This is a genomic window from Bacteroides sp. 90-K9/2, assembly GCF_047310725.1.
Lineage (GTDB): Bacteria > Bacteroidota > Bacteroidia > Bacteroidales > Bacteroidaceae > Bacteroides > Bacteroides vicugnae.
In genome coordinates, this window is the sequence record NZ_JBCGVL010000007.1 from 115,343 (window position 1) to 173,013 (window position 57,671).

General features: G+C 42.0%; 39 protein-coding genes and 1 pseudogene (2 of these 40 running past the window's edge). 24 read left to right on the forward strand and 16 right to left on the reverse strand.

Annotated features, from left to right (window positions below; all coding sequences use genetic code 11):
* The 3 genes from rpiA to AAHJ11_RS16365 form a co-directional block, all read right to left on the reverse strand.
* Positions 1-519 carry the 5' portion of a ribose 5-phosphate isomerase A gene (rpiA, locus tag AAHJ11_RS16355; RefSeq protein WP_099147106.1) on the reverse strand. 183 nt of this gene lie to the left of the window's left edge, so the window shows 519 of its 702 coding nt (coding positions 1-519); it begins with the start codon at positions 517-519; its stop codon lies off the left edge, out of view.
* 379 nt (positions 520-898) lie between these two features.
* Entirely contained in the window at positions 899-1,549 is a 651-nt protein-coding gene (gene trhA, locus AAHJ11_RS16360; protein WP_259023343.1) for a PAQR family membrane homeostasis protein TrhA, read from the reverse strand.
* A 114-nt stretch (positions 1,550-1,663) separates the two neighbouring features.
* Positions 1,664-2,563 (reverse strand): diaminopimelate dehydrogenase, encoded by a 900-nt coding sequence (locus AAHJ11_RS16365; protein WP_074558786.1) that lies wholly within the window; start codon positions 2,561-2,563, stop codon positions 1,664-1,666.
* A gap of 238 nt (positions 2,564-2,801) precedes the next feature.
* On the opposite strand from AAHJ11_RS16365, the gene ruvA reads away from it, so the two are divergent.
* Genes ruvA through AAHJ11_RS16380 form a run of 3 tightly spaced genes read left to right on the forward strand, consistent with a single transcriptional unit; the run spans position 2,802 to position 4,573 of the window.
* Entirely contained in the window at positions 2,802-3,404 is a 603-nt protein-coding gene (gene ruvA, locus AAHJ11_RS16370) for a Holliday junction branch migration protein RuvA (RefSeq protein WP_217721678.1), read from the forward strand.
* 1 nt (position 3,405) lies between these two features.
* Positions 3,406-4,395, forward strand: a complete 990-nt coding sequence (locus AAHJ11_RS16375; RefSeq protein ID WP_148365103.1) for a DUF3843 family protein — start codon at positions 3,406-3,408, stop codon at positions 4,393-4,395.
* A 40-nt stretch (positions 4,396-4,435) separates the two neighbouring features.
* Positions 4,436-4,573 carry a hypothetical protein gene (locus tag AAHJ11_RS16380; RefSeq protein WP_162864708.1) on the forward strand — a complete coding sequence of 46 codons (138 nt, stop codon included), beginning with the start codon at positions 4,436-4,438 and terminating at the stop codon, positions 4,571-4,573.
* A gap of 387 nt (positions 4,574-4,960) precedes the next feature.
* Here the strand turns inward: AAHJ11_RS16380 and AAHJ11_RS16385 are convergent, their stop codons facing one another.
* A complete protein-coding gene (locus AAHJ11_RS16385) occupies positions 4,961-5,797 on the reverse strand; it encodes a hypothetical protein (RefSeq protein ID WP_413579841.1) in 837 nt (278 codons plus the stop codon).
* Positions 5,798-5,892: 95 nt separating this feature from the next.
* Here AAHJ11_RS16385 and AAHJ11_RS16390 point away from each other — a divergent pair, with 95 nt between their 5' ends.
* A complete protein-coding gene (locus tag AAHJ11_RS16390) occupies positions 5,893-7,326 on the forward strand; it encodes a CCA tRNA nucleotidyltransferase (RefSeq protein WP_413579842.1) in 1,434 nt (477 codons plus the stop codon).
* Positions 7,327-7,582: 256 nt separating this feature from the next.
* Here AAHJ11_RS16390 and AAHJ11_RS16395 read toward each other — a convergent pair whose 3' ends face one another.
* The 5 genes from AAHJ11_RS16395 to AAHJ11_RS16415 form a co-directional block, all read right to left on the reverse strand.
* The gene (locus AAHJ11_RS16395) at positions 7,583-9,109 is read right to left on the reverse strand and encodes an arylsulfatase (protein WP_413579843.1); all 1,527 of its coding nucleotides are present in this window, start codon (positions 9,107-9,109) and stop codon (positions 7,583-7,585) included.
* A 13-nt stretch (positions 9,110-9,122) separates the two neighbouring features.
* Positions 9,123-10,679, reverse strand: a complete 1,557-nt coding sequence (locus AAHJ11_RS16400; RefSeq protein WP_413579845.1) for a sulfatase family protein — start codon at positions 10,677-10,679, stop codon at positions 9,123-9,125.
* 82 nt (positions 10,680-10,761) lie between these two features.
* Positions 10,762-11,925: a M24 family metallopeptidase gene (locus AAHJ11_RS16405; protein WP_074707801.1), complete on the reverse strand. Its 1,164-nt coding sequence runs from the start codon at positions 11,923-11,925 to the stop codon at positions 10,762-10,764.
* Between the two features lie 345 nt (positions 11,926-12,270).
* Positions 12,271-13,608: an NADP-specific glutamate dehydrogenase gene (gene gdhA, locus AAHJ11_RS16410; protein ID WP_074707804.1), complete on the reverse strand. Its 1,338-nt coding sequence runs from the start codon at positions 13,606-13,608 to the stop codon at positions 12,271-12,273.
* A 244-nt stretch (positions 13,609-13,852) separates the two neighbouring features.
* On the reverse strand, positions 13,853-15,964 hold the full coding sequence (locus AAHJ11_RS16415; RefSeq protein ID WP_074707806.1) for a prolyl oligopeptidase family serine peptidase: 2,112 nt from the start codon (positions 15,962-15,964) through the stop codon (positions 13,853-13,855).
* A gap of 146 nt (positions 15,965-16,110) precedes the next feature.
* On the opposite strand from AAHJ11_RS16415, the gene AAHJ11_RS16420 reads away from it, so the two are divergent.
* From AAHJ11_RS16420 to AAHJ11_RS16465, 10 genes are all read left to right on the forward strand, one after another.
* The gene (locus tag AAHJ11_RS16420) at positions 16,111-17,346 is read left to right on the forward strand and encodes an AAA family ATPase (RefSeq protein WP_413579848.1); all 1,236 of its coding nucleotides are present in this window, start codon (positions 16,111-16,113) and stop codon (positions 17,344-17,346) included.
* A gap of 5 nt (positions 17,347-17,351) precedes the next feature.
* Complete coding sequence (locus AAHJ11_RS16425) at positions 17,352-17,993, forward strand: HNH endonuclease (RefSeq protein ID WP_117935352.1); 642 nt, start codon at positions 17,352-17,354, stop codon at positions 17,991-17,993.
* A 4-nt stretch (positions 17,994-17,997) separates the two neighbouring features.
* Positions 17,998-20,973 (forward strand): PEP/pyruvate-binding domain-containing protein, encoded by a 2,976-nt coding sequence (locus AAHJ11_RS16430; protein WP_413579849.1) that lies wholly within the window; start codon positions 17,998-18,000, stop codon positions 20,971-20,973.
* 291 nt (positions 20,974-21,264) lie between these two features.
* Entirely contained in the window at positions 21,265-23,790 is a 2,526-nt protein-coding gene (locus AAHJ11_RS16435; RefSeq protein ID WP_413579851.1) for a DUF4493 domain-containing protein, read from the forward strand.
* An 8-nt stretch (positions 23,791-23,798) separates the two neighbouring features.
* Complete coding sequence (locus tag AAHJ11_RS16440; protein ID WP_413579852.1) at positions 23,799-25,070, forward strand: DUF4493 domain-containing protein; 1,272 nt, start codon at positions 23,799-23,801, stop codon at positions 25,068-25,070.
* The gene (locus AAHJ11_RS16445) at positions 25,067-27,238 is read left to right on the forward strand and encodes a DUF4493 domain-containing protein (RefSeq protein WP_413579853.1); all 2,172 of its coding nucleotides are present in this window, start codon (positions 25,067-25,069) and stop codon (positions 27,236-27,238) included. The genes AAHJ11_RS16440 and AAHJ11_RS16445 overlap by 4 nt, the downstream gene beginning before the upstream one ends.
* Before the next feature lie 7 nt (positions 27,239-27,245).
* A complete protein-coding gene (locus AAHJ11_RS16450; RefSeq protein ID WP_004306842.1) occupies positions 27,246-27,989 on the forward strand; it encodes a hypothetical protein in 744 nt (247 codons plus the stop codon).
* Between the two features lie 12 nt (positions 27,990-28,001).
* Entirely contained in the window at positions 28,002-28,847 is an 846-nt protein-coding gene (locus AAHJ11_RS16455; RefSeq protein ID WP_413579854.1) for a hypothetical protein, read from the forward strand.
* A 4-nt stretch (positions 28,848-28,851) separates the two neighbouring features.
* The gene (locus AAHJ11_RS16460; RefSeq protein WP_167511774.1) at positions 28,852-30,081 is read left to right on the forward strand and encodes an efflux RND transporter permease subunit; all 1,230 of its coding nucleotides are present in this window, start codon (positions 28,852-28,854) and stop codon (positions 30,079-30,081) included.
* A 2-nt stretch (positions 30,082-30,083) separates the two neighbouring features.
* The gene (locus AAHJ11_RS16465) at positions 30,084-31,676 is read left to right on the forward strand and encodes a PCMD domain-containing protein (RefSeq protein ID WP_413579855.1); all 1,593 of its coding nucleotides are present in this window, start codon (positions 30,084-30,086) and stop codon (positions 31,674-31,676) included.
* A gap of 47 nt (positions 31,677-31,723) precedes the next feature.
* Here the strand turns inward: AAHJ11_RS16465 and AAHJ11_RS16470 are convergent, their stop codons facing one another.
* Positions 31,724-32,572 (reverse strand): helix-turn-helix domain-containing protein, encoded by an 849-nt coding sequence (locus AAHJ11_RS16470; protein ID WP_413579882.1) that lies wholly within the window; start codon positions 32,570-32,572, stop codon positions 31,724-31,726.
* 257 nt (positions 32,573-32,829) lie between these two features.
* On the opposite strand from AAHJ11_RS16470, the gene AAHJ11_RS16475 reads away from it, so the two are divergent.
* Positions 32,830-34,311, forward strand: coding sequence for a PCMD domain-containing protein (locus tag AAHJ11_RS16475; RefSeq protein ID WP_320975172.1), 1,482 nt, complete (start codon positions 32,830-32,832; stop codon positions 34,309-34,311).
* A 919-nt stretch (positions 34,312-35,230) separates the two neighbouring features.
* On the opposite strand, the gene AAHJ11_RS16480 is transcribed toward AAHJ11_RS16475, so the two are convergent.
* The 6 genes and pseudogenes from AAHJ11_RS16480 to AAHJ11_RS16505 all read right to left on the reverse strand — a co-directional run bounded on the left by AAHJ11_RS16480 (position 35,231) and on the right by AAHJ11_RS16505 (position 43,146).
* A complete protein-coding gene (locus tag AAHJ11_RS16480; protein ID WP_074707830.1) occupies positions 35,231-36,013 on the reverse strand; it encodes a porin family protein in 783 nt (260 codons plus the stop codon).
* Positions 36,014-36,026: 13 nt separating this feature from the next.
* Positions 36,027-37,157, reverse strand: a pseudogene (locus AAHJ11_RS16485) (PCMD domain-containing protein).
* Between the two features lie 219 nt (positions 37,158-37,376).
* On the reverse strand, positions 37,377-38,837 hold the full coding sequence (locus AAHJ11_RS16490; RefSeq protein ID WP_074707835.1) for a catalase: 1,461 nt from the start codon (positions 38,835-38,837) through the stop codon (positions 37,377-37,379).
* A gap of 262 nt (positions 38,838-39,099) precedes the next feature.
* A complete protein-coding gene (locus tag AAHJ11_RS16495; RefSeq protein ID WP_074707838.1) occupies positions 39,100-40,434 on the reverse strand; it encodes an NADP-specific glutamate dehydrogenase in 1,335 nt (444 codons plus the stop codon).
* Positions 40,435-40,681: 247 nt separating this feature from the next.
* Positions 40,682-40,858: a hypothetical protein gene (locus tag AAHJ11_RS16500; RefSeq protein ID WP_004297674.1), complete on the reverse strand. Its 177-nt coding sequence runs from the start codon at positions 40,856-40,858 to the stop codon at positions 40,682-40,684.
* Positions 40,855-43,146 carry an NADP-dependent malic enzyme gene (locus tag AAHJ11_RS16505; RefSeq protein WP_074707841.1) on the reverse strand — a complete coding sequence of 764 codons (2,292 nt, stop codon included), beginning with the start codon at positions 43,144-43,146 and terminating at the stop codon, positions 40,855-40,857. Before AAHJ11_RS16505 ends, AAHJ11_RS16500 begins: the two co-directional genes overlap by 4 nt.
* Positions 43,147-43,415: 269 nt before the next feature.
* Between AAHJ11_RS16505 and AAHJ11_RS16510 the strand changes: the two genes are divergently transcribed.
* The 9 genes from AAHJ11_RS16510 to AAHJ11_RS16550 form a co-directional block, all read left to right on the forward strand.
* The gene (locus tag AAHJ11_RS16510) at positions 43,416-43,982 is read left to right on the forward strand and encodes an RNA polymerase sigma factor (protein WP_074707844.1); all 567 of its coding nucleotides are present in this window, start codon (positions 43,416-43,418) and stop codon (positions 43,980-43,982) included.
* Between the two features lie 97 nt (positions 43,983-44,079).
* The gene (locus AAHJ11_RS16515) at positions 44,080-45,075 is read left to right on the forward strand and encodes a FecR family protein (RefSeq protein ID WP_074707846.1); all 996 of its coding nucleotides are present in this window, start codon (positions 44,080-44,082) and stop codon (positions 45,073-45,075) included.
* A gap of 225 nt (positions 45,076-45,300) precedes the next feature.
* A complete protein-coding gene (locus AAHJ11_RS16520; protein WP_217721666.1) occupies positions 45,301-48,543 on the forward strand; it encodes a TonB-dependent receptor in 3,243 nt (1,080 codons plus the stop codon).
* 11 nt (positions 48,544-48,554) lie between these two features.
* Positions 48,555-50,030: a RagB/SusD family nutrient uptake outer membrane protein gene (locus AAHJ11_RS16525; RefSeq protein WP_074707851.1), complete on the forward strand. Its 1,476-nt coding sequence runs from the start codon at positions 48,555-48,557 to the stop codon at positions 50,028-50,030.
* A gap of 33 nt (positions 50,031-50,063) precedes the next feature.
* Positions 50,064-51,446: a DUF5016 domain-containing protein gene (locus AAHJ11_RS16530; protein WP_413579858.1), complete on the forward strand. Its 1,383-nt coding sequence runs from the start codon at positions 50,064-50,066 to the stop codon at positions 51,444-51,446.
* 37 nt (positions 51,447-51,483) lie between these two features.
* Entirely contained in the window at positions 51,484-53,994 is a 2,511-nt protein-coding gene (locus AAHJ11_RS16535) for a family 20 glycosylhydrolase (protein WP_413579859.1), read from the forward strand.
* 20 nt (positions 53,995-54,014) lie between these two features.
* A complete protein-coding gene (locus AAHJ11_RS16540; protein ID WP_074707859.1) occupies positions 54,015-55,643 on the forward strand; it encodes a beta-N-acetylhexosaminidase in 1,629 nt (542 codons plus the stop codon).
* A gap of 21 nt (positions 55,644-55,664) precedes the next feature.
* A complete protein-coding gene (locus AAHJ11_RS16545) occupies positions 55,665-56,780 on the forward strand; it encodes an acyltransferase family protein (RefSeq protein WP_320975176.1) in 1,116 nt (371 codons plus the stop codon).
* 574 nt (positions 56,781-57,354) lie between these two features.
* On the forward strand, positions 57,355-57,671 hold the 5' end (the start) of the coding sequence (locus AAHJ11_RS16550; protein WP_195650033.1) for a hypothetical protein. Its footprint extends 463 nt past the window's final position; only the first 317 of its 780 coding nucleotides appear in the window; its start codon is at positions 57,355-57,357; its stop codon lies beyond the right edge, outside the window.

Below are 57,671 nucleotides of genomic sequence, written 5' to 3' on the forward strand. Positions count from 1 at the left end.
CTCCGAGGCACCCAGTCGTTGCAACTCGTGCTCTACATAAGTCAGCGAGTCCGGAAAGACCTCTACCGGAATGGGGAATTTGCTTCCCAACTGATTGACACGCTTGCTGGGATCGATGATGATGAACGTTTTGCGGCTGCTTCTAATCAGCAGTTTCTCTTTGAACATCGCTCCGCCACGTCCCTTAATCAAGTTCTGTTGCGGATCTACTTCGTCCGCTCCGTCGAATGTCCAGTCGGGGCGTTTGTTCCAGAGGGTAGTTTGGGGGATGCCTAGCTGTATGCAGGTCATCGAGATTTCTTGTGAGGCGGGAATCACTTCGATATGCAAGTGCTCTTCACGAATTCGTCGTGAGAGTTCGAACAGAGTCAGGTAGACTGTAGAGCCGGAGCCGGCTCCTATCACATCCCCGTCTTTTGCCGTGGCGGCAATTTCGCGGGCTACGTGTTCTTTTGCCTCCCGGTTGATGATGGAGTCCGACCATTGCAGGTGTTTTATCAGGTGATTTTCCCAATCCATAAGTTTACGTTCTAAATCGTTTTCGTTTTAAGTTCCTCTTTCCTATATAACGAATTTGTGAATCTGTTTGTTTGTTCGTTCATTGGTTCATTTGTTCGTTCGTCTGTTGGTTCATTCGTCTGTTCGTTTCAATTTCAGGTGATTCGATTGTTTAAATAGTTAATAAACGGTTCGTTAATTTTTAACTTTGTTGCGTTAAACGTTAACGAATCTCTGCTTTTTATTAAACCGTGTTATAAGTTCGGCTGCTTTGGCCTGAAAATTTGGAGATGACCGAAAAGTCCGTATCTTTGTACTGTGTTTTTCATAGTATTAGATTTAAGGTTAACAAAGATTGGCTGTCTGGGATAGATAGCCTTTTTTTTGTTCCTACCATTCCTTACAGAATCAGCCAGATGGCAATGATATGTCCGATGCTGCCTCCCAGGCAAAACAAATGGAAAGTGGCATGCATATACGGTTTGCGCAATGAATAAAAGACAGCTCCCACGATGTATGAGACTCCACCGCCGATCAGCCACCAGAAAGCGGTAGTGGCTCCCATTTCTCCCAGATGATCCAGCAAAGGCTTCATGGCCACTAATATGCACGCACCCATACCCACATAACAGGCCGTTTCGAGGTTGCTGTGTTCTTTTAGCTTTTTGAAGCTAAGAATGAAACCGGCAATAGCCGACAGCCAGACGAAAGCGAAAATTCCCCATCCCCATCCCCCGGCATGCCGCAGGACAAGTAGCGTGAAAGGAGTGTAGGTGCCCGCGATGTGCAGGTAGATAGCTCCATGATCGAATTTGCGGAGCAACTCTTTCAGTTTCCCCGGACGGCTGCCGTGATACCACGTAGAACTGATATAAGAGGAAAGCATCCCCGCCAGATAGACGGATACACAAGCAACTGCCCACTGCGGTTCCATATTCTCGGAAGCCTTTTCCAATAGGAAATATCCGGCCACGATTCCAAGTAGGATACCTGCTCCGTGACTAAGAGTATTTGCCCATTCTTCTATATGATTGTATCGTTGGTTCTTCAATGTTCCTTTTATTGAATGGTTAAGTCGCAAAAAATATTGAGTCGCAAAGATAAAAAAATAGAGAAAGGTGTATCACCTTTCTCTATTTTAATTTTGTTTTATGTATAAAATATATTATACCAAATGTCCGATCCATTCTTCGCGGTCGCCGGGGAGAAGGTCGATAACGGGAACTTCTACCATCGTGTAGCATCCCGGTTGTTGCTTCATGGAAGCGCGTGCCACGCATACCAGCACTTGTGCGGTCAGTGCGGGGTTGTTGATACGCATATTAAATTCGAACAACTGGTTCTGTGTTTTGCCTGATACACCTTTGCGAGTCAGATTTACACCATGACCCATGTCCAGCAGGGCGTCTACACTCGGAACGAGTTTTACGTGTGTTTCATCGTTCACGAAGTAAGGATCTGCTTTGATGGCAGCGGCTACTTCTTCGAATTTATATCCGTCTTTCAGTTCGATGTATACCATGCGGCGGTGGATTCCCGTGCCGGTCGGAATGGTCATGGAAAGGGCAGCTTTCACTCCGTCAACCGCTTTTACGGCTACTGTGTGTCCCATACTCATACCGGGACCGAAGTTGGTGTAGGTGATGCCTTTCGGAGCAATTGCTTCCAGCATGGTGCGTACGATGGAATCGCTTCCCGGATCCCATCCGGCAGAGATGATCGATACGGCTTTATGTTCTTTGGCGGTAGCATTCAGGGTACGGCGCAGGTCTACGATACCGGTGTGGATATCGAAACTGTCTACCGTGTTAATTCCCATCGCCAGATATTCTTTTGCATATTTCTCTACGCTGCGGGTCGGCGTGCAAAGAATAGCTACGTCTACTTCTCCCAGCTCTTTTATGTCCTTCACTACTGCGTAGTTTGCCAACTCTTCCGGTTTGTTCTCTGCTCCTGCACGACGAACGACTCCGGCTATTTCGAAATCAGGTGCCGCCTGAAGCGCTTCAAGTACATAATGTCCAATGTTGCCATAACCAACGATGGCAGCTCTTACTTTTTTCATTCTTTTCTTGGTTTTAATGAACAAATTTCTTTCTTTTGCTTGCAAAAGTAAACAAATTACTACTAACTTTGGTTCATCTGCTTTAATATTTTATTTTTTTTCACTAGCAGGTGATATCGGTCCGCATGAAAGCAAATCAGGGTGTGATGTGCTACATTGAAAAAACTCTGTGGCCTCTGTGTCCTCTGTGGTGAAATTGTTTTATCTTTGTCCCTGTTATGATAGAATATAATTAGATATGATAGAATATATTAGGGGCGAACTTGCCGAACTAAGTCCGGCAACCGCGGTGATTGACTGTAACGGGGTGGGATATGCCGCCAATATATCTTTGAATACCTATTCGGCTATTCAAGGAAAGAAAAGCTGTAAGCTATATATTTACGAGGCGATTCGTGAAGATGCGTATGTGCTCTACGGATTTGCCGAGAAACAGGAGCGGGAGATTTTCCTATTATTGATTTCCGTCTCCGGAATCGGGGGGAACACGGCACGTATGATTCTTTCGGCTCTCTCGCCTGCCGAACTGGTGAACGTTATCAGCACCGAAAATGCGAACATGCTGAAAACGGTGAAAGGCATCGGGCTGAAGACTGCGCAACGCGTGATTGTCGACCTGAAAGATAAGATAAAAACAATGGGAGGGGGTGCTGCCGGAGGGGCTTCCGCAGGTCTGTTGTTGCAACCTGCCAATGCGGAAGTGCAGGAAGAGGCGGTGTCTGCATTGACGATGTTGGGGTTTGCTGCTGCACCTTCACAGAAGGTGGTATTGGCTATCTTGAAGGAGGAGCCGGATGCTCCGGTAGAAAAGGTTATCAAACTGGCTTTGAAACGTTTGTAGTATGAAGCAACAGAAGATATATATGAAAGCATGGCTGGACGCTCATGGTCGTGCAAAGGTGGTAGGCACGGATGAATGGTATCTGGATTTCGCTAATCATTTATTGCCGTTGGTGGCAGAATCGTATTTATTTAAATGGGAAACAGCGGAAAGTCAGCAACAAGTAGCTTTGATGGTGGCTTTGTACCTGGAAGATTGTGTAGCGGATGGCGGAAACTGGCGTCAGTTTATTCATTGGCACCGGAAAAGCTACGGACGTTATTTGCCTTTCTACGCACTGACGGAGGAATATTTGCCGGACGAAATTAACCGTGAAGATGTTGTTTTCCTTTTGTGGGCCATCAATTCTCCGGTTGGCGATGATTTTGATGGAGTAGAGAACCCGATGGATGCGGATTTGCTGGAGTTTGCGGATACACTTTACAACCGTTTGGATGCTGCGTTCGAATTGGCTCCTATCAGCGATCACCTGGCAACGGACTGGCTGATGGAAACGGAGCTGATGCAAAAGAAGCGGATGCCTCTGCCGGTAGTTTTGCCGGGAGAAAAGATGCCTACAAACGTAGAACGTTTCCTTGAAGCGAGCAAAGGTGAACCACTTTTATACTTTGATTCTTACGAAGCGCTGAAATTTTTCTTTGTGCAGTCGTTGAAGTGGGAAGATGAAGAGGATTCTTTGTTGCCTGACTTAAAGGAGTTCGGTAACTTCGTGGTTTTTGCCAATCCGAAAGGGTTGTTGATCGGTCCTGATGTAGCCGAATATTTTGCAGACAAACGTAATCCGCTCTACAATGCCGAACTGGCTGAAGAGGAAGCATACGAATTGTTTTGTGAAGAAGGCTTGTGTCCGTTTGATCTGCTGAAATATGGAATGGAACATGATTTGTTGCCGGAAGCACAGTTCCCGTTTGAGAACGGAAAGGAGTTGTTGCGGGAAAACTGGGATTTTGTGGCTCGCTGGTTTTTGGGTGAGTATTACGAAGGAGAATAGGAGTTATAAGAAATAAGTACTGTTTATATAGTTGCTGTCTATGCCAATCAAAAAAAGTAACAATCCTTTTGCCGGAAAGACAAAGTCTGCAGTCGGTAAAAAGAAGACGACCGGAAAACGGGTCGGAAAATCGAAACAGGAAAAGGCTAATAATCAGTTGAATAGAAGGGTGAAATAAAGATGTGTAGACCACGCCGTTTTTGGTTGTCAGGCTACGCCGTTTGATGATGGCAGACTACGCCTTTTCTCCCTACCAGGAAACGCCTTTTCTCTCACGCAGAGGATTAAGAGTCTCATTATACATTTGACGGGAATAGTTGTCGTTTATGAAAAATAACAACTATTCCCGTCTATTTTATTATTAACCAATGTTTTTTTCTGCTGGATAGCTTCTCTTTTGACGGTTATGAGTGATATTATAAGTAAGAAAGTAGGCACGGATTACGCGGATTACACGGTTTTAAAAAGATTGCGCAGCCAAGACCGTGTAATCCGCGTAATCCGTGCCTAAATATATTTCTTTCTAACCGGATAGCTTTCTTTTTGCTGAATGGCTTTCCTTTTACTAATCGGTAATTTCTTCCTGTGCTTTCCGTTCTTTCTTCTTATTGATGAATCCGATTTTCAGGTTGGCTTCCTCTTGTTCTTTTTTAATCTGCTCCATGGCAGAGAGGATTTGTGCTAATTCGTAAACACCTGCTGCGGCCTGGCGGTCGGTGGGACTCATTGTCGTTTTATAGGTGCGGTCGCCTATATATTCCACACGGATATTTTTGTCTTTATTGAGATTCAGGAATTCGATTACATTTCCGTCTTCCCCTAGTTTGTAGTCAGCTTTTTCTATTTTCTCGTTCATATCCGTTGACTCGTAGCTGTCTTTGGAGCTTGGAGTTTCTGCAAAACTGCCATCAGGGGCAATCACTTTCACTTTTGTATGGTGGATATTGCCGGCACCACAGTAGATGGAAGTCATACTCATTATACCTTGCTCGTTCACTTGGAAGCGGAGGTATGAACGGTGCATATTCTTTTCAATGGTCTGTGTAGGCCAGAGGTAGTTGCCGACTTGTTGATATTCGGCATCTTTTTCTAGTTTGAATTTGTCCTTGATGGCATTGAATTCTTCCGTCTTTGCCTGAAAGGTGCTATCCAGGTAAGCAAGCGTTTTTTGCTGTGCCTTTGTTTCAACATCGAGCATCAGTGCCTGTCCCGCCTTACGTGCTTCGAACGCTTTGGGATAGAGAATCTTGATACTGTCAATTTGTAACTTAGCTTCTTCATAGTCGCCACGTTCGTAGGCAGCCTTGGCAACCATCAGTTTTTCATTGGCTTTTTTCTCAAGGCCATTTCCGCAGGCAGCTAATGCCAGCGTACCACAAAAGAGGATAGTCAGTTTTTTCATCACAAATTCTATTTACTGGTTTTATTAGCGGCAAAAGTACAAATATATCCCTTATTTTTGTAATTTTGTCCCCTCAAAACTTATAACTAAAAAGAATGATAGAGTTGACTCAAGAGGAATTGAAGCAGCATTTTAGCGAACCCATCTTCGGACAGATAGCCGAAACGGCTGATACACTTGGTATGGATTGTTATGTGGTAGGTGGTTACGTTCGTGATATTTTTCTGCAGCGTCCCTCTAAAGATATAGATGTAGTAGTTGTAGGAAGTGGAATTGCAATGGCGGAAGCCCTTGGAAAACAGTTGGGACGTGGTGCTCATGTTTCTGTTTTCAAGAATTTCGGAACAGCACAAGTAAAATATAGAGGCACGGAAGTAGAGTTTGTTGGTGCGCGTAAAGAGTCTTATCAACGGGATTCGCGTAAACCTATCGTTGAAGACGGCACGCTGGAAGACGATCAGAATCGTCGCGATTTCACGATCAATGCTTTGGCCGTATGTCTCAATAAAGCACGTTTTGGCGAATTGGTAGATCCGTTCGGAGGTTTGGAGGATATGAAGGAAAAGACAATCCGCACTCCCCTCGACCCGGATATCACTTTCAGCGATGATCCCTTGCGCATGATGCGTTGCATCCGTTTTGCTACGCAATTGGGTTTTTACATTGATGATGATACTTTCGAATCGCTTTGCCGGAATAAGGAACGGATTGAAATTATATCCCGTGAACGTATTGCGGACGAACTGAATAAGATTATTCTTTCTCCAATCCCCTCAAAAGGATTTATTGATTTGGAGCGTAGCGGTTTGCTGCCGTTGATTTTTCCGGAATTTGCTGCCTTGCAGGGGGTGGAAACACGGAACGGGCGTTCCCATAAGGATAATTTTTATCATACGTTGGAAGTGCTGGATAATATCAGCAAGAAGACTGATAACCTTTGGCTTCGTTGGGCTGCTTTGTTGCACGACATTGCCAAACCTGTCACGAAACGTTGGGAACCTAAAGCGGGATGGACGTTCCATAATCATAACTTTATCGGTGAAAAGATGATTCCGCATATCTTCCGCAAGATGAAGTTGCCGATGAATGAGAAGATGAAGTATGTACAAAAGCTGGTCAGCCTGCACATGCGCCCGATCGTTATCGCGGATGACGTGGTGACAGACTCGGCTGTACGCCGTCTGCTCTTCGAAGCGGGTGATGACATTGACGACTTGATGATGCTTTGCGAAGCGGACATTACTTCCAAGAATATGGAACGTAAACAGCGTTTCCTGAATAACTTCCAGTTGGTTCGACAGAAACTGAAGGATTTGGAAGAGAAAGACCGTGTCCGTAATTTCCAGCCACCTGTGAGCGGTGAAGAAATTATGGAGATTTTCGGCTTGGAACCTTGTCGTGAGGTCGGAGTCTTGAAGAGTGCTATTAAAGATGCAATCTTGGATGGAGTGATTCCGAACGAATATGAGGCGGCTCATGCTTTCATGCTGGAACGGGCGAAGAAGATGGGAATGACGCCTATCCGCTGATAGAAGGATGGAACAGATATATTATAGCATTCAGATACAGATTTATACGAGTCAGTAGTTGAATTGGAGTAAAAACAGTATATAAATGAACTATTTCACCACAGAGGACACGGAGGACACAGAGGTTATAATAATCTCTGAATTAGAACTCTGAAAACTCTGTGTCCTCCGTGTCCTCTGTGGTGAAAACGGTACGGAAATGAATGATAACTTGCTTTCCAACTGCTGATTACTCATTATTTCTTTATCCGTACGTTTACCGTTTGGGCAACGTCACCGAAAAATGAGGATTCGGAGTATGTTGTTCAAAGATGATAGTCTTCATCTTTTCCATGATATCCGGATGTTGGAGTGCTATGTCATGATCCTCATGAATATCTGTTTTTAGATTATAGAGGAACGGTGTTCCTTTTTTCACTACCATTTTCCAATCATCCATGCGTACGGCAATCTGGTCTGTTTCATCAAACTCCCAATACAGAAAGTCATGTTTCTTTTGCTTATTTTTACCCAGCAGTGTGGGAGCGAAAGAAATCCCATCGAAATAATCGACTTCTTTTTCCTTATTGCGATATTTCTTTTCGTAGTCTTTGATACCAATGACTTCGCAGAACGTCGGCATTAAATCATAAAATGCACAGATGTGATCATTTACTTCGCCTGCAGGTATGTGTCCCGGCCAACGGACGATAAATGGAATACGTATTCCTCCTTCGTGACATTGACGTTTCAGTCCGCGTAGTTTTCCGTCTCTGCCGAAGAAAGTAGGATCGGCTCCGCCTTCCTCGTGAGGGCCGTTGTCACTGGAGAAAATAACCAATGTGTTTTCGTCCAGTCCTTTTTCTTTCAGTTTTTTCAAAACTTCGCCCACGTAATAGTCTAGGCGGGTAATCATTCCGGCAAATTGGGCGTGTGTATGCGTGATGGCGTTGTATCGTGAGCCTTCGCTTCCCTTAAATTCTTTATCCGGGTTGAATTTAGCTTTGTATTCATTCAGGATAGAATCTTCCGGCTGAACGAGTTCCGCATGAGGCAAGGTGTAAGTCAATACGCCGAAAAACGGCTGTTTACCGTCTTGCTGATCCAGCCACTCCAATGCTTTCTGGTGGATCATGTCGGCCGAATATTGCGGACGTTTCAGGTAGTCGGGACCATACATCGGATATTGGATGTTTTCATCCATCACTACACGTACCACTCCGGTGTCACCCAATGCTTTACTATAACGGTTCAGGAAATTAGGGTAATAAAGATGAGCCTGAAACTGACAGATATAACCGTAGTATTCGTCTATCCCCCGTTTGTCGGGAGTGGAACAGGAGCCTTCGTAACCTCCGGCCCATTTGCCGAACATACCTGTGGTGTAGCCGTTATCTTTCATGATCTCCGGCAGGATTACGTGGTCGGGATCATAAGGGTGTTGCCCCACTATTGAGTATTCTTTATTCTGTCCATATTCCACGATCGGTGCATTTTTCCAGTACTCCTTGTTACCTCGTACTTCACAATGGCCTGAATGTTGTCCTGTCATGAATGAAGCTCTGGAAGGGGCGCTGACGGGACTTCCTGCGTATGCTTGCGTAAAACGCATTCCTTCACCGGCCATGGCGTCTATATGAGGGGTGCGGATAAATGGTTGACCGTAGCATCCCAAGTCTCCATATCCCATATCGTCACAAAGGATGAAGAGGATATTGGGCTGGGTATTTTTTTTCTGTCCGTTGGCAGATAGGGTAGATAGAAGCAGGATGCTGCCTATCAATGGGATTGATTGATGATTCATGATGTTGTTGTCATTAAAATGAAACATTTCCTTCACGTACGCTTTGAAGGATACCCTGCAGTTCTGCCACTTTCTCCGGCATATTCTTTGCATAGTTGGTTACCTCTTTCACTTCTTTCATCTTATAAAGCTGGGGTTCTTTAGAGTTTCCGGTTTCTATCTTCGGTCCCCATTGAATCATTTTCGGTCCGTCATTCGGTTCGATGTATTTCCAGTCTTTGGTGCGGACGGACAGTGTGTGATTGGAAGCTTGCTCTATCACCCACGGGCGGTCTGTCTTTTCTTTACCCAGCCAACTTCCCAGATAGTTGTAACTATCCGGTGCGGCATTCTTAGGCATCGTAGCTCCGGTCAGGGAAGCGAGAGAGGCGAGCCAGTCCACTTGTGAAACCAATAAGTCTGAAGTCATTCCTTTTTCTACTCCTACAGGCCAGCTGACGATGGCAGGAATACGGGTTCCTCCTTCGAAGGCACTATATTTGTTGCCCCGTAGCGGTCCCGCAGGACTATGACCGTTGAGCAGTTCCTCTGCTTTGTCATCGTATCCGTCGTCTACTACCGGGCCGTTGTCACTTGAAAGAATAATGAGTGTATTTTCTCTTAATCCCAGTTTTTCGAGTGCATTCAGGATTTCACCGACACAATAATCGAACTGTACGATAGCGTCGCCTCTTAATCCCATCGGATTTTTTCCTCTGAAACGGTCGTGAGGAAAGCGGGGCACATGTACGTCATTGGTGGCAAAGTAGAGAAAGAAAGGTTTGTTTTGGTTGTCCTCGATGAATCGAATGGCGTGTGTGGTAAGTGAATCTGCAATGTTTTCGTCTTTCCAGAGTGCTTTTCCACCGCCTTTCATAAAACCGATGCGTGAAATTCCATTAACGATCGACATATCGTGACCGTGACTTGGCTTGAGGTTATAAAGTAATTCAGGATTACTTTTTCCGGTTGGTTCACCCTCGAAGTTCTTTTGATAGCTGACTTCGATGGGAGCACTCGGATCATAGTTGGCTACTTTTCCGTTTTCGATGTACACACAAGGTACGCGGTCGGCTGTAGCTGCCATAATGTAATGATAGTCGAAACCTAAATCGCCCAGTGCACAAGGTAACGGAGCATTCCAGTCTTGAGTGGCGGTTTGATCTCCGAGTCCCAGATGCCATTTGCCTACTGCGGCAGTGGCGTAACCGACACTTTTGAACATATCTGCCATGGTGTATTGTTCGGGACGGATAATCATTCCGGCATTTCCTGCCGCTACATCCGTTCCTTCTTTGCGCCATGCGTATTCTCCGGTCAACATGGAGTAGCGGGAAGGGGTGCTGGTGGCGGCTGTTGCATGAGCATTGGTGAAAAGGATTCCCGATTTTGCCAGTCGGTTGACGTTGGGTGTCTGTACGTTTTTAGCTCCGTAACATTCCAGATCGCCGTAGCCGAGATCGTCGGCATAGATAAATACAACGTTGGGTGTTTTTGACTTTGTCGGTGTGGTGTTTTCCGGTGCTTTGTTGGCGGCTGTTGCAGCGCAGGCAACAGAGGAAACAAGGGTTAGAATGAAAGGTTGTTTCATTGTTTTTGGGGGTTAAGTGTGTTATTATTAGTAGAAAAAGATGTGCCTGTTCTTTGCCGGACACATCTTTTTCATTGTCTGTTTAACTTAATTCAATGATTTCTTCATTGCAGTTTGTCAGTTTTTCGATTCCTTCGTTGGTCACTACCCAGGAGTTCTCAATACCTACGGGACCTACACCCGGAATAACGATTTTCGGTTCGAGGGCAAAGACCATACCCGGTTCTAATGGTTGCTTTATGCGGGGAGCCAGTACCGGAGCTTCATTAATCTCAAGTCCGATGCCGTGACCGATAAACTTGGCTTGTTGTCCTGTTCCCATAAATTTGTCGGCAAATCCGGCTGCTTTGACTACTTCGATTGCTGTGTCGTAAAGCACTTCACAGGCAATGCCCGGTCTGGCAATGGAAGCAATCTTTTCCTGGATATCCAGACAAACTTGATGGGCGGTGTAAGCTTCTTCGGGCAGTTTGCCGATGGAGAATACACGGCTCATATCGTTCATGTAGCCGTTGAAGTTGCCACCTAAGTCCACCATAACGCTTTGTCCCTCTTTTAACGGAGTTTTATTTGCTCCTCCCGGCAAGGCAGGATCAAGTCCCTGACCGCCTAAGGCAAAATCGTAAGGAGAGGGGTAACCGGCATTGTCTCCGGTCAGTACACTACCCATGAATATTTCCATACTGCGTCCGAATACCCGGAAAATTCCAAGACAACCTTGCAGGCGCATCAGACGTTCTATTTCGATGGAAAATTCAATGTCCGTCATACCGGGACGGTATACACTTGGAATCTGCTCATAAGCCTTTGCATGAGCAATGCTGGAGCGGCGGAACATTTCAATTTCTACAGGTGTTTTCACACTGCGCGCCTGGCGAATCAACGGGGTACCATTTACCACTTCCGCTTCCGGGAAGAGACTGGCCAGACGACAATATTCCGTATAAGGAAGTTCGTCACCTTCTAACATCAGTTTGGTTGGCATCGGCAATCCTTGTTCTTTCAGCAGATCAACGATTTGTTCCGGTTTGCGGATAGAGAATGAGTGCTCTCCTGTGATGTTATTAGGACGTTTAAAAAATAATAGTGCAGGCGAATGAAGGGGGAGGTAAAGATAGCCACTGACTACACAGCCATACGTGTAAATTAAATTTGCATTACAAGTGATAAGTGCGGCGTCGATGCCCTGTGACACCATCAGGCTGCGAATTTTGTCACGGCGAAATTTCAATTCGGGTTGTAGCATTTTTTATTTATTACTTGATTATTAATTACAAAACCAATAATAGTAAATTATTAGTTGTGAGTTATTTATCGCATATAACAAATTCACAAACTATTATTTAACCTATTATGCCACAAAGATAATTAATTCCAGCGAAAATAACGTTAATCTCAAAAAAATAGCGCTACCCGCGTCCTGTCACAGGAGGCGAGCAGCGCAAACCACAAATACAAATACAACTAAACAAAGTCCTTGAATAAATTGAGAATTAAAAATTGAGAATTGAAAAATAAATGTCTTGTTGACTAATATAGTCCACTACCAAACTCTTTTATTTTTTAATTTTTAATTCTCAATTTTCAATTATTAAATAACGCCTTGTCCCATCATTGCGTGAGCTACTTTCATAAACCCGGCAATGTTGGCACCCTTCACATAATTAATATATCCGTCGGGTTCCGTGCCGTATTTCACGCATTGTGCATGGATGCCGTGCATGATTGCATGGAGCTTTTCGTCCACCTCGGCAGCACTCCAGCTAAGGTGCATTGCGTTTTGAGACATTTCCAGACCGGAAGTGGCTACACCACCTGCGTTGACCGCTTTACCCGGAGCGTACATCGTCTTATGTTCAATGAAAAGATCGATAGCTTCAGGGGTACATCCCATGTTGGAAATTTCTCCGACGCAAAGTACGTCATTTTTTATGAGATTTTGAGCATCTTCTCCATTTAATTCGTTCTGGGTGGCGCAAGGAAGTGCGATGTCTGCTTTCACTTCCCACGGGCGTTTTCCTTCTACGAAGGTTGCGTTCGGATACTGTTCGGCATAAGGAGCCACAATATCGTTACCCGAAGAACGAAGTTCGAGCATATAGTCTATTTTTTCACCGCTGATACCATCCGGATCGTAGATATATCCGTCCGGACCGGAAATCGTGATTACTTTTGCACCTAGTTCGGTAGCTTTAGTAGCTGCTCCCCAGGCAACGTTGCCGAAACCGGAAATTGCCACTGTCTTACCTTTTATATCAATCCCTTTTGCCTGAAGCATCTGATTGACAAAATACAGTCCTCCGAAACCGGTAGCTTCCGGACGAATCAATGAACCGCCGAATTCCAATCCTTTGCCGGTGAATGTACCGGTAAATTCACGAGTTAGTTTTTTGTACATGCCGAACATATAGCCCACTTCACGTCCTCCTACGCCGATGTCACCGGCAGGCACATCCATGTCCGGCCCGAGATGGCGCCACAACTCCAGCATAAATGCCTGGCAGAAACGCATGATTTCGGCATTACTCTTACCGCGTGGAGAGAAATCGGAACCGCCTTTACCGCCACCCATAGGCAGGGTAGTCAGTGCATTCTTGAATGTTTGTTCGAAACCGAGGAACTTCAGAATGGAAAGATTAACGGATGCATGGAAACGGATACCACCTTTATAAGGACCTATCGCATTGTTGAATTGTACACGATAGCCGAGATTGGTCTGTACCTCGCCTCTATCGTCCACCCATGTCACACGGAAAGTGAAGATACGGTCAGGTTCTACCAATCTTTCTATGATTTTAGCTTTTTCAAATTCAGGATGTTGATTGTATATATCTTCGATAGAAAGAAGAACTTCCTTCACTGCCTGAAGATATTCAGATTCACCGGGATGCTTAGCCTCCAAAGAGGACATGATTTTCTGGATGTTCATGATACTATATTTTAAAAGGTTAATTCTGATAAAATGTCAACTAACTCACTGCAAATATAGGAAAAATTTTCAGATATGATTGATTTTATGCCATTATTTTGATTAAATAATGATAAAATGATAGTAGGAACAAGTGCTAGGTATAAAGTATAAGGTATTAAGTATTAGGCTGTGCTGCAAACCGCATAGACTTATACTTAATACCTTATACCTAATATTTAATGTAAGTATTCAGCGCTAATACCTAATACTTAATATTCATCCCTAGGTTGTACATGATGAAACCGTAGATGTCTGCTTGTTCTTCAAGTACTTTTGCCATCGGTTTACCTGCACCGTGACCTGCTTTGCTGTCAATGCGGATCAGTGTCGGGTTTGTACCGTCGTTGTCTGCTTGCAGCGTAGCGGCAAATTTGAATGAATGGGCGGGAACCACGCGGTCGTCATGGTCGGCAGTGGTCACCAGTGTTGCCGGATATTTCGTGCCCGGTTTCAGGTTGTGCAATGGAGAATAGCCTTTGAGGTATTCAAACATTTCTTTGCTGTCTTCGCTTGTTCCGTAATCGCTTGCCCAGTTCCAGCCGATAGTAAATTTATGATAGCGTAGCATATCCATCACGCCTACCTGCGGAATTGCTACACGGAACAGGTCCGGACGCTGTGTCATGCAGGCACCTACCAGCAGACCACCGTTGGAGCCACCTACAATGGCGATTTTATCTTTGTTCGTATATTTTTCGTTGATAAGATATTCGGCAGCAGAGATGAAGTCGTCGAATACATTCTGCTTCTGCATCTTAGTTCCGGCTACGTGCCAGTCTTCACCGTATTCGCTGCCACCACGCAGGTTGACTTGTGCGTAGATACCGCCATTTTCGAGGAATGGGATGCGCATTGCACTGAAACCAGGGTTGAGGCTGATGCCGAAACCACCGTATCCGTAAAGGAATACAGGATTTTTTCCGTCTTTCTTCAGATCTTTCTTATAGGTAAGGAACATCGGGACTTTTACACCGTCTTTGCTGGCAAAGAATACTTGTTCCGTCACAAAATCATCCGAGTTGAACTGTACTTTCGGTGCACGGTATAGTTCATAGGTGTTCTGGTCCATGTCATATTTATAAGTGGCACCCGGAATGGTGAATGAAGTGAATCCGAAGAAACATTCTTTATCGTCTTTGTTGCCGCTGAAGCCTACCGAACCGAGTGACGGCAGTTGGATTTCCTGAATCTGCTTGCCGTCGAGCCCGTAAACGTATGCATGGTTCGAAGCATCTTTGTCGTAAGTAAGGAACAGTTTGCCACCGATCACTTCTGCGTTTGAAAGAACGGCTTCCGATTCGGGAACGAGTTCTTTCCAGTCCTCCAGTTTAGGACGGTTAATGTCGGCTACCATGATCCGGTTTTTCGGTGCGCCATAGTTAGTATAAATATAAATCTGGTCGCCTATCACTTCAATCGGGTAGTATTGGTAATCGAGGTCGGTAGTCAGTTGGATGAAAGGAGAATTCGGCTTTTTCAGGTCTCGTATAAATAAGTTGTTCCCTCTTCCGGCACCGGATTCTGTGAGGAAGAGAATACGTTCGTCTTCGCTGGTGCTGGCTGTATAGAAACGTTTCGGATAAGCCGGATTCTGATAAATCAGTTTATCTTTCGATTGCGGTTCACCTATTTTGTGATAATAGATTTTGTGCTTTTCGTTTACGTTGGAGAATTCTTTTCCTTTGGCAGGAGCATCGTAGGCGCTGTAATAGAATCCGTCTCCCTGCCAGGCGGCACCGGTAAATTTGGCCCATTCGATGTGGTCTTCCAATAACTTGCCACTTTCAGTGTCCATGACAAATATTTCAGACCAATCCGATCCGCTGCGTGAGATACTGTAAGCGGTATATTTGCCGTCGTTTGAGAAATAAAGACCGGTCAGTGCCACTGTGCCATCGTCCGAGAGCTTGTTCGGGTCGAGGAAAACGCGAGGTTCGCCGTCCAGTGAATCCTGTACGTAGAATACACTCTGGTTCTGCAGGCCGTCATTTTTACTGAAGTAATATTTACCATGTTTCTTGATTGGCGCACTGATCTTCTCGTAATCGGCCAGTGTGGTCAATCGTTTCAACAAGTTTTCCCGGAACGGAATCTGGCTTAGATACTCATTCGTTACTTTGTTTTGTGCTTCTACCCAGGCAGTAGTAGCTGCACTGGTGTCATTTTCCAACCATCTGTAAGGGTCGGGAACTTGTGTACCGAAGTACACGTCTACGGTGTCTACCTTCGCTGTCTCGGGGTAGACTAGCTTTTTCTGTTGGGGAGCGCATGACATCACCATGATTCCACTCATTAATAAAGTTACTTTTTTCATGTGAATAAAAAGTCTTTTTGAATAAACTTAAAGTTACAAATCTACAAAATAATAAGAGATAAACAAGTAAACTTTATAAAGAAGATGATGGAAAATGAGATTTAAAAAATTAACTTTGCAAAAGTAATCATCAAGTATAAAGGACTATGGGTAATTTTATTACGAATATCAAGGTTAATCACATTTTTCATTTGGAAAACTTTTGTATTCCAATTTCTGAAAATGAGAAAAAACATCTGATTATTACGGGAAAGAACGGAAGTGGTAAGACTATTTTGTTGAATGCAATTGTGGAGCATTTGAACAAGGTTTGCAATGATAAGACGTTGAGCTTTTTAGATGTTAAAAAGAATTTAATATCTCATCGAACATGGTTGCAAACGGCTAAGGCCGCTAATAATTTGCGAGATATTGTCTCTAATCAGGATAGTATTGAACATTATAAAACTAGAATTGAAGAAATGTATGGAAAAGTGGAACTTTCATTCCATGATATATATTCCATCTCTAAGGATTTTCTAAGTCAAGATTTTATCATAGCCTATTATGCAGATGAACGTAGATCTCTTTTTGTAGAACCTAAGAATCCGATTAAACCGGATTTGGAAATGAAAACTGATCTGACACACAATAAAGTAGATCAGTTCTTGAATTTTATGGTTGACTGTAAAGTGCAAGAAGCCTTAGCCCGTAATGAAGGAAAAATGGAGGATGCTGATTATATTCGTCAATGGTTTGTCGGTTTTCGTAATATCCTCCGTCAGATATTTAATGATACAACCTTGGAACTTGATTTCAATTATAAAGATTACTCTTTCCTCATTCAAACGCGTGGAAAATCGTTTAAATTCACGGAGTTGTCAGCAGGATATTCAGCTGCATTGGACATCGTAGCCGATTTAATCTTAAAAATGCAATCGCAGGATAATGTGGTACGTGCATACGAGAAAGAGGGAATTGTGTTGATTGATGAAATAGAAACACATCTTCATTTGGAACTACAGCGAATGATCTTGCCGATGTTGACTGCTATTTTCCCTAATATACAGTTTATTGTTACTACTCATTCTCCTTTTATTCTTAATTCTTTAGAGAATGCTGTTGCTTTTGATTTGGAACATCGTGAACCGATTGAAGATTTAACGGATTATTCTTATGAAGCATTAGCGGAAGGTTATTTTGGTGTTCGCACAGATTCCAGTGAAATTCAAATGCGTTTACAACGGCTGGAAGAGTTGATTCGTGCAGAGCAGCTTTCTGTTTCGGATAAAAGTGAATTGGATATGTATCTGAAAGATTTTGATAAGATTCCGGAGGCAGTAGCTCCTGCAGTTAAAGCTAAATATTATGATCTGAAAAGAGAGTGGCAAAATAAGAATTAATTAAGATGATTAGAATTTGTAAGAATGCGGATAAGCCACAAACTTTAGATAAAAGTTATAATACGGACGAAGTCTGCAAACAATTACTGATGGATCAGAATGATAAATGTTATTTGTGCGAACGGCATTTGACAACAGATTACCAAGTAGAACATTTCAAGTCGCAAGCTAATAATGGAGATTTGAAACAAACATGGGAAAACTTATTTGTAGCTTGTGGATACTGCAATAATAAAAAATCGAATAAGTATGATGATATCTTAGATCCGATCCATTATGACATAGAGACTATAATAAGGCATTCGAATGACTTTGTCAATCAGAAAGTAATATTTAATAGTGACCATGCGACTTCCGAAGTGCTTTCAACGATTCAGTTGTTGAATTTATTATTTAATGGGAAACTACCTTATAGGAACTGTCGTGAACAACGATTTTATGATGAGTTTATTCAAAAAATGAACTTTTTCTCTTATGCTGTTAATGAATATATGTCAGGTAAGAAAGAAGATTATTATCCGGTTATAAAGGAGTTGTTGGATATTCGTAGTGAATATTTGGGATTTAAATATGCCATTATTCATAGTAACGATCTGCTGAAACATGATTTTGGAGATATGACGATTTGGAATAAGAAAGGAGAATGACTTTATGCTTAGTAAATATAAATTAAACCAGCTTTACTTCAAAGATACACAATTCGCTAACTTGATGACAAGGCGGATTTTTAACGTGTTATTAATCGCTAATCCTTACGATGCTTTCATGTTGGAGGATGACGGGCGCATTGATGAGAAGATTTTCAATGAATACACTTCTTTGTCTCTGCGCTATCCACCTCGTTTCTCGCAGGTGTCTACGGAGGAGGAAGCACTGTCACAGTTGGAAAACATGTCGTTCGATCTGGTGATTTGTATGCCGAGCACGGGGGATAATGACAGTTTCGACATCGGCCGTCACATCAAAGAGAAATACGAGCATATTCCTATTGTCATTCTGACTCCTTTCAGTCATGGTATTACTAAACGGATTATCAATGAAGATTTAAGTGCGTTTGAATATGTATTTTGCTGGTTGGGTAATACTGACTTGTTGGTGTCTATCATCAAGTTGATAGAGGACAAGATGAATCTGGAACACGATGTGCAGGAGGTCGGTGTGCAGTTGATTCTTTTGGTGGAGGATGGTATTCGTTTCTATTCTTCTATTTTGCCGAATCTGTATAAATTCGTGTTGAAGCAGAGTCAGGAATTCTCTACTGAAGCCTTGAATGCTCACCAGCGTACGCTCCGTATGCGCGGACGTCCTAAAATAGTGTTGGCACGTACGTATCAGGAGGCGATGGAAATCTATCATAAGTATCAGAATAATATATTGGGGGTAATCACTGACGTCCGTTTCCCGAAAGTGGAACGGGGGGAGAAAGACGGTCTGGCAGGTATCAAGCTGTGTGCGGAGATACGTAAGAATGATCCGTTTGTTCCTTTGATTATCCAGTCTTCCGAATCTGAAAATTCGTCTTATGCAGCCAAGTATGGTGCCAGCTTTATCGACAAGAACTCCAAGAAGATGGACGTTGATTTGCGCCGTATTGTCTCCGATAATTTTGGTTTTGGTGATTTTATTTTCCGGAATCCGGATACTGGGGAGGAGATTGCCCGCGTCCGGAATTTGAAGGAGCTACAAAATATTCTTTTTGCCGTACCTGCGGAGTCCTTCTTATATCATATCAGTCGGAATCACGTGTCGCGTTGGTTTTATTCGCGTGCCATGTTCCCGGTAGCTGAATTTTTGAAACCGATAACCTGGAATAGTCTTCAGGATGTGGATGCTCACCGTAAAATCATCTTTGAGGCGATTGTGAAGTATCGTAAGATGAAGAACCAGGGAGTCGTGGCGGTCTTTAAGCGCGACCGCTTCGACCGTTATTCTAACTTTGCCCGTATCGGGGATGGATCTCTCGGAGGAAAAGGACGTGGACTGGCATTTATTGATAATATGGTGAAGCGTCATCCGGAGTTCGACGAGTTTGAAAATGCGCGTATCGCTATTCCGAAAACAGTGGTGCTTTGTACGGATGTGTTTGATGAATTTATGGATACTAATAATCTGTATCAGATTGCACTGTCAGATGCGGATGATGCTACGATTCTGAAATACTTTCTGAAGGCAAAGTTGCCTGACCGGTTGGTAGAGGACTTTTTCACTTTCTTCGATGTAGTGAAGTCTCCGATTGCCATTCGTTCTTCTTCCTTGTTGGAGGACTCTCATTATCAGCCGTTTGCCGGAATTTACAACACTTACATGATTCCTTATCTGGACGACCGCTATGAAATGTTGCGGATGCTCTCTGATGCTATCAAAGGGGTGTATGCTTCGGTTTATTTCCGTGACAGCAAAGCGTATATGCAAGCCACTTCGAATGTAATCGATCAGGAGAAAATGGCTGTTATCTTACAGGAAGTAGTTGGAAACCAGTACGGCGATCGTTATTATCCGTCTATGTCCGGTGTGGCCCGTTCACTGAATTATTATCCTTTAGGAGATGAAAAAGCCGAAGAAGGAACGGTTAATCTGGCTTTGGGATTAGGAAAATATATTGTTGACGGTGGCATGACCCTTCGTTTTTCTCCCTATCATCCCAATCAGGTGTTGCAAACCAGTGAAATGGAAATAGCCCTCAAGGAGACTCAAACTCGTTTTTATGCATTGGATTTGAAAAATGCCGGACATGATTTTTCTATCGACGATGGTTTTAATTTGCTGAAACTTCATGTCAAAGAGGCGGAAAGTGACGGTGCTCTGCGTTATATTGCTTCTACCTACGATCCGTACGATCAGATTATTCGTGATGGTTTATATCCGGGAGGACGTAAGGTGATTACTTTTGCTAATATCCTGCAACATGATGTTTTCCCGTTGGCTCGTATTCTGCAGTTGGTATTGAAATATGGTGAACAGGAGATGCGTCGTCCGGTTGAAATTGAATTTGCAGCAACGTTAAGTCGCGAACATGATAAATCCGGAACTTTCTATCTGTTGCAGATCCGTCCTATCGTAGACAGTAAAGAAATGCTGGACGAGGATTTGAACGAGATTCCTGATGAAGATGTGATTCTCCGTTCGTATAATTCATTGGGACACGGCATTATGAATGAGGTATATGATGTGGTTTATGTAAAAACCGATAATTATAGTGCTTCCAATAATCAGACGATTGCCTGGGAGATAGAAAAGATCAATCAACAGTTCCTGGGAGAAGGAAAAAATTATGTGCTCGTTGGTCCGGGTCGTTGGGGAAGCAGTGATACATGGCTGGGTATTCCGGTGAAGTGGCCTCATATTTCGGCTGCCCGTGTGATTGTGGAAGCCGGTCTGACTAATTACCGGGTAGATCCCAGTCAGGGGACACACTTTTTTCAGAACCTGACTTCTTTCGGGGTAGGATATTTCACGATCAACGCCTTTATGAATGATGGAGTTTATAATCAGGATTTCCTCAATGCACAACCAGCAGTGCAGGAAACGAACTATCTCCGTCATGTTCGCTTTGAAAAACCTGTGGTAGTCAAGATGGACGGCAAGAAGAAGTTGGGAGTAGTCTTGATGCCAGGCGTCGATAAATAAGCTTTATTAACGTTCAATCTATTATATAATGAAGTTCTGTTTTTCATCTGAAAGACAGAACTTTTATGTTATATCTCTTAAAAATGTTTCATTTTTCATATTATAGGCCTTAATTGTGGTCTTCTTTTCATATTCGAAAATAAAACTTTCTTTAGATACTTTATTATAAAGAAATAAAACTGTATTTTTGCGGCTAGTTTACAAGATAGCACCTGTATATTAGGTATTTAAGCTTATCTTTGATTTCAGAGAGAGGGACTCCGTATTATTTAAAGGCGTATTTAATTCGGTATGAAGGGTATTTTGAAGTTTATTTTATTTTTAGAGATTGTATTATTGTGCAGTTGTGTAAACGATGAAAAGCGTTCGGGTGCCTTTGGTGGAATGAGCTTGCATCTATCCGCAAATTCTTCGGTGACAGATGTTACGACACGCTCGAGTGAGGAAGTACTGCCTTCCATACAAGATTTCTCTATTTCCGTGTTGCAAGGTGACAAAGTGCAGGCTTCCTGGGATAAATTGAGTGACTATGATGAAGACACTACTTTCCCGGTAGGAAGTTATACCTTGAAAGCTTTCTATGGTGACATTGAGAAGGAAGGCTTTGATTCTCCTTATTATGAGGGTACTACCGATTTTAATATCCGTGGTGGCGAGACTACTCCCGTGGAAACTACTTGTAAATTGGCCAATACTAAAATAAGTATTGAATACACGGATGATTTCAAACAGTATTTTAAGACTTATTCTTCTACTGTACAGGCAGAGTTGGGAAGTGAAGTTTCTTTTTCGTCCGGAGAAACGCGTGCTGCTTATGTGAAGCCGGGTAGAATTTCAGTAAAACTGACTTTCACGAAAGTGAATGGCGGACTAAGTCCGACTACCATTGAAGTGGCTACCATTGAGGAGGCGTTAGCTCAACATCATTATCATTTGCAAATGAATGTGGATGCTGGTAAAGCCATGTTGAGCATTGTCTTTGACCGTGTAACGGAAGTCAGACCCATTACTTTGGATATTTCGGATAAAGCATTGAATATTAAACCTCCTTATTTCACATTGACCGGATTTGAGAAAACAAGTAATGATGGTAATCAGTGGGACGGTAATCCGATTGAATCGAATCAGTTATCGGCTTTGTTGACTTCTTTGGGCGGTTTTACGAAATGTATTCTTAGAACTACTTCTCCTAATTTACCCGATTGGCCGGAGGAAGGATTTAATCTGGCGGCACTTACTCCTGAAGATCAAGCATTGCTGGACAAATCAGGTGTGAAGTTGATTGGCTTTGGTATTAATCAGGATCAGATGGGTATTATTAATTTTACTGGTTTGATTCCTAATCTGAATATTACGGATAATAATGATACTCATTTATTCTATTTGAGTGCCACCAGTACTTATGGTAAGCAAAGTGAAGATTATGTGTTGAATATAACAACGCCTAAGAACTTTATGTTGCTACCTACGGATCCTGTGAAGATGAAGAGTAAAGAAGTGACAATTCCGGTGAAACTGAAAGAAGGCAATCCGCAGAATATTAAGCTCTATTATCGTTATTATGGTGTGATGACTTTGATTAACAATACGGTTATCACTCCGATAGAAGGAAAAGAAGGATATTACAATATAAAAGCAAGTGGTATTGATATGGGAGTTGTAGCCAAAGACTTCCAAGCTGAATATAACGGTTTGAAATCGGCCATCGTTTCCGTAGCTGTTATTATACCTTCTTATAGTGTTATTCTCGAACCGTTTCATGTGTGGTCGTATACGGCCGAAATGACGATTGTACCTGAATATGCCGAAGATATGTCTAATGTGATGAGTGCTATTGAAGCATATATTTCTTTGAATGGAAGTACGTGGACGAAAGTGGATGCCAAAGATTTGAAACTTGATGCAACCACTGGAAAGGCTGTCATTTCAGGACTTACTCCGGGAACTACTTATTATTTCAGAACGACTTGTGATGATGGTACGACTTATTCAATTCCTGTTATGCAGGTAACAGAGAGTGTAATACAGCTTCCGGATTTCACGCAAGGATGGGGTAAGACAATCTTTAGTGGAACTATTAATAAAGGAGGAAAGTATAATCATAGTTCTTTTTGGGGAGATAATAGATTTGATACAACAAATTTAACAGCACTTGATTTTGATGAAAATGAATCTTGGGCTACAGTAAATGAAAAGACAGTACCTATTAGTGGTGTTAAGAACACTTGGTATATGATTCCTTCAAGTATGAAACAAAGTAATGGCATTCTGATGCGTAATGTGGCTTGGACTGTGGCAACAAGTGACCCTCCATCAAGAAATGCGATTGGTGCAAGTACTCTTAATGATTTGACACCTCCTACTCATGGTCATCATTCTGCCGGTAAGCTTTTCCTGGGAAGTTATAGTTATAACCATTCTACTAATGTAGAAATCTATAATGAAGGCATATCCTTCACTTCCCGTCCGATAAAGCTGAAAGGTACTTATACTTATGTAGCTAATAACGATCAGGGCGGAATTGTAACTGTAATAGTAGAAAACCGCGAAGGAGGACAAACATTAAAGTTAGCTGAAGGTAGTGAAGTCTTAACAGCGACGAGTTCTCAAAAGGATTTCACGGTGGACTTAACTTATAATACGATGTTTGAGAAAAAAGCGACTCATTTAAGAGTGATGTTTGCCTCTTCTTCCAATGCTTCAAACACTCAAAGTGTTGAAGACAGTAAGATTAAAACAACGGATAATAAGGGTGAAGCTATTTCTACTGGTAGTGAATTGTATATAGATAAAAATATAATATTAGAATATAAGTAATGAGTAATATGAAAGCAATAAAAAAACTCGTTTTTATATGTTTGGCAAGCATTTTAGGATTATGCAGTGCTTGTATGAATGATAACCCTGATTTTGGAAGGGACGACGAAGGAACCGGGAATACAAATCAAGGTGAAGGACAGGTAAGACTTGCGGGAACAAGTGTTTCTGTTTCTGTGGATGTGCTGTCACGTGCAGACGGTAAAGCAATCAATACAGATGATTATATCATTCGGATTTATTCGACTGATAATAATTTATTGGTAAAGGAATATACAAGATATAGGGACATGCCCGAAATCTTAACCTTGACTGTGGGTAACTATAAGATTGAAGCATTATCACATGACGTAAAACCTGCTGAATGGGAAAAACCTTTCTATAAAGGAACCCAAACTTTTACAATAAAAAAAGATGAGGTTACATCGGTTGATGTAATCAAATGTTTCTTGCAGAATATAATGGTGACAGTCGACCTCAATGATGATTTGAAACAGAAAGTAGGTGGTGACCAGTCCATTACAATAAAAGTCGGTACAGGTGAACTGACTTTTAATAATACCGATATTGGAAGTGGACGTGCCGGATTCTTTGAAGCTGCCGAAGTAAGCAATATCATTATTGTTCATTTCCAGGGAACGGTAGATGGGGAATGGACAGAAGAGCAAACCAGTTTCAGCAATGTGAAAGGTGGAGAGCACCGGAACATTGTGTTTAATCTGGAGATACCTTCAGTGGGTGACATGGGATTAAGCGTAAAGCTGGATGCAGTATGTAAGAAAGTGGATTTACTTGCTTGGGCTAATCCGGGAGCAGAAGATATATTGCCGGAAGATCCATCCGTAAATCCTGGAACAAGTGCACCGACAATCGTAGGACAAGGTTTCAATATAATGGATGAGATAGAAGTAGAGAAAGACGAAACCAAAACCATTATTGTTAATATCACAGCAGATAATGGTATTCAAAATTTGAAAGTGAAGATTGATTCGGAGACTTTGACACCTGAAATACTGAAGTCAGTAGGTTTGTCTTCTGAATTTGATTTGGCACACCCTGCAGATGCAGATTTGGAAAAAGCGTTGAAGAGCTTAGGTTTCCCAGTGGGCAGTGAAGTGATCGGAGTGAAATATTTGGTGTTTGATATTACACAGTTTACGCCGCTACTCGGATTGTATGGACTTGCTTCTCATAATTTTATTATTACCGTTGTCGATCAGGCAAATAATACCAGAACAGCTACTTTAGCATTGAAATCAATAGCAAAGAAAACAGAATGAAAAAACTGATACATATATTAGTTATAGCTTTCATTGTTGGACTTGTTTGTGTCTCCTGCCGTGAAAGTGACCTGACAAATAATGGAGAGGGCGCATTATCTTTGAAGATAGGTGTTCAACGTGAATTACCTACTGTTTCTGCCGGAAAGACGAGAGCTACGCTTACTGATGAAGAATTGCTCCAGAAGTGTAAAGTGTATATCCGTAACGCGGAGGGCTTGGTGCGTAAATTCGCCACTTTGGATGAAATGCCGGAACAAATACTGTTAGTTCCCGACAATTATAAAGCGGAAGTTACTGCGGGTGATTCCGTAGCTGCATCTTTTACCGATTCTTATTTCAAGGGGACGAAAGAGTTTACAATTTCAAAAGGGACGGCTATTTCGGAATCAGTAGTGTGTGGCATTCGCAATACAGTAGTCGGTCTGGCTCTGTCTGACGAATTACAGGAGGCATTTCCTACTTATAAAATTACAGTGAGTAACCGATTGGGAACTTTGGAATATACACAGGATAACATATCCCAACTAGGATATTTTATGCTGTTGGATGATGAAAACCAATTAAGATGGAACCTTGTAGGGCAACTTAACGGCAGTGGAACAGAAATAACCAAAAGTGGAGTTATTAATCTGGTACGGAAAGCAACCAGATATGATTTGACTTTTAGTAATTCTTCCTCTGAAGTGGGTGGTGGCATGATTTCCGTAAATGTGGTTGAGACAGCTTTGACGACGGATGAGAAAGTAGATATACTGGCACGTCCTGTTATTAAGATAATCGAGAATGATCAGATTTACGAGTTGGATAATGCAGTTTATCGTGCGCAATTCGACAAGGAAACACCTATTGTTGTGCGGATGGCTGCTAGTGTGCCTTTTACTGAATTGAAAGTGACGAGTGCGGATTTTGCACGGTTGGGAATTACCCATTTTTCTTCTTTCGACTTGATGGAATTGACTGAAGTTCAGATAAGAGAACTGGATAATCTTGGATTTAGTATCCAATTTAATGCGGATATGACAAAGGTTCAGTTTGCATTTAAGGAAAACTTGAGAGAGATAATGACTAATTCGATCGATGACGGTAATAACACCTATCGATTTGACATTGAAGTAAGGGACCGGAATGGAAAAGATAGAGCGAAAACGTTGACGGTTATTGCTACAGATGCTTTGGTTGCTACCGAGGATATTGCTACACAGAACGATGTTTGGTCAACAAAAGCCACTCTGTATGGTAGTCTGGTTGCTTCAGTTACAGAGATGAATTTCCGTTACCGGGCGATTGGTTCCAATGATTGGATGTATTCGAATCAGGCTGTGTTGAATAATAAAATATTTACGAGTCAAATAACCGGACTTGAACCTGGTATAACCTATGAATATCAGGCAATGGCTGGTACTGTTGCAGCGAAAGAAACAAAACAATTCACTACAGAAGCTCCTGCACAATTGCCGAATGCTGGATTTGAAGACTGGCATGGAGATTCGCCTCTTTATATCTATAAGAGTGGTGGAGAAATGTTTTGGGATAGTGGTAATACGGGTTCTGCTACATTGAATAAGAATGTGACAACGTATGATGCAGCCATTAAGCACAGTGGGAATTATTCTGCAAAATTACAGTCTCAATATGTGGCTCTTTTTGGAATTGGTGCTTTTGCTGCCGGAAATATATTTGTCGGGAAGTTCCTGAAAATAGATGGTACAGACGGTATTTTACGGTTTGGACGTCCTTTCACTTCACGTCCATCGAAATTGGTGCTTTATTATAGATATGTAGCTGGTACAGTGGACTATTCAACATTGGGTGAGTTGCCGAAAAACAGTAAAGATATGGGCTCTATTTATATAGCATTGGGCGACTGGCCACATCAGACTTTTGACGGAGAAACGGATATACCGGTACTTGTTAAGACAAAGCCTGCTGACAGGCAGCTTTTTGATTCAAATTCTTCAAATGTGATAGGCTATGGAGAGTGTATTCTTAAAGAGTCGACGGAGGGTGAAGGATTGATAAAACTGGAGATCCCGATTAACTATCGCTCTAACCGTAAACCGACTGATATTATTTTAGTGGGTAGTGCAAGTAGATATGGAGATTATTTTACCGGAAGTACGGGCAGTACTTTGTGGCTTGATGATTTGGAATTAATTTATGAATAAGCAAAGTATGAATTACTTTATCAAAACTTCATTCCTGATAATCTTGGGAATAATTGTTGGAACGACGCAAACATGCGCGCAACAGGAGTTCAAACGGAATATAGAAATGAGAACTTTCATTCCTAAGGGACAATGGATTGTGGGTAGTTCAGTTTCTTATTCTCAATACTCAAATGATAACTATCAGTTTCTGGTGATAGAGAATTTGAGTGGGGAAGGGTATGCTTTTAAAGTGAGTCCGGTATTGTGTTATGCTTTTAAGGATAATGTAGCTGCAGGTGGACGTTTTATGTATAGCCGGACGTATACCAAGCTAAATAATATCAGTGTAAATATTGATGAAGATACCAACTTTGATATTAGTAACCTGTATGAATTGAAGAACTCTTATTCGGGAATTGCTGTCTTGAGAAATTACATCAATTTAGGTACTAGCAAGCGTTTTGCATTATTCAATGAAGTGCAGTTAGAATTGGGAGGTTCTGTTTCAAAAGTGGTGAACGGTAAAGGGGATGACCTGACAGGAGTATATCAGACTTCTTTGGATGCAAGTGTTGGTTTGAGTCCGGGTTTGGTTGCCTTTATCAATAATTATACGGCAGTGGAAGTAAGCATTGGGGTGTTGGGACTGAATGTCAGCCGAACCCATCAGGTGACGGACCGGATTTACGAAAGCAACCGTTCGTCGATGAGTGCCAATTTTAAAATTAATCTTTTCAGTATAGGACTGGGAATAGCTTTTTACCTTTAAAAAACAGGACGAATGTATAAACGGTTATTGGTAACAGTACTGGTGTCTGTATTCTTTTTCTCTTTGTGGGGAAAGACAGAAACGGTTTGTCAATCGTTGGAGGTAGAAGATTCTGTCCCCGTTTTTCAGAAGGATACGCTACCAGTAAAAGGGAGCTTGGACTTCCTGCGAATCAAACGTATCGGACGTTATGATCGTGGAATCATGAACTATCGTTTCATTCCTAAAGGGAAGTGGATCTCTGGTTTCACAATGTCATACTGGGATTATAATAGTGCGGATAATAAACTGCTGTTTGCCTATTTTGATAATTTTGATTGTGATGGGCGTAATCTGAATTTTTCTGTATATGGAGGCTATGCTGTCTGTGATAATATGGTGTTGGGATTGAAGTTCGGATACCGGAATATGCGAGGAGCCTTGAATAATATCACGTTGAAAATCGATGATGATGTCGATTTCTCTTTGAAAGATTTAAAGTTGGAACAAAATTTGTATAACGTGTCGTTCTTCCATCGCTCTTATGTAGGTTTGGATGCCGGTAAACGATTTGGATTGTTCAATGAGACTGCCTTGACATTCAATTTTGGAAAGTCTAAATTCGACCGTGGTGTAGACGAAAATTTGGTTAATACTCAAACAGATATATTTGAGGTGCAATTGGGAATAAATCCGGGATTGGCTGTTTTTATTATGCAAAATGTAAGTATTGAATGTTCGCTCGGAATAGCCGGCATTCGTTACAGGCAGGAAAAACAGAAAAATAATCTGGGAGAGACGGGAAAACGGATGACGGGTGGATCTAACTTTAGGGTGAATCCTTTCAATATTAGTTTGGGATTGACGATTTGCTTATGATTTTATGAGACATAGAAAAAAATACATATTACTGTTCCTGCTTCTGGTTGTATGCGCCGGCTTGGTATTCTTTTATGGAATAAAAAGTGAGGGACAGGAAGACAAACAGGAGGTATTGTCATCAGTAGAGGATACTTATCAGGTAACTGAAGCTGCTGTGGACTCTGCCCGCCAGATAATTGGAGAAGTGGAGGAAAACGTGTCTCCAGCAGAGAATTCTGTGGAAAAGGTTGTGAAGAAGCCTGAAGAAAGACCAGTGGGGAAGTTTGTAGATAAAAAGCAGGCAGATAAAAGGCAGAAGGTTGCGTCTAAGAGAGAAGCAGTAGCTGTTCCGCCAGTTTCTTCAACGGATATAAAATTGGCTTCTGATGTTGTCAATACTCCTTTGAAGTTAGAAGGAACGATTTGTGACCTTGTATTGTCGGAGCGTAAACAGGATAGTAAAATAACAGCTGCACTTCCGGTTCACACGGTTGAAACAGTTAAAAGAGAGTTCGATTGGAAAAGTGATACGTTAGAGACCAAGCGAGGCATTGATTTATTGAGAATCAAAAGGGTAGGGCGGTTTGATCGTGGCATTGTGAATTATCGCTTTATGCCTAAAGGAAAATGGATATTTGGTACGGATTTTTCGTTTTGGGATTATAACAGTGAGGACTCCAAATTATTGTTTACTTATCTCGATGATTTTGATTTTGAAGCACGTACCATTAATGTGGCTCCTTTTATCGGTTATTTTTTCAAAGATAATCAGGTAGTGGGTGTAAAGCTCGGTTATAAGCATACGGACGGTCATTTAGGCAATGTTAGTTTTAAGATTGATGATGACGTGAATTTCACTCTCAAGGAATTGAAGTTGAAAGAAGAGTTGTATAATTGCACCTTTTTCCATAGCTCCTATATCGGGTTGGATCCGGGAAAACGTTTCGGATTGTTCAATGAAACCAATCTGCGTTTGGGATTCGGACATTCGGAGTTTACAAGAGGTTCGGGCGAGAGTTTGAAGAATACCAAAACGAATATATTTGAGGCACAGTTGGGGATTAATCCCGGAGTGGCTGTCTTTATTATGCAAAATGTGAGTGTGGAATGTAGTGTGGGAGTGATAGGCTTGAAATACCGTAAGGAAAGTCAGGTGAATAATCTTGGTGAGAAAGGTTCCCGTACGAACGGTGGAGCCAACTTTAAAATAAATTTGTTTGATATTAATTTAGGATTAACTATAAGTATGTAATCATGAAAAGTAAAGGCAGAAATAGACTTTTATCCTTAATTATATGCATTTGCATTGCATTTGCTTTTTCATCATGCGTCAAGAACGATTTGCCGTATCCTGTTGTCAGATTGTCTATTACCGGCTTTGAGGTGAATGGACAGATTGGTAGTGCAGTCATTAATAATGAAGAACGTACGGTGACAGTAGACTTGCTCGATTCTGTAGATTTGAAGAAAGTGATTGTCACCCGTTTCGATTATTCAGAAGAGGCTAATACGGATTTGAAGGTGAATACAACGATTGATTTGTCTTCTCCTAAAGAAGTGGTATTGTCTTTGTATCAGGATTATCGCTGGAAGATTATAGCCAACCAGACCGTCGAACGAGTATTTAGCGTCAAGAATCAGGTCGGAGGAGCCGTGATTGACGAAAAAGCTCGACAAGCTATCGTTTATGTCAATAAAAATACGATGCTCAACAAAATAACCGTGAAAGATTTGAAGCTGGGGCCGATCAGTTCTACCGTTTCGCCTGACTTTACCACTTTGAAGGACTTTACACAAGAGCAGAAAGTAAATGTGACATTTAAAGGAAAAACCGAAGAGTGGAGTTTGTACGCATTCATCACGGATAAGGTTGTCTTTACTAATTCGGCGGATGGCTGGACTAATGTAGCATGGCTTTATGGAGAAGGACAGGAGGATGTCGTGAACGGCTTTGAAATACGTGAAGCTTCATCAGAAGAATGGACAAGGGTAGATCAGGATATCGTTGTACAGAATGGAGTAAACTTCTATGTTTGTGTTCCGCATTTGAAAGCGGACACGGAATATGTATGTCGTGCTTTGGTGGATGGAACAGAAGATCGTGGTGAAGAGATTACTTTTAGAACGACTGCTGAGATTCCTTTAACAGGTGGTACATTTGATAATTGGAATCAGAGTGGTAAAGTCTGGAACCCGTGGGGAAGTAATGAAGCTCCTTTCTGGGATACCGGAAATCAAGGAGCTACAACCTTAGGTGACAGCAACTCTGTTCCTACCGAAGATATATGGTCGGGTAAAACAACCGGTAGGGCTGCGAAACTTGAGTCTAAGTTTGTGGGAGTGGGTTCTGCCGGGAAATTAGCTGCCGGTAACCTCTTTGTCGGTAAATATGTGGCAACCGACGGAACAAATGGTATCTTGAACTTTGGGCAATCGTTCTCTGCTTATCCTACTCATTTGAAAGGATATTATAAGTACCAGCCCGGAGTCATTGATAACTCTTCCATTGAATATAATTATTTAAAAGGAAGGACAGATACCTGCTCGATCTATATTGCCATTGGTGATTGGGATAGTCCGATTGAAATACGCACCAAACCTTCTAACCGGAAATTGTTTGATAAAAATGATAAGCATGTGATTGCTTATGCTGAATTTACATCGGGAACTTCTGTTGCCGTGTATAAGGAATTTGACTTGAAACTGGAATATAGGGCTACGAACAGAAAACCAACCTATATCGTCCTGGTATGTTCTGCAAGCAAATACGGTGATTTCTTTACCGGAGCGTCCGGTAGTGTGCTTTATGTGGATGAGTTTAGTCTGGAATACGATTATGATAACTGATTGGCTTTATAGCATATAACAAAGATAATCTGTTAGTGTCCGGTCATTTACCCATTATTCCTATAGGCCAATGGACTCATGCCAACATATCGTTTAAAGTATTTGCCGAAGAACGATGTGTTGGCAAAATTGAGTGAATCGGAAATTTCCTGAATAGAGAGTCTTGTCGATTTCAATTGTGATTTGGCATCCATGATGACCATGTGAGAAATAATTTCTATGCATGTGTTCCCAGTAACCTGTTTTACTATAGTACAGAGGTGGTTGTGTGTAATTTTTAGTTTCTCGGCATACCATGCTACATTACGTGTCTGATTATAATTTTGCATCACTAGTTGAGTGAAATTCTTGTAAATCAGCTCATTTTTTGATAGATTCTCAGTTGTATTTTGCAGCCGGTTTTTATACATGGCGGCTATTCCTGCATGTATGTTATTATATAGATGTGGAGTAATACTTTTGCGTGTTGTTTCGTCGAAAAAGGAATAAAGTTTTATTAAAAAATGAAGATATTCTTCCAATAGCTTGGCGCCCTCCGGCTTCAGTGAAATGATCGGTCTTCCCAGTGTCACAAATAAGGTATCAATTGCTGCATGGTTTAAACTAGCCTGTTCTATATATTTGGATGAGAAGCCACCGAAGTAAAGGACAGGCTCTCCATTTAGACTGTGTATCTGAATAATACTTCCCGGCATAATTGTTACGAAATCATTGGCGTGTACTGTGAAGTGGTTCAGATTGACTGAAGCTTCTATTTCTCCAGCCATGCATAATACGAAAATCTCCGATTTTAATCGGCATGGAAAATTCGTGTACAAGTTGAGTAAATCCTTATTAATACCTGTACCAATGAGCCATTCTTCTGGCAAGTCTATTTTAGGTAATTCTTTATTCATCATGCATTCTCTTTATGCAAAGGTAACCGATTTTGGGAAATAGAAGTCTTTTTTATTTTTAGAAAAATATATTGGCTGGTGAAAAAATGATGTTTTATAAAAGAAATATGGTGTTTTTCTTCAAAATGGAACAGAAACAAGAAAAATAGACCTTGTGTTATACTAAATTAGATTGTTATTTTGCAACGTGAAATTTGGGCATTGGTGCGATGGTATATCGCGCGTTTGCTAGTATTAATTAAAAAGAGAATTTAGAAATGAAAAAAAAATTATTTTATTACTTGTTTGCAGTATTGTGTACTGCGACATTGTTTACGTCTTGTAGTGATGACGATGATGAGGTGAAATACCCGATAGATACAGATTTAGCTGGAGGCTATGTTGGTAATCTGTCTGTAAATGTGGATGGTAATCAAATGGGAACTACCGAAAATCAAAAAATCACAATTTCACAATCTAATAAGGGAACTAACCAAATTGCATTATCATTGAAGAATTTTACTTTTTTGGTAAATGTTGGTGACATTGAAGTTGATCCTTGCACTGTGAAAGCTATAGATGGTGGTTATGCTTTTGAAGGTCAACAGAATCTAGATTTGGTACAGCCACTTGGTAATTGCCCTGTTAGTATTTCTGGTACTGTGAAAGGTAACAATATTAATATTGAAATAGGTGTAAAGGTTGGTGCTCCTTTAAATCAAAATGTAAAGGCTACTTTTGTTGGTCGTAAATTGACAGGTAGTGAAAGTTCGGAGGCTAAAATAACAAATTTTATTATTGACGATGAGGCAGTAGTAGAACAACCTGTTATAAATGAAGAAGCTGGTACGATTGTTTTTGCTGTTAATGAGGAAGTAGAATCTTTAAAGTTTACTCCTATTATTGAAATATCTGAAGGAGCAACTATTACTCCGGCTTCCGGCGTAGCACAGGACTTCTCGAATAATAAGAAAGTGACTTATACTGTGACGGCGGAAGATGGCACTGTGAAAGTTTATACAGCTTTTGTGGAAGGCACTCGCAAGGTATTGAAATATTCTTTTGAAGAATGGAAGGAAGGTAGTAACAATGATGAACTTTTACCCACAGATTTGTGGGCAGGAAGTGCTGCTGGAGCAGGTATTTTAGGTGGTACTTTGTTAAAAAAGGAAGCTAAAGAGGATGGTACGTATGCGGCTAAATTGATAACTTTTGAATATCCAAATAAGCCAAATGCTTTAATCCCGAAGATTACTGCCGGTTCTATTTTTATTGGTAAATTTGATATGAGTTCTGCTTTTACAGATAGGTTGAGTTGTACCAAATTTGGTCTTGATGCAGAAACAGTTGGTTTAGGTGGAAAACCGCTTCGTTTTAAGGGTGTTTATAAATATGAATCAGGTTCTAATTATCTTGATGCTTCTAATTATGAGGATGTAAAACCGGTTGATATTAAAGATAAAGGACAGATTCAAGCCGTATTATATAAAGTGCAAACAGGTGAGGATGGTAAAGAGATTGTATTGACAGGTCACGATGTGAACACTTCGGAATTAAGAGTTGCTGTTGCTAATATTATCGTTGAAGATATTAAAGAATATACTCCTTTTAACATTGAATTTGAATATTTACAAGAGTATGATCGAAATGCAAAATATAAATTTGCTATAGTTTGCTCTTCAAGTAAAGATGGTGATTTATTTAAAGGTGCTGGTGGTAGTACTTTGATTGTGGATGAATTTGAAGTAATATGTGAATAAGATTGTTATAATATAAGTTGGCATACATTTAATGTGTGTTTATTGTATAAACGAGGATGTCTATGAGGATATCCTCGTTTTTCTGTAAAATCCTGTATATATATCAAATAAATACCATAGATTTCCCTTACTGTTTTGGACAGTGGGGAATTTTTTTGTAGTGAGGGAGAATTATTGTTTGTAGTTATGGCAATCATACCCAAAATGTCATTCAATATACGATACAGAAAAGGATTTGTTCACTATAGAATAACATCTGAATATAAAGTTTCAATGAATTTGAACTCAGCAAATATTACATAGTGAAAAAAAAGATCTATCATACTATCATTTATTTTTATATTAAGCTAATTGTCAATAAGATAAGTGTGATAGATGATTTTTCAAACAGGTATCTATCATACTTTTGTCGCAAAAAACGGGTATCTATCATACCCCTACTGCATCCACTTTAGTGTAGTATCATGGAAAAACACCCATATGAAGCCACAAGAATATCTACTTTATAGGATGATAACCTGTATTTGGCAGCTAAATAATCCATTGGAAACGGTAATCTTTTTATAGCCTACATTGTAGGCTGTACAGCCCGCAGCTGTAAACCGAACAGCCCACGTATGCAGGCTGTTCGTCACATAGATGTGGGCTATAAACTTATCGCTATCAAAGCGGGATTATTAAGCCATACAAGCCGGATTTATATAGATTCATTGCAACAAAAACAAGCCATCTTACGCCTGTTTGAACCTTATTGTGATGTGAGATACCCGCTTTTGGGTGGTATAGAAACGCGGAGACGCTTACGATACTACCCTGTATTTATTGATTTAGCCCATACATAAATAAAAAACTACGAGAAGAATTCCCCGTAGTTTTCTATTGACACAATATTTTGGATCGTTTAGTATAAAACAATATGCTAAAATGCATATCCAAATCCCACGTTCAAATAAATAGGATACATGGCAAATGAGATTGTATCAAAATCTTTTTTGAAAATATCATTCAGCCCCCACGTTAAGTCAGCGTATACATTTAGATGTTTAAATGCTCTCCATTCGCCACCTAGTTGTAGTCCCCATTGAAATTTTCGGAGATTTTCGGAGAAATCATAGGTAGCTATGCTTTCCCCAGAGAAAACAACTCGTGAACCAGTTTGGTCTGGGGTACGTAAATGGCCGTCGTATACATGTCCGGAGAATCCCCCTTCGATGAGGTATGATATGTATGGACCTGCAGACAATTTCCAACGCTTGCTTATCTTATAGTTAGCAACCACCGGAATTGTCAGATATGAATTTTTAACTTTGGTCTTTACTCCTCCTGTCCATAATCCTTGTAATTCTCCACCATTGGTGTTGATAATTTTCATACCGTAATTTTTTACGGTAGCTTCGGTGGTCATATTCTTATTTTCAAGTCGCACTCCTACAGTCATCCCCCATTTGGGATCGAACCACTTCGTCGCATTACCTTCAATTGAAATTGCGACTCCTGGTGCATAACTATCAATTTTACGGATTTCTTTTGGTAGAGGTAATGGTGAAGTTCCACCAATATTGAAACCAGCTTTTATTCCATATTCCCACCCATGTAAATAAGACCAGATGATACCTTGGTTTCTTTCTTCCTGTGCTTGAGCTGTGAATATGCTTACAAATAGCAGCACAACTATGATATTGATTGATTGATATTTTTTCATTGTGTTAGTTTTTTTATTCTTTACAAATAAGTTCTAGCTCATCAACGTATAGAGTGCTACCAACAGCCCCTCTGAAATAGGCGCCATCTACGCTGGATGATAGTACAATACCTAATTTATATTTACCGTTTTGTAGTTTCGTATCGTCAATTTCTCGTCCTTTTACTGATTCGAAATATATAGTAAACTCATTCCATTCATCTTCTGATTCAATGATATCTTCTGGTTTTATTCATGCTAATAATACTAATTTATCAGAGTTGAATACGTCATCACCATTGAGCATGATAGAATTATTCTCTGCCTCATACATAACAGCATAAATATCACATTTATCCCTTTTTCCGGTTTGTGGCTGTCCTTCTACAGAATACACTTCCCCAGCTTTAAATTTATAATGTCCTTTGAGTGCTATGGGATGTTTATAAAATTGAAAACCAAAGTTCGTTGCTTTTCTAGGATTTGTCAGTGCATTTTCTACTTCGAATGTTCCGATAAATAAATTCCCAGCAGCAATATACATTTTTACCATTGCACCAAAATCTCCAGTGTTACGAGTTTCTAGCTTTACAGCCTTACCTTTAAAACCATTTGTAACTTGTACTGTTGGGTAATCTATTCTAGAATTAGCCATACCTGTTAATTTAAAACCAGGATTACCACTTGACCATTGTAGTACTTTAGATATTTCTTGCGAGGTTGCTGGTGTAAATTCGTAAAATGTATCGTATTCACTGGAGGTTGTCAGTAATTCTTCAAAACTGAAAAGGGTAGGTAATTCCGCTAAGATCACATTTACGGTATAAACAGGCTGCCATTGACCGTCTTCTGATGTAACGGTGAATTTACGGGAGTGCGGTTCTTCGCTGAAATCATAGGTAGATTCAGTATCTCCTGCTATTGGAGTATTTACTTTAATTGTAGCTCCTTGTGGAAGTGTAAATTTTAATTTCTGTTTGGAAAGGTCGGCTCCTTTGTTTACATATACATTGATTACTTTAGAATCTGCATCGATATTTGCCAATTGTACATCATCGCCTGAACAAACATCAATGGCTGCTTCTGAATTTAATGCTTCGTCCTGTATGCAGGAAGATATTGCACATGTAAAGATGAAATAGGCTATTAAAGTCTTGATTTTCATTTGATTTTCCTTTTTAGTTTACTAATTCAGTTTCTTTTATAAAACTTGGTTGCAAAGTTAAGTTTCTTTTTTGAAATGCAGCACTTCATCAGTTAAGTAATTTAATAAAATTAGCGCCTTTTTATGATATGAATGTATGATTCCTGCTTTGATATGGTTTTTTATTCGTTTTGATTCATAAAAAAAGAGGCTATTACAAGCCTCTTTTTTATGAATCTTTTATTCTTTCAAAGCCTCTTGCAAATCAATTCCCAACGCTTTGGCAACACCTGTTCCGTATGCAGGATCAGCCTTATAACAGTTGCGCACATGACGTTGTTTGATAAACAATTCGGAGTCTCCCATGGCACGAGCTGTGTTTTCGAACAATAATTGTTGTTCTTCAGCCGGCATCAATCGGAATAAGTCACCCGGTTGGCTATAATAATCATCGTCATATTCCCGTTCGTTGTAGTTGTAAACTTCACCGGTAACTTTGAGTGGCGGTTCTTTCATGTCAGGAGAATCCTGCCATTCGCCGTAACTGTTCGGTTCATATCCTTTGGTAGCACCGTAATTACCATCTACGCGCATAGCACCGTCACGATGATAGGCGTGGAAAGGACAACGAGGTTTGTTGACCGGAATTTGTTCTGCATTCACTCCTAGACGATAACGCTGTGCGTCGCCATAAGAGAATAAACGACCTTGTAACATTTTGTCGGGAGACAGACCAATACCGTCTACAATATTCATCGGGTTGAAGGCAGCTTGTTCCACTTCAGCAAAATAATTTTCAGGGTTACGGTTCAGTTCAAGGATGCCGACATCTTGTAGAGGGAAATCTTTGTGAGGCCACACTTTAGTCAGGTCAAACGGGTTGATGCGGTAGTTGTCCGCTTCTTCCTCCGTCATTAACTGAATTTGGAATAACCATTTTGGGTAATCCCCTTTCTCGATACTCTCGAAAAGGTCGCGTTGATGAGATTCACGGTCTTTGGCAACAATTGCTTCTGCTTCCTGATCTGTTAGGTTCTTGATGCCTTGCAAAGTACGAAGATGGAATTTAACCCAGATACGTTGATTTTCTGCATTGATAAAACTATAGGTGTGACTGCCGAAACCGTGCATGTGGCGATATGAATAAGGAATACCGCGAGGACTCATAGTAATGGTAACTTGATGCAGAGCTTCAGGCAAAAGTGTCCAGAAATCCCAGTTGCTGTTCGGGCTACGCATATTCGTTTTCGGATCCCGTTTGATGGCATGGTTCAGATCCGGAAACTTAAGCGGATCACGTAAGAAGAATACAGGAGTGTTGTTGCCCACCAAATCCCAGTTACCTTCTTCCGTATAAAATTTCATGGCGAAACCTCGGATGTCACGTTCTGCATCAGCAGCTCCACGCTCTCCGGCTACAGTAGAGAAGCGGACAAAACATTCTGTTTGCTTTCCGACTTTACTGAAAATTGCTGCACGGGTATATTGGGTAATGTCATGAGTAACGGTAAAAGTACCGTAAGCTCCCGAACCTTTAGCGTGCATACGTCTTTCCGGAATAACTTCACGATCAAAATGGGCAAGCTTTTCAATAAGCCAAGGGTCTTGTAACATTACAGGTCCGCGTTGACCTGCAGTTTGCGAATTCTGATTGTCGGCGATGGGACGCCCGTTCGCTGCAGTAAGTTTTTTCTTTTCCATAAAATAGATTCTTTTTAGTCGGAAGTAAAGTATAAACAAACCGTAGTTTTTCATTCTTTTATTCCGGAGTTTATAATATATAACAAAGATAGGCTTCTTTTGCTCGCTTGTCAAACAGATAATTTCTATCTAAAGATAGAGAATAACTATGAATTGTGTACGTATTGCCTGTTATTTATTTTTCTACATAAAAAAACTCCCGCACTTCCTTTCGGAAGACGGGAGTTTTTAAATAAACTATAGCTTATATTTCTTTTGCTGATTATACGATACCTTGTGCCATCATTGCTTTAGCAACCTTCATGAATCCGGCTACGTTAGCACCCTTCACATAGTTTACGTATCCGTCAGCTTCTGTACCGTACTGAACGCAAGCTTCGTGGATATTCTTCATGATACTCTTCAGTTTTTCGTCTACTTCTTCAGCACTCCAACTTAATTTGATAGAGTTTTGAGTCATCTCAAGACCTGATACTGATACACCACCGGCGTTAGCAGCTTTACCCGGAGCATAAAGGATTTTTGCATCCTGGAATACTTTGATAGCTTCCGGAGTAGAAGGCATGTTGGCACCTTCAGATACTGCGATACAGCCGTTTGCTACCAACTGACGGGCGTGGTCACCGTTCAATTCATTTTGAGTAGCAGAAGGAAGAGCAATATCACATTTCTCACCCCAAGGTTTAGCTCCTTCTACATATTTACAACCATATTTTTCTGCATATTCACGGATACGGCCACGATACAGATTCTTCAGTTCCATGATGTAATCCAGTTTTTCACGGTCGATACCGTCCGGGTCGTAGATATAACCGTCAGAGTCAGAGCAAGTAACTACTTTGCCACCTAGTTCGATTACTTTTTCGATTGTATATTGAGCAACGTTACCAGAACCAGAAACCAGACAAACTTTACCTTTCAAGTCAGTGCCTTTTCTCTTTAGCATTTCCATCAGGAAGTAGATATTACCATAACCGGTAGCTTCCGGACGAATCAGTGAACCGCCGAATTCGCGGCCTTTACCTGTGAATGTTCCGGTAAATTCATGAGCCAGTTTCTTATACATACCGAACATGAAACCTACTTCGCGGCCACCAACACCGATATCACCGGCAGGAACGTCAGTTTCAGGACCGATGTGACGCCACAGTTCCAGCATGAATGCCTGTACGAAACGCATTACTTCGGCATTTGACTTTCCACGAGGAGAGAAGTCGGAACCACCTTTACCACCACCCATTGGCAGAGTAGTCAGCGAGTTTTTGAATGTTTGTTCAAAGGCAAGGAATTTCAAGATAGAAAGGTTCACAGATGCGTGGAAACGGATACCGCCTTTGTAAGGGCCGATTGCGTTGTTATGCTGAACACGGTAACCCATATTGGTTTGAATATTACCTTTATCGTCCATCCAAGTCACGCGGAACTGGAATACTCTATCAGGAATACACAAACGTTCGATCAAGTTTACTTTATCAAACTCCGGATGTTTGTTGTATTCTTCTTCAATCGTAGAAAGTACTTCTTCTACTGCTTGATGATATTCCGGTTCATTGGGAAATCTTCTTTTCAGATCGTCTAATACCTTTGCTGCATTCATAATCTTTTTTTTCTTTAATTGGTTGATATAAATAAAGTGCTAATTTGACAATTTGCTAATATACCGTTTGACTATGTGCTTTTGTGCTATATAGCAGATTTGCACATCTGCATATGGGTACATCGGATATTTATTTTCGGTTGCAAAAGTAAAGATAAAAATTGAACTGGCAAACATTTTATAAAGAAAAATGCGATAAAACATCAAATTTGATATTTTATCGCATTAAAAGTAGGAAAAAAGATATTTATTTGTTCTTTTTGATCGACTTATAGACAGGAATAAATACTAATGCTGCCGAAATGCCAAGCATTACTACTGTCATTCCGTCAATTCGTTCGGCTTTTGTCAGAACTAGATAGCAAAGCGCCAACCAAAGCAGGCTGATGCAAACTATTTGTGATTTGGATAACGGACGTTTCATTTACCTGCTCTTTTCTTTTTGTCAACGATGGCGTCGATCACGGCTACAGCTGTGATATTGACAATGTCGCGGACGGAGCTTTCGAAATCGGTGAAATGAATAGGTTTGTTCAATCCCATCTGGATAGGGCCGATGAATTCCGTATCCGGATCCATTGCTTGCAATAGCTTGTAACCGGCGTTTGCTGAACTCAAATTCGGGAAAATCAATGTATTTACATCTTTGCCTTTCAGGCGGGTAAACGGATATTTGGTATCACGCAATTCGCGGTTCATGGCAAAGTTAACCTGCATTTCACCGTCGATAGCCAGTTCCGGATATTCTTCCTGCATATGGGCAACAGCTTCGTGCACTTTTACAGGGCTACCTGCGGTATCAGCACCGAAGTTGGAGTATGACAACATGGAAATAACCGGCGTGTGATTGAAGAAACGAACTGTTTTATCAGACAGTTTAGCGATGTCAATCAATGTTTCCGTATCCGGGTGGCGGTTAATCAGTGTGTCTGCCAGGAAGTAAGTACCTTTCTTGGAGTTCAGGATATGCATTGTTCCGAAGTGTTTGAAGCCCGGTTGGATGCCGATTACTTCTTTGGCCACTTTGATCGTATTGCTATATCTTGTATAAAGTCCGGTGATGAAAGCATCCGCATCTCCGGTTTCCACCATCATCATACCGAAGTAGTTGCGTTCGAACATCTTATCGTTGGCTTCTTCATAGGTAAAGCCTTCGCGTGCACGTTTTTCTGCAAGAATACGTGAGTAACGTTCGCGGCGTTCCGATTCGTCCGGGTGACGGAGATTGACGATTTCAATACCTTCCAGACTAAGATCCATTTCTTCTGCCAGTTTTCCGATAGCTTCGTCGTTTCCTAATAAGATAGGATGGCAGATACCTTCGGCTTTCGCTTCAACGGCAGCTTTCAGCATATTCGGATGGATACCTTCGGCAAATACGACACGTTGCGGTGAACGACGGGCTGTATCATATAGTTGGCGAGTCAGTTTGGACTCATAACCCATCAATTCGCGCAGATGAACACAATAAGCATCCCAGTCTTTGATTTCAGTGCGAGCCACTCCGCTTTCCATAGCAGCTTTTGCCACTGCACAGGAAACCTCAGTGATGAGGCGTGGATCTACCGGTTTCGGGATAAAGTATTCCGCACCGAAAGAGAGGTTGTTCACGTGGTATGCCGCATTGACTACATCGGGTACCGGCTGTTTTGCCAGGTTAGCGATAGCGTGTACGGCTGCAATCTTCATTTCTTCGTTGATAGCTTTAGCGTGAGTATCCAAAGCGCCGCGGAAGATATACGGGAAACCGATTACATTATTAATCTGGTTTGGATAGTCGGAACGTCCGGTAGCCATCAGTACGTCAGGACGTGCTGCCATGGCGTCTTCGTAAGAGATTTCCGGTGTCGGGTTAGCCAATGCGAACACGATCGGCATCGGAGCCATGCTGCGCACCATATCCTGGCTTAACACGTTTCCTTTCGACAGGCCGAGGAATACATCTGCACCTTTGATGGCTTCTTCCAGCGTGTGAATATCCGTGCGGTCGGTTGCAAAAAATCTTTTCTGTTCGTTCAGATCCGTGCGCGCTTTGCTGATAACACCTTTACTATCCAGCATGACGATGTTTTCGAGACGTGCTCCCAGTGACACATACAATTTAGTACAAGATACGGCAGATGCACCTGCACCGTTCACAACGATTTTTACATCTTCGATTTTCTTTCCGGCCACTTGCAGGGCATTCACCAAACCGGCACTGGAGATAATAGCAGTACCGTGCTGGTCGTCGTGCATGACAGGAATATCCAGTTCTTCTTTCAGGCGACGTTCGATTTCAAAACATTCAGGAGCTTTGATGTCTTCCAGGTTGATACCTCCGAAAGTAGGAGCAATAGCTTTTACTGCAGCAATGAATTTCTCCGGATCTTTTTCATCCACTTCGATGTCGAAAACGTCGATACCCGCGTAAATTTTGAAAAGCAGACCTTTACCTTCCATTACAGGTTTACCGCTCAATGCACCTATATCACCCAGTCCGAGTACGGCTGTACCGTTGGAAATAACAGCCACCAGATTACCTTTAGCTGTATATTTATACGCATCCTGCGGATTCTTCTCTATTTCGAGACAAGGTTCTGCTACACCGGGAGAATATGCGAGTGATAAGTCGGTTTGTGTACTGTAAGGTTTGGTAGGCACTACCTCAATCTTACCGGGTTTGCCCTGTGAATGATAGAGCAAAGCGGCTTCTTTCGTTATTTTAGCCATGGTATTTATGAAATTTGTTAATAAGTTATCATTTGACCGCAAATGTAGGAATAAAAGTTCGAAATTGTAGCTGTTGATTAATAATTTCTATTAATTTTATAGCAAAATGGCTGAATTTATGATATGATATGTCAAGGATGTGTTTTTGTATTCTATTCCCTTTTAAATGCTATGATATTGATTTATTGAAATTTTAACAAGTGCTTTGGTTGTCGGTTTTAGTTATTTCGCTATTTTTGAATCGATATATGATTTAACCTTATTTTATAATGATTACCACCCAGCAACTCCAATTGTTGAAAGAAGGAAATAAAAATGCTTTTGAAGCATTGTATCGTGGATACAGTGCTCGCATTTACAATTTTGTCCTTTCTATGGTGAGCAATGCCGGGGTGGCGAAAGATATCACACAAGATATTTTTCTCCATATCTGGGAGAAGCGGCTTAATATCAATCTGGAAGGTAACTTTGACGGCTATCTTTTTAAAATATCCCAAAATATGGTATATCATTATGTGAGACGCGAACTTCTGCTTCAAAATTATGTAGACAAGCTTTCGGATGAGTCATCTGACGAATCCGTAGAGATAGACGAAGAACTGGATTATTTGTTTTTGGAAGAATATATCCTGAAACTTTTAGAAGAATTGCCTCCAGCACGCCGGGAAGTTTTTATGCTTTACTGGAAATCAGGGTTGAACTATCGTGAGATAGCCGACCAGTTGAATATCTCGGAAAAGACTGTTGCCACACAGGTGCACCGTTCTTTGGATTTCTTGCGTGACAAATTGGGAATAATTGCTTTTTCAGTCTCTCTCTTCTTACACGATATCTAATGTGAAAGCTTTAATAAAAGTTAATATCCGAATTATTTCGATTTCTCTGTAGTCCTTTTCTGTCTCTCAAGACTAGTATAAATAGAACAGGAAAATTATGGAGCAACACGATTACATAGTACTATTGGAAAAATTCTTCAAGAAGGAGGCCTCTTCTGAAGAAAGAAGGATACTTATTGAATGGATTCGTAAACCGGGAATTCGTGATGAGTTTAATCTGCTTTGCGAGCAAATGTGGAAAGAAGCAGCCGTCGAAATCGATAGGACAGTGGAAGAAGAAATGTGGAACCATCTGCAGAGGAATTTGGATGAATCCAAGATACTGTCTCCGAAGAAACGGCGCTGGCAACCTATTATATATAAGGTGGCAGCCACCATCTTATTACCGGTTTGTTTAGGACTGGCCGCTTACTTTGGGGTAGAACATATGAATAAGGTGTCACAGGACCCTTTCATGGTGGCAGTCGATTATGGACAGAAAGCGAATCTGACTTTGCCTGATGGAACGAAAGTCTGGTTAAATTCGGCCACTCATCTTTCTTATGATGCGGAGTACAACAAATCCGACCGGAAAATCTATTTGGATGGAGAAGCCTATTTCGAAGTGGCGAAAAACAAAGAAAAACGTTTTATCGTCTGCTGCAATGATCTGGAGATAGAAGCGTTGGGAACTACCTTTGATGTGAAAGGTTATCGTGACGATCATTCTGTCACGACACTGCTGGCAGAAGGAAGCGTCAAGGTTTCTAATAAAACGGATGCTACCTTGTTGAAACCCGGAGAAAAGGTAGAATACCATAAGAACAAGCAGACATTTACTAAATCGGCAATCTCGGATATGCGTGAAATCGACTTTTGGCGGAACAATATGTTGATTTTTAATTCATCATCTTTAGCGGAGATCGCGACTACGCTGGAGCGGATGTACGGAGTGAAAGTCGTGTTTGACTCCGAAAAACTGAAGAACGTGCTATTTTCCGGAACCATCCGGAATAGCAGCTTGCATAATGTATTTTATATTATAAGCCTTACTTATCCTTTAACCTATGAGTTAGAAGGAGATACGGTGAGAATAGGAAGTAGTATTAACTAAAAAAGACGATTTATGGAAGACACCTCATAAAAAACAAAGAGGGTAGAATTATGTAGCAGCATAATTCCACCCCGAAATCAAATACGGTTTATACATGATAGTAAAAAAGAGTTTTTCCTTATACGGATAAGGGAAAGGGAATCCTTTTTGCTTCACGATTTTACAAAGATAATAAAAAGTCTAATTTTCAGACTTATATTTTAAAGAATTTAAAGCTAATTACTAATGAGAAAACAATTACATATCATATTCAGGCTTGTTATGTTTAGTTGTATCTTGCTGTTTGTGTCTCAAGAGGTAAGTGCGCAGATCACTTTCTCTGTGAAGAATCAGACGATACGTCAGACGATACGAGTGATTGAAAAGAAGGCCGATTACAGCTTCTTTTATACAGATAAGCTTCCCGGATTGGACCGAAAAATTTCATTGACAGTGAGCAATGAAAGTATTGATACGGTTTTAGAAAAAGTTTTCAAAGGATCATCTATTAGTTATAAAATAGAATCGGGTAAGCAAGTGGTGCTTACTCTGAAGAGTGAACAGAACGCCCCTCAGAAAGGCGATAAGAAAACAATCACAGGTGTTGTTGCCGACCGGAGGGGAGAACCTTTGATTGGTGTCACGGTGAGAGTGGAAGGAGAGAATATTGGAACTGCTACCGATATAGACGGTCGTTTTTCTTTGGAAGCTCCTGTGGGGGCAAAGGTCAATTTCTCCTATATCGGTTATGTTTCCCAGTCTCATACGGTCAATAAGCAGAATGTATATAATGTGTCATTGAGTGAAGATTCGCAGGTACTGGAAGAGGTAGTCGTGGTGGGATATGGTTCTATGAGACGGAAAGATATCACTACTGCGGTATCTGTCGTTTCCACGGCAGACATTGAAGAACGTCCGATCATGACAGCTGCACAGGCTATTCAGGGAAAAGCGGCCGGCATTCAAGTCGTGCAGCCGTCGGGTATGCCGGGTTCCGGAGTGACGATCCGGGTGAGAGGAGCCACTTCGGTACAGGCGTCTAATGAACCGCTGTATGTGGTGGACGGTTTGCCGTCAGATGATATATCGAATATCAGTCCGAATGATATTGAAAGTATGCAAATTCTGAAAGATGCCTCATCGGCTGCTATTTACGGAGCACGTGCGGCAAACGGAGTAGTGTTGATTACGACTAAAAGAGGAAAGATCGGTGCACCACAAGTGAAAATGAGTGCTTATGTAGGTTTCTCTAAATTAGGAAAAAAAATAGATGCGTTGAATACGGAGCAATATAAAGACTTGATGAAAGACTTGAAAGCTGTTTCGGATGTTGCCCCCAACATCCCCGAAAGTGAAACGCGCTATGTGGACTGGACTGATTTATTCTTCGGTACGGGTGTCAATCAAAACTACCAGTTGTCTGTGGCAAATGGAACCGAGAAACTGCAATATTTTGTTTCCGGAGGTTATTCCGATGAACAGGGTATCGTGGAGAAAGCACACTTCAACCGGTATAATTTCCGTGCAAACTTGGATAGCGAGCAGACCAAATGGTTAAAAATGGCACTCAATTTTGCATATTCGCATACAGGCGGACAATGGGTGAACGAAAGCCGCAGTTCTTTGCGTGCCGGTTCCATCTTGTCCGTTGTGAATACTCCTCCGTTTATGCAGAAGTGGAACCCGTATGATCCGAACGAATATGACGAACAGGCTTACGGTGCACGCATCTTGAATCCGCTGGCTGCCAATGCGGCAGACAGTAACACGAATACAGATCATATAAATGGCTCACTCGGCTTCACGGTTGACATACTCAAAGGACTGAAGTTTAAAACGACTTTCGGCATTGAACTGACCAATGAACATTGGGACTACTATCTGGACCCGATTTCAACTTCGGACGGACGGGGTACAAAAGGACGTGTGGAAGAGAGTTTCTCACGAAACTTCGAATGGCTTTTTGAAAACTTACTGACTTATGATTGTTCATTCAACAAACATAACTTTTCCATTTTGGGAGGAGCTACTCAGCAGCGTGCACAATATAACGGTTCGTGGATGGCAGGTTTCGACCTGGCAGAGTCTTATCCCGATATTCATTCCATCAGTGCCGCCAACCAGTTGGATAAGGATGCTTGCGGTTCTTCTGCTTCCGCATGGACGCTGGCCTCTTTTCTGGGTCGTGTAGCCTACAATTACGACAGCCGTTATTTGCTGACGGTTAACTTCCGTGCAGACGGTTCTTCCCGTTTTGCTCCGGGACATCGTTGGGGTACTTTCCCTTCTGTTTCCGCAGGCTGGAGAATTTCAGGTGAAAAGTTCATGCAACCTTTGCAGGACATTGTTACCGACCTGAAACTACGTGCCGGATGGGGTATGAACGGTAACCAGGGCGGTTTTGGAAACTACGCTTACATGGCTTCTATGAGCGTCAGTAAACTGCCCGTTTCGGAGGGAAACTTATATCCGGGGCTTGCCATTAAACCCGGTTCGGCAGCCAATAAAGAACTGACCTGGGAAAAAACAAGCCAATGGAATCTGGGACTTGACCTGACCATGTTTGATTCCCGCTTATCCTTCTCGGTAGATGCTTACTACAAGAAGACCACCGATTTGCTATTGACAGTCAGCCTGCCGGAGAATGTAGTGCCGAGCAGTGTGACAAGAAATGACGGTGAGATGGTGAATAAAGGTATGGAGTTCACTCTCTCTTCCCAGAATTTTAAAGGTAACTTCCAGTGGAATACCGATTTCAATATATCTTTCAACCGGAATAAGCTGACGAAGCTCGGCTTGAATAAAGTCTATTATTATGCTGAAATGTACGAATCCAAGGAGAAAGCCGTCATCCTGAAAGAAGGGCTTCCGTTGGGAACATTCTTTGGTTACATATCAGAAGGTGTTGATCCGGAAACCGGAGATATTATCTATCGTGACTTGAATGGTAACGGTTTTATCGATCCGGAAGATCGTACCACTTTGGGAAATGCCCAACCTAAGTTTATTTACGGTATGACGAATACATTCTCGTATGCCGGTTTCGACCTGTCTGTATTTTTGCAGGGAAGTCAGGGCAATAAGATTTTTAACGCGTCGCGTATTGATATGGAAGGCATGACAGACTTTAGAAACCAGTCGGTTCGTGTGTTGGATCGTTGGAAACGACCGGGTATGATTACCAATGTCCCCCGCGTTGGTAATACAGAGAATAATCATAACTCCTCCCGTTTTGTAGAAGATGGATCTTATCTGCGCCTGAAAACAGTCACTTTATCCTATAGTTTTCCTAAGAGATGGTTGAATAAGATACATCTGTCCAGATTGCAGGCTTACGTCACCGGACAGAATCTCTTCACACTGACAAAATACAAAGGATACGATCCTGAAGTAAATGCTTTTGGCGGAGACTCCGTTGCTCAAGGAGTGGACTATGGTACTTATCCTCAATCGAGGGCGGTAATTTTTGGTTTGAATGTTGAATTTTAATAGCTGCGAAAATGAAAAACATAATAAAGTTAGCGTATGTCGTACTCTGTACATTAGTCGTTTCATGCAGTAGTTTCCTGGATGAGAAACCGCAATCGGATTTTATGCAGGAAGGTACCGGAACGGAAGATCAGGAGTCTAAATATGGAAGTCTGGCAGATGCACAGGCCGAGTTGCAGGGTGCGTATGAGAGTTTTAAAGCAGATATATTCCAGTCGGAAAATTATACCATTGGAGATGTGCAGTCCGATAATTGTTATATCGGCGGAGACGGTGTGGCCGAACAGGAGTTTGATTTGTTGAAACTGACCTCTACCAATTATAAAGTAGAACTGGTCTGGTCGCAGTATTATTCGATGGCCGGTACCGCCACCAGTGTGATTGAAAATACGAAGATGATGGACCCTGCCTCTACCGTAGCAGAAGAACGTAATCGTGTCATTGCAGAAGCCAAGTTCTTGCGAGCATGGGCGTATTTTGATATTGTCCGTTTATGGGGTGATGCTCCGATGGTGCTGGATTTGATTCCAACCATTACAGCCGAAAATCTCGATAAATGGTATCCGGTGATGTATCCGGAACGTTCTGCTGCAGATAAGATATATGACCAGATTCTGGACGACCTGAATGAAGAAAATACCATTCGTTATCTGGTAAGCAAGAATAAAGGTATTTTCCAGGCAACCAAGGGAGCAGCCTATGCTTTACGTGCCAAAGTGCTCGCAACGAGAGGGGAGAAATCAACACGCGACTATACCAAAGTGGTTGAGGCTTGCGACAAAGTAATAGCAGAAGGCTATACGCTGGTCGGCAATTTTGACGAGTTGTGGCAACCCGACAAGAAATTTTCTTCAGAAAGCATCTTCGAAGTCTATTACACCTCCGATGCTCCGAATTGGGCTTACTGGGTATTGCTGAAAGAAGATGACGGATCAGTAACCTGGCGACGTTATTGTACGCCTACTCATGATCTGGTTGCTAAATTCGACAAAGAGAAAGATACCCGTTATGCATCCAGTATTCTTTGGAAATCGGTGCCTTATGATACCTATTGGCCAGCAGACAGTTACCCGTTGTCTTATAAAATTCGCGAGAAGACTTCCAATATCATTTTGATGCGGTTGGCAGACATACTGCTGTTGAAAGCCGAAGCATTGGTAGAGTTGGACCGCACCCCGGAAGCCATCCGGATTGTGAACAGCATTAGAGAACGTGCCGGTTTTGCCCCTTCTTCTTTAGATGAAAATATGGGGCAGGCCAGAGGACGCCTGGCGGTAGAGAACGAACGCCAATTAGAACTGTATATGGAAGGTCAGCGCTGGTTCGACTTGGTGCGTAATAATCGTTTGTTGGAAGTGATGCAGAAACATAAAGACAAAGACGGCAGATTGCTGTTTGCAGGTTTGCAGGCTTTCCGGCAGTTGTGGCCGATTCCTCAAGGAGAGAAAGATAAGAACACCAATCTGACTCAAAATGAAGGCTATTAATGAAAAGAGGAACGTAAAACTTTAAAAGAAAAAATGATGAAACACAATAATCTGTTTTTATGGCTGCTGGGGCTGACTGTTTGTTGGCTGGCTTCATGCAGCGAAGAAGAGGGCCGGGTGACGTATCCATATTCGTGTCCCGAAATATCGGAACTGCAATTCTCGACTACCGATCAGACACCTGCTGCCGATTCCCTTTACTTTTCTGTGAAGATTCACGACCCGCAGACTCCTTTGTCTACGCTGGAAGTGAAATTAATGACAGGTGAGATTTTGGTCAGTTCGCAGTCGATCCGTACGAAAGGCACTGATGTCTCGATTGTTGAAAAAGGGATTTATATCCCGTTTGAAGCCGGACTTGAAGAGAATCAGGAAGCGAAGGTGATTCTGACAGCCATTAATGTGGAAGGTAGTGAAGTCACTCAAACATTTGATTTCCATATAACCCGTCCACAGATTCCCGAAGTGCTTTATCTTCACTATAACGGTGAGGTGGTAGAAATGAACCGGAGTGAGGACAATCCTTACCTGTACCTCACGGAAGTTTCCGATTCGGAAGAGGGTTATCCGATGGAACTATCCGGAAAGATCTCTACCGCAGCATCATTGGACGATGCAAAACTGATTTGGGGAGCTGCCGAAGCAAGCAATACGGCAGTCCTTATTGAAGCGTCGGGACCTAGCTTTGCTTTTGATTACCGGGATTGGTTTGTCGAACAAATCACTTTCAATGTGATGACTTTTGAATTGGGAGTAGTCGGCTACCAAAAGAACCTGAAAATTAAAGAAACCGAGTTGATAGCCAGTGAGGGATTTTTCCGTGCACAGATTAGCTTTACGCAGGGTGAAGAGTTCGAAATGAGTGGATTTGAAGATGTGGAACACGCTTACAATCGCGACTTCTTTAGCTATAATCCGGATAATGGCAAGTTTACCTTCTTGCGCAAATCAGGAACCTGGGAGATTTATTATTCTTCTAAGTATAATTATATCTGGGTGGCACGGATGGGTGATACGGCTCCCACTTGCTTCTGGCTGGTAGGACACGGATTTACATGCGCACCCGTCTGGAATGAAGCATATAATAGTGGAGGCTGGAATTTGGAAGACATATCACAGTTAGGATATATTGTGCCAATCGGTGAACAGAAATACCAGACCACCGTGTATTTGAGTAACACTCATGAATGGGAATCCTTCGAAATTGAAATTTACAGCGATTTGCAATGGAATAAAGATAAAGGCATGCTACTGCAAGAAGGTTCTTTGTCCGGCGACACGGATGGAATCGAACTGTCTGCTTCCAATGGAATAACAAGTGGAAACGGTTTCGTTCCCGGTTATTATCGCCTGACTTTCGATGCTTCGCAAGGAGTGGGCAAAGAAACTTTGCACATCGAACGATTGAGTGATTAATGCCTAAAAGAATGATATATAGAAAACAGGAAAGCCTATGAGAAATATGCTATATGCAATATGGGGAAGTCTGTACCTTCTGCTGGTCATTTCCGGTTGTAAATCGACTGACGGGGCGAAAGCCCCCGTGTCATTGACTTGGGAGATGGGAGCTGTGGAAGTGCAACCCGGCTACTATGAGAATTCATTTGTCCTGAAGAACATATCGGATGCTCCTTTAGGAAAGGATTGGATCATCTATTATTCGCAGCTACCTCGTGAGATTCTGCAGGAAGAGTCTGCTTCGGTCAAAGTGGAAGTGGTGAATGCGAACTTCTTCCGGATGTATCCGGCAGAAAATTTCCAACCATTGGCTCCGGGAGATTCGCTGACCGTGACATTCTGTTGTACCAACGGATTGAAAAAGCTGTCACATGCTCCTGAAGGCACTTACTGGGTGAGCCAGTCAGGCGGCAAGCAAGGTACTCCCTTGCCTGTCGGACTGACCATCCGGCCGCTGCAAGGAATGGAGACAGAAGACTGGTATCCCGCGCCGGATAAGGTATACGCTTCGAATTTGGCGTTGGAGACTACAGCCCAGTTGCAGCAAACTGATATTTTCCCGTCAGTGAAAGAAGCGTTTCCGGCTACCGGCAAAGAGGGTTTTATTATAGAAAATAAAGTAAAACTGACTTTCCATCCCGATTTTGCCAACGAAGCAGGATTATTGAAAGAAAAGCTGGCAACCATCCACGGTCTGGAAGTCGTTTCCGAAGCACCGGTAACGGTTCATCTGGATTATTTGCCGGAACGGGGAACAGCAGTGAACGATGAATATTACCGGATTGATACGGGAAACGGGCTGATAAATATTTCAGCTTCCACTTCACATGGCATTTTCAATGGGACGCAAACCTTGCTCTCCCTGTTGAAAGGTCAGGAAAAGCCGTTTCGCTTGGAAGCCTTCTCCATCCGTGATTATCCCGACTTGCCGTATCGCGGGCAAATGCTGGATATTGCCAGGAACTTTACGACTGTTGAACATCTGAAAAAGCTGGTAGATGTAATATCTTCTTATAAACTGAACGTACTGCATTTCCATTTTTCGGATGACGAAGGCTGGCGTCTGGAGATTCCCGGCCTGGAAGAATTGACCTCGGTCGGCGCACGCCGGGGACATACCACGGATGAACTGGAATGTTTATATCCGGGCTACGATGGCAACTATGATCCGTCTGCAGCTACCTCCGGCAACGGATATTACACCCGTGAAGAATTTATCGATTTACTGCGTTATGCAGCTCAAAGGCATGTACGTGTGATTCCGGAGATTGAGTCTCCGGGTCATGCCCGTGCAGCAATCGTGTCCATGAAAGCGCGCTATCATAAATTTATGAATACTGCCCCCGAAAAGGCCGACGAATATTTATTAAGTGACGTACAAGACACTTCCCGCTATGTTTCCGCGCAGTCTTATACGGATAATGTCATGAATGTAGCATTGCCTTCTACATACCGGTTTATGGAAAAAGTGGTTCGTGAGTTGATAGCCATGTATGAGGAAGCGGAGGTACCTTTGACTACGATTCATTTAGGTGGTGATGAAGTACCCGAAGGAGCCTGGATGGGTTCTCCTGTCTGCCGGGCGTTTATGGATGAACACGGGATGACAAGTGCCCACGAACTGTCTGAATACTATATTACGAAGATGGCAGACTATCTGCAACAACATCATTTGCAATTTAGCGGCTGGCAGGAAGTAGCGTTGGGACATCCGGAAACAACCGATCGGCATTTGAATCAACTTGCAGCAGGAGTGTATTGTTGGAATACGGTTCCTGAATGGGAAGCGGATGAAATACCTTACCAGATAGCCAACAAAGGATATCCGGTGATTCTCTGCAACGTGAACAATTTCTATCTGGATTTGGCCTATGACGCTCATCCTGACGAAAGAGGTCTCTCGTGGGCGGGATATGTCGACGAGTCCAAAGGTTTCTCCATGCTTCCATATAGCATTTATCGTTCTTCACGTACCGATATGGCAGGCAATCCGGTCGATCCGGACATCGCAGGAAAGGGAAAAACGACTTTGACCGCTTTCGGAAAGGAACATATCCAGGGAGTGCAGGCACAATTATTTGCTGAAACCATCCGTGATTTTGAAGGGGTGGAATATTACACCTTCCCTAAAATCCTCGGATTGGTGGAACGCGGTTGGAACGCTTTTCCCGCCTGGAGCACTTTGGCAGGAGAGAAAGAACGTCAGGCTTACAATAAAGAACTGGGCCTGTTCTACTCCAAAGTGAGTGAGAAAGAAATGCCTCACTGGGCGTCCCGAAGTATCAATTTCCGTTTACCTCATCCCGGACTTTGCATCAAAGAAGGGCAACTCCACGCCAGTACTCCTATCCGGGGAGGCGAAATACGCTATACGACCGATGGCACGGAACCGACCCTTCATTCGGAACTTTGGAAAGCTCCCGTAGCCTGTGATGCTTCCGTTGTGAAAGCGAAACTGTTTTATTTAAATAAAGAGAGTGTGACAAGCACTCTCAAAGTAGATTAATCCACAAAAGTAGATAAGTTATGAACTATGATAAAATAAAAAGAACCGGAATATTATTCTTGTTGGGAATAGGTGCGATCACATCGTTGTCGTGCAATGATAATGATAACGGCGGCTATCCGGAGCGAGTGCCCACCCGCCTGTCAGTGATGCCTTTGCCGGAAAGAGTCGATTATAAAGAATCGGTTGTCTCTCTTCCGCAGAATGTGACTGTCAGCCAGAACATTCCGGCTTCTACGTCTCAACTGCTGAAATCCACCCTGGAAGAGAAACTTTCTCTTTCCGTCAGTGATGCCTCCAACGATCGTGCCTTTATCCGTGTGAAACAGGAATCGGATCTGGCAAAAGAGGCTTATCGGCTCACTGTTACCAAAGAGGGAGCCTGCATTTATTATTCAACGGAAACCGGACTTCTCTGGGGAATCCAGACATTGAGACAGGCGCTCGAACAAGCAAACTTCTTCACTTCCGGAAGTGCTAAATATCTTCCGATGGTCGATATAAAAGATGCTCCCAAATATGATTGGCGCGGATTTCATATCGATGTAGTCCGCCACATGTTTACGGTTGATTATCTGAAAAAGGTGATAGACTGTTTGTCGTTCTACAAGATAAACAAGCTCCACTTGCATCTGACAGACGATCAGGGCTGGCGCATTGAAGTGAAAAAATACCCGTTGCTGACGCAGGAAGGCAGCTGGCGCGACTTCGACGAATATGACAAGAGATGCGTAGAACTTTCCCAACAGGATTATAACTATGAGATAGATCCCCGTTTCGTGAGAAATGGTTCTCAATATGGTGGTCATTATACGCAGGAAGAGATGAAAGGTTTGGTAAGTTATGCGTTGGAAAGAGGTATCGATATTGTCCCTGAAATTGACATGCCAGGTCATTTCTCGGCGGCTATCAAAGTCTATCCCGAGTTGTCGTGCACGGGAGAAGCCGGATGGGGAGAAGAATTCTCTTATCCTATCTGTCCCTCTCGTCCGGAGAACTATCAGTTTGTGCAGTCCATCATTGATGAGATGGTCGAGATTTTCCCTTCGGAATATTTCCATATCGGAGCAGATGAAGTGGAGAAAGATAACTGGGAACAGTGTGAAGTCTGTCAGCGATTGATGCAGCAGGAAGGTTATCAGAAAGTGGATGAACTGCAAAACCGTTTTGTGAAGATCATGACGAGCTATGTGAAGGGTAAAGGCAAGAAAGTGATGGGATGGGACGATGCTTTTCTTGAAAAAGAACCGCAGGATTTGATTTATACGTATTGGCGTGACTGGCTGCCCGATCAGCCGGGAAAGATTACCCAGAAAGGTTATCCGATTATATTCATGGAATGGTCCCGTTTCTATTTGAGCGCAACGCCTTCGGACGAAGGATTAAGCTCTTTGTATAACTTCGAGTTCGAACCCCAGTTTCCCGGCATCGTGAAGCAAAATGTATTAGGCTTCCAGGCTTGTGTATGGACGGAGATGATTCCTAATGAGCGGAAGTTCGGTCAGCACGTGTTTCCCTCTCTTCAAGCATTTTCGGAGTTGGCGTGGGGAAGTAGCCGTAATTGGATTGACTTTACCAATCGCCTGAAATGGCATGTTAAATGGTTGAATGCGAATGGATTCTATTTCACCAAACCGGGATTTCTTTAATCCCGGTACACTAAGAACAATATGAAATCAGAACGTTTACTTTCATTAGATATACTCCGGGGAATCACCATTGTCGGAATGATTTTGGTGAACAACCCCGGAACATGGGAATCCATTTACGCACCCTTGCGACATGCCGAATGGAACGGACTGACTCCGACAGATTTGGTTTTCCCGTTCTTCATGTTTATAATGGGCGTTTCCATGAGCTTTGCCTTATCCCGATTCGATCATCATTTCAGCCGTAGTTTCATCACCAAACTGGTACGGCGCACGGTGATCTTGTTTTTGTTGGGGCTTTTTCTGTCCTGGTTCTCGTTGGTGTGCGCAGGGGTAGAACAACCTTTTTCGCACATACGTATTCTGGGAGTGTTGCAGCGGTTGGCATTGGCTTATTTCTTTGGTTCCTTGCTGATTGTGGGTGTCCGGCGTCCGGCAAATCTGGCATGGATCTCCGGGATCATTCTGGCAGGCTATTCCATCTTGCTGGCTTTGGGACACGGATTTGAACTTTCCGAACAGAATATTATTGCCGTTACAGACCGCACCTTATTCGGAGAAGCCCATTTGTATCGGGAGTGGTTGCCGAACGGCGGGCGTATCTTTTTTGATCCGGAAGGCCTGTTGAGTACCTTGCCGTGCATTGCGCAAGTGATTATCGGTTATTTCTGCGGAAATATTTTGCGGGACAAGACTGAAATCCATCACCGGCTGTTGCAGATCTCCATACTGGGTATTGCTCTTTTGTTTGCAGGATGGTTGTTGAGTTACGGCTGCCCGTTGAATAAGAAAGTATGGAGTCCGACTTTTGTTCTGGTGACTTGTGGCTTTGCCTCTTTGTTTCTTGTGTTTCTCACTTGGCTGATTGATATTCGTAAAAAGCAGAAATGGGGATATCCTTTCCATGTTTTTGGTACGAATCCATTGTTTATTTATATAGTGGCCGGTGTGTTAGCTACTTTGTTGGAGGTAATTACGGTTGGGGAGAGTAGCTTGCAGGAGAAGATTTACACTTCCATTTGGAGCGTTCTTCCCGATGCTCATCTGGCCTCTCTGATTTACGGCCTTCTGTTTATCGGATTCAATTATCTAATTGTATGGGTGCTGTACAAAAAGCAAATTTTTATAAAGATATAAGAGGTCGGTGACAGGTTTGAAAAAGTAGAGTTTATGCCGGATAGCTACGACAGTTTGTTTTCGTAGCCGGATGGCATAAACTCTATTGATATCTTTTTGCTCATAAAGTGAAAAGAAATTTAATTAATAGTAGAAGTTAGAATTTTCTGTAGTGAAAATAGGATTATCAACTTTGCACTGCTACACCCCAACTATGGAAATCATCCATTTTGTTCTTGTAACAAATGTCCTTTTGATAATATCTTGGTTTCATCTTGATACCTGTTTTCTATTCGAATAAGGGCAATGATGTACTCGGATTGTCGGAAATATTTACAACATTCAGGTCGGAGATGTACTTGTTCTGATGAATTCAACCGAAGCTTTTAATGGATAAAATGGAAGTACATAATAGTCTCTTTTTAGCTAGGTATTTCTTTCTTTTTTAAAATTTAACTTTTTGTTATTTGTTTGTATTTCAATGTTTTAGCGCTTGTATGTACACTTGCTTATAACCAATATCCCCCTTGCCTGAATCATCGTTTTTTTGTATATTTATTGCCGGATTAATACGTAAACAATAAATGTATTGTATATGGAGAATATAAAAAAAATGGTACATGCACTGCTGGAAACAACCGGTAGTCATGCTCCCTTGTTGCAGCAGATTAATGAGGCGTTATTAAAGGATTATCAACTCAACATCAGTAGTGGGTTGCAGATTCTGCCCAAAGAAGTTGAAATCTACTATGTGAACCGGAAAGCAAAGCATCCTTATGTTGATTCGAATATGCACTGCATGCTTGATCCGAAAACAGATGCGGAAATATGGCAGATGCAATCCGGACGTTTCGGACAACTCTATTTTCATCGGAAAGGGTTGGGAGGAGTAGATGTGTGCTTGTCGGATAG

Bases quoted from the DNA above. Each gene is read 5' to 3' on its own strand.
- AAHJ11_RS16490 (WP_074707835.1), bottom strand. From the start codon at position 38,837: ATGGAAAAGAAAAAACTTACTGCAGCGAACGGGCGTCCCATCGCCGAC.
- AAHJ11_RS16435 (WP_413579851.1), top strand. From the start codon at position 21,265: ATGAAGGGTATTTTGAAGTTTATTTTATTTTTAGAGATTGTATTATTG.
- AAHJ11_RS16510 (WP_074707844.1), top strand. From the start codon at position 43,416: ATGATTACCACCCAGCAACTCCAATTGTTGAAAGAAGGAAATAAAAAT.
- AAHJ11_RS16480 (WP_074707830.1), bottom strand. From the start codon at position 36,013: ATGAAAAAATATCAATCAATCAATATCATAGTTGTGCTGCTATTTGTA.
- AAHJ11_RS16475 (WP_320975172.1), top strand. From the start codon at position 32,830: ATGAAAAAAAAATTATTTTATTACTTGTTTGCAGTATTGTGTACTGCG.
- AAHJ11_RS16420 (WP_413579848.1), top strand. From the start codon at position 16,111: ATGGGTAATTTTATTACGAATATCAAGGTTAATCACATTTTTCATTTG.
- AAHJ11_RS16430 (WP_413579849.1), top strand. From the start codon at position 17,998: ATGCTTAGTAAATATAAATTAAACCAGCTTTACTTCAAAGATACACAA.
- AAHJ11_RS16540 (WP_074707859.1), top strand. From the start codon at position 54,015: ATGAACTATGATAAAATAAAAAGAACCGGAATATTATTCTTGTTGGGA.
- AAHJ11_RS16495 (WP_074707838.1), bottom strand. From the start codon at position 40,434: ATGAATGCAGCAAAGGTATTAGACGATCTGAAAAGAAGATTTCCCAAT.
- AAHJ11_RS16535 (WP_413579859.1), top strand. From the start codon at position 51,484: ATGAGAAATATGCTATATGCAATATGGGGAAGTCTGTACCTTCTGCTG.
- AAHJ11_RS16470 (WP_413579882.1), bottom strand. From the start codon at position 32,572: ATGAATAAAGAATTACCTAAAATAGACTTGCCAGAAGAATGGCTCATT.
- AAHJ11_RS16545 (WP_320975176.1), top strand. From the start codon at position 55,665: ATGAAATCAGAACGTTTACTTTCATTAGATATACTCCGGGGAATCACC.
- AAHJ11_RS16465 (WP_413579855.1), top strand. From the start codon at position 30,084: ATGAAAAGTAAAGGCAGAAATAGACTTTTATCCTTAATTATATGCATT.
- AAHJ11_RS16375 (WP_148365103.1), top strand. From the start codon at position 3,406: ATGAAGCAACAGAAGATATATATGAAAGCATGGCTGGACGCTCATGGT.
- AAHJ11_RS16515 (WP_074707846.1), top strand. From the start codon at position 44,080: ATGGAGCAACACGATTACATAGTACTATTGGAAAAATTCTTCAAGAAG.
- AAHJ11_RS16455 (WP_413579854.1), top strand. From the start codon at position 28,002: ATGTATAAACGGTTATTGGTAACAGTACTGGTGTCTGTATTCTTTTTC.
- AAHJ11_RS16520 (WP_217721666.1), top strand. From the start codon at position 45,301: ATGAGAAAACAATTACATATCATATTCAGGCTTGTTATGTTTAGTTGT.
- AAHJ11_RS16445 (WP_413579853.1), top strand. From the start codon at position 25,067: ATGAAAAAACTGATACATATATTAGTTATAGCTTTCATTGTTGGACTT.
- AAHJ11_RS16395 (WP_413579843.1), bottom strand. From the start codon at position 9,109: ATGAATCATCAATCAATCCCATTGATAGGCAGCATCCTGCTTCTATCT.
- AAHJ11_RS16415 (WP_074707806.1), bottom strand. From the start codon at position 15,964: ATGAAAAAAGTAACTTTATTAATGAGTGGAATCATGGTGATGTCATGC.
- AAHJ11_RS16385 (WP_413579841.1), bottom strand. From the start codon at position 5,797: ATGAAAAAACTGACTATCCTCTTTTGTGGTACGCTGGCATTAGCTGCC.
- AAHJ11_RS16425 (WP_117935352.1), top strand. From the start codon at position 17,352: ATGATTAGAATTTGTAAGAATGCGGATAAGCCACAAACTTTAGATAAA.
- AAHJ11_RS16400 (WP_413579845.1), bottom strand. From the start codon at position 10,679: ATGAAACAACCTTTCATTCTAACCCTTGTTTCCTCTGTTGCCTGCGCT.
- AAHJ11_RS16505 (WP_074707841.1), bottom strand. From the start codon at position 43,146: ATGGCTAAAATAACGAAAGAAGCCGCTTTGCTCTATCATTCACAGGGC.
- AAHJ11_RS16365 (WP_074558786.1), bottom strand. From the start codon at position 2,563: ATGAAAAAAGTAAGAGCTGCCATCGTTGGTTATGGCAACATTGGACAT.
- AAHJ11_RS16390 (WP_413579842.1), top strand. From the start codon at position 5,893: ATGATAGAGTTGACTCAAGAGGAATTGAAGCAGCATTTTAGCGAACCC.
- AAHJ11_RS16460 (WP_167511774.1), top strand. From the start codon at position 28,852: ATGAGACATAGAAAAAAATACATATTACTGTTCCTGCTTCTGGTTGTA.
- gdhA (WP_074707804.1), bottom strand. From the start codon at position 13,608: ATGAACATCCAGAAAATCATGTCCTCTTTGGAGGCTAAGCATCCCGGT.
- AAHJ11_RS16525 (WP_074707851.1), top strand. From the start codon at position 48,555: ATGAAAAACATAATAAAGTTAGCGTATGTCGTACTCTGTACATTAGTC.
- AAHJ11_RS16405 (WP_074707801.1), bottom strand. From the start codon at position 11,925: ATGCTACAACCCGAATTGAAATTTCGCCGTGACAAAATTCGCAGCCTG.
- AAHJ11_RS16500 (WP_004297674.1), bottom strand. From the start codon at position 40,858: ATGAAACGTCCGTTATCCAAATCACAAATAGTTTGCATCAGCCTGCTT.
- AAHJ11_RS16450 (WP_004306842.1), top strand. From the start codon at position 27,246: ATGAATTACTTTATCAAAACTTCATTCCTGATAATCTTGGGAATAATT.
- AAHJ11_RS16380 (WP_162864708.1), top strand. From the start codon at position 4,436: ATGCCAATCAAAAAAAGTAACAATCCTTTTGCCGGAAAGACAAAGTCT.
- AAHJ11_RS16530 (WP_413579858.1), top strand. From the start codon at position 50,064: ATGATGAAACACAATAATCTGTTTTTATGGCTGCTGGGGCTGACTGTT.
- AAHJ11_RS16440 (WP_413579852.1), top strand. From the start codon at position 23,799: ATGAAAGCAATAAAAAAACTCGTTTTTATATGTTTGGCAAGCATTTTA.
- ruvA (WP_217721678.1), top strand. From the start codon at position 2,802: ATGATAGAATATATTAGGGGCGAACTTGCCGAACTAAGTCCGGCAACC.